Annotated in this window: 49 protein-coding genes and 1 tRNA gene (2 of these 50 only partly in view); 41 read left to right on the plus strand and 9 right to left on the minus strand. The window is 72.2% G+C overall.

What is annotated here, in order from left to right; genetic code table 11:
• The 4 genes from ACYU7L_RS06215 to ACYU7L_RS06230 form a co-directional block, all read left to right on the plus strand.
• Positions 1–705 carry the 3' portion of an ABC transporter ATP-binding protein gene (locus ACYU7L_RS06215; RefSeq protein WP_460794459.1) on the plus strand. It extends 153 nt beyond the left edge of the window, so only the last 705 of its 858 coding nucleotides appear in the window; the start codon falls outside the window, past its left edge; its stop codon occupies positions 703–705.
• Positions 702–1,592, plus strand: coding sequence for a branched-chain amino acid ABC transporter permease (locus tag ACYU7L_RS06220; RefSeq protein WP_460794460.1), 891 nt, complete (start codon positions 702–704; stop codon positions 1,590–1,592). Before ACYU7L_RS06215 ends, ACYU7L_RS06220 begins: the two co-directional genes overlap by 4 nt.
• 112 nt (positions 1,593–1,704) lie before the next feature.
• Positions 1,705–2,730 carry a branched-chain amino acid ABC transporter permease gene (locus ACYU7L_RS06225; protein ID WP_460794461.1) on the plus strand — a complete coding sequence of 342 codons (1,026 nt, stop codon included), beginning with the start codon at positions 1,705–1,707 and terminating at the stop codon, positions 2,728–2,730.
• A 204-nt stretch (positions 2,731–2,934) separates the two neighbouring features.
• Positions 2,935–4,053 (plus strand): ABC transporter substrate-binding protein, encoded by a 1,119-nt coding sequence (locus ACYU7L_RS06230; protein WP_460794462.1) that lies wholly within the window; start codon positions 2,935–2,937, stop codon positions 4,051–4,053.
• A gap of 73 nt (positions 4,054–4,126) precedes the next feature.
• On the opposite strand, the gene ACYU7L_RS06235 is transcribed toward ACYU7L_RS06230, so the two are convergent.
• A complete protein-coding gene (locus ACYU7L_RS06235; protein ID WP_460794463.1) occupies positions 4,127–5,674 on the minus strand; it encodes an acyl-CoA carboxylase subunit beta in 1,548 nt (515 codons plus the stop codon).
• Between the two features lie 515 nt (positions 5,675–6,189).
• Here ACYU7L_RS06235 and ACYU7L_RS06240 point away from each other — a divergent pair.
• The 8 genes from ACYU7L_RS06240 to ACYU7L_RS06275 all read left to right on the plus strand — a co-directional run bounded on the left by ACYU7L_RS06240 (position 6,190) and on the right by ACYU7L_RS06275 (position 17,815).
• Positions 6,190–6,274: transfer RNA gene (locus ACYU7L_RS06240), tRNA-Arg, on the plus strand.
• A gap of 149 nt (positions 6,275–6,423) precedes the next feature.
• Positions 6,424–7,722, plus strand: coding sequence for an MFS transporter (locus ACYU7L_RS06245; RefSeq protein WP_460794464.1), 1,299 nt, complete (start codon positions 6,424–6,426; stop codon positions 7,720–7,722).
• 288 nt (positions 7,723–8,010) lie between these two features.
• Positions 8,011–9,378 carry a chromate efflux transporter gene (gene chrA / locus ACYU7L_RS06250; protein ID WP_460794465.1) on the plus strand — a complete coding sequence of 456 codons (1,368 nt, stop codon included), beginning with the start codon at positions 8,011–8,013 and terminating at the stop codon, positions 9,376–9,378.
• A gap of 241 nt (positions 9,379–9,619) precedes the next feature.
• Positions 9,620–13,345, plus strand: coding sequence for a nitrate reductase subunit alpha (locus ACYU7L_RS06255; protein ID WP_460794467.1), 3,726 nt, complete (start codon positions 9,620–9,622; stop codon positions 13,343–13,345).
• Positions 13,345–15,000, plus strand: coding sequence for a nitrate reductase subunit beta (narH, locus tag ACYU7L_RS06260; RefSeq protein ID WP_460794468.1), 1,656 nt, complete (start codon positions 13,345–13,347; stop codon positions 14,998–15,000). Before ACYU7L_RS06255 ends, narH begins: the two co-directional genes overlap by 1 nt.
• Positions 14,997–15,776 (plus strand): nitrate reductase molybdenum cofactor assembly chaperone, encoded by a 780-nt coding sequence (narJ, locus tag ACYU7L_RS06265; protein ID WP_460794469.1) that lies wholly within the window; start codon positions 14,997–14,999, stop codon positions 15,774–15,776. Before narH ends, narJ begins: the two co-directional genes overlap by 4 nt.
• Positions 15,773–16,546, plus strand: coding sequence for a respiratory nitrate reductase subunit gamma (narI, locus tag ACYU7L_RS06270; protein WP_460794470.1), 774 nt, complete (start codon positions 15,773–15,775; stop codon positions 16,544–16,546). Before narJ ends, narI begins: the two co-directional genes overlap by 4 nt.
• A 111-nt stretch (positions 16,547–16,657) precedes the next feature.
• Positions 16,658–17,815, plus strand: a complete 1,158-nt coding sequence (locus ACYU7L_RS06275) for a baeRF3 domain-containing protein (RefSeq protein WP_460794471.1) — start codon at positions 16,658–16,660, stop codon at positions 17,813–17,815.
• Positions 17,816–18,086: 271 nt separating this feature from the next.
• On the opposite strand, the gene ACYU7L_RS06280 is transcribed toward ACYU7L_RS06275, so the two are convergent.
• Positions 18,087–19,220 carry a TIGR04053 family radical SAM/SPASM domain-containing protein gene (locus ACYU7L_RS06280; protein WP_460794472.1) on the minus strand — a complete coding sequence of 378 codons (1,134 nt, stop codon included), beginning with the start codon at positions 19,218–19,220 and terminating at the stop codon, positions 18,087–18,089.
• Complete coding sequence (locus tag ACYU7L_RS06285) at positions 19,217–19,552, minus strand: DUF2249 domain-containing protein (RefSeq protein WP_460794474.1); 336 nt, start codon at positions 19,550–19,552, stop codon at positions 19,217–19,219. The genes ACYU7L_RS06280 and ACYU7L_RS06285 overlap by 4 nt, the downstream gene beginning before the upstream one ends.
• A gap of 83 nt (positions 19,553–19,635) precedes the next feature.
• Between ACYU7L_RS06285 and ACYU7L_RS06290 the strand changes: the two genes are divergently transcribed.
• From ACYU7L_RS06290 to ACYU7L_RS06335, 10 genes are all read left to right on the plus strand, one after another.
• Complete coding sequence (locus tag ACYU7L_RS06290) at positions 19,636–20,760, plus strand: hypothetical protein (protein WP_460794475.1); 1,125 nt, start codon at positions 19,636–19,638, stop codon at positions 20,758–20,760.
• Positions 20,757–23,462, plus strand: coding sequence for a multicopper oxidase domain-containing protein (locus ACYU7L_RS06295; RefSeq protein WP_460794476.1), 2,706 nt, complete (start codon positions 20,757–20,759; stop codon positions 23,460–23,462). Before ACYU7L_RS06290 ends, ACYU7L_RS06295 begins: the two co-directional genes overlap by 4 nt.
• A gap of 30 nt (positions 23,463–23,492) precedes the next feature.
• Positions 23,493–24,563 (plus strand): FUSC family protein, encoded by a 1,071-nt coding sequence (locus ACYU7L_RS06300; protein WP_460794478.1) that lies wholly within the window; start codon positions 23,493–23,495, stop codon positions 24,561–24,563.
• 81 nt (positions 24,564–24,644) lie between these two features.
• A complete protein-coding gene (locus ACYU7L_RS06305) occupies positions 24,645–25,115 on the plus strand; it encodes a VOC family protein (protein WP_460794480.1) in 471 nt (156 codons plus the stop codon).
• A gap of 70 nt (positions 25,116–25,185) precedes the next feature.
• Positions 25,186–25,734 (plus strand): Dps family protein, encoded by a 549-nt coding sequence (locus ACYU7L_RS06310; protein WP_460794481.1) that lies wholly within the window; start codon positions 25,186–25,188, stop codon positions 25,732–25,734.
• Positions 25,734–26,411: an HAD family hydrolase gene (locus tag ACYU7L_RS06315; protein ID WP_460794482.1), complete on the plus strand. Its 678-nt coding sequence runs from the start codon at positions 25,734–25,736 to the stop codon at positions 26,409–26,411. The genes ACYU7L_RS06310 and ACYU7L_RS06315 overlap by 1 nt, the downstream gene beginning before the upstream one ends.
• Before the next feature lie 221 nt (positions 26,412–26,632).
• On the plus strand, positions 26,633–27,589 hold the full coding sequence (locus ACYU7L_RS06320; protein WP_460794483.1) for a sigma-70 family RNA polymerase sigma factor: 957 nt from the start codon (positions 26,633–26,635) through the stop codon (positions 27,587–27,589).
• A 60-nt stretch (positions 27,590–27,649) separates the two neighbouring features.
• Positions 27,650–28,507, plus strand: coding sequence for a GAF and ANTAR domain-containing protein (locus ACYU7L_RS06325; RefSeq protein ID WP_460794484.1), 858 nt, complete (start codon positions 27,650–27,652; stop codon positions 28,505–28,507).
• A gap of 116 nt (positions 28,508–28,623) precedes the next feature.
• On the plus strand, positions 28,624–29,649 hold the full coding sequence (locus ACYU7L_RS06330) for an iron-containing redox enzyme family protein (protein WP_460794485.1): 1,026 nt from the start codon (positions 28,624–28,626) through the stop codon (positions 29,647–29,649).
• Entirely contained in the window at positions 29,646–29,858 is a 213-nt protein-coding gene (locus ACYU7L_RS06335) for a CDGSH iron-sulfur domain-containing protein (protein ID WP_460794486.1), read from the plus strand. Before ACYU7L_RS06330 ends, ACYU7L_RS06335 begins: the two co-directional genes overlap by 4 nt.
• Positions 29,859–29,867: 9 nt before the next feature.
• On the opposite strand, the gene ACYU7L_RS06340 is transcribed toward ACYU7L_RS06335, so the two are convergent.
• Positions 29,868–31,742, minus strand: coding sequence for a SpoIIE family protein phosphatase (locus tag ACYU7L_RS06340; RefSeq protein ID WP_460794487.1), 1,875 nt, complete (start codon positions 31,740–31,742; stop codon positions 29,868–29,870).
• A gap of 195 nt (positions 31,743–31,937) precedes the next feature.
• Between ACYU7L_RS06340 and ACYU7L_RS06345 the strand changes: the two genes are divergently transcribed.
• The 16 genes from ACYU7L_RS06345 to ACYU7L_RS06420 all read left to right on the plus strand — a co-directional run bounded on the left by ACYU7L_RS06345 (position 31,938) and on the right by ACYU7L_RS06420 (position 52,454).
• A complete protein-coding gene (locus ACYU7L_RS06345; RefSeq protein WP_460794488.1) occupies positions 31,938–32,390 on the plus strand; it encodes an SRPBCC family protein in 453 nt (150 codons plus the stop codon).
• On the plus strand, positions 32,390–33,949 hold the full coding sequence (locus ACYU7L_RS06350) for a phytoene desaturase family protein (RefSeq protein ID WP_460794489.1): 1,560 nt from the start codon (positions 32,390–32,392) through the stop codon (positions 33,947–33,949). The genes ACYU7L_RS06345 and ACYU7L_RS06350 overlap by 1 nt, the downstream gene beginning before the upstream one ends.
• 187 nt (positions 33,950–34,136) lie before the next feature.
• The gene (locus tag ACYU7L_RS06355) at positions 34,137–35,324 is read left to right on the plus strand and encodes a zinc-dependent alcohol dehydrogenase (protein WP_460794490.1); all 1,188 of its coding nucleotides are present in this window, start codon (positions 34,137–34,139) and stop codon (positions 35,322–35,324) included.
• Between the two features lie 193 nt (positions 35,325–35,517).
• Positions 35,518–36,660 carry a glycosyltransferase gene (locus ACYU7L_RS06360; RefSeq protein ID WP_460794491.1) on the plus strand — a complete coding sequence of 381 codons (1,143 nt, stop codon included), beginning with the start codon at positions 35,518–35,520 and terminating at the stop codon, positions 36,658–36,660.
• Entirely contained in the window at positions 36,657–37,730 is a 1,074-nt protein-coding gene (locus ACYU7L_RS06365; RefSeq protein ID WP_460794492.1) for a glycosyltransferase, read from the plus strand. The genes ACYU7L_RS06360 and ACYU7L_RS06365 overlap by 4 nt, the downstream gene beginning before the upstream one ends.
• Positions 37,727–38,785 carry a glycosyltransferase gene (locus tag ACYU7L_RS06370; protein WP_460794493.1) on the plus strand — a complete coding sequence of 353 codons (1,059 nt, stop codon included), beginning with the start codon at positions 37,727–37,729 and terminating at the stop codon, positions 38,783–38,785. The genes ACYU7L_RS06365 and ACYU7L_RS06370 overlap by 4 nt, the downstream gene beginning before the upstream one ends.
• A gap of 10 nt (positions 38,786–38,795) precedes the next feature.
• A complete protein-coding gene (locus ACYU7L_RS06375) occupies positions 38,796–39,680 on the plus strand; it encodes a glycosyltransferase family 2 protein (protein WP_460794494.1) in 885 nt (294 codons plus the stop codon).
• A complete protein-coding gene (locus ACYU7L_RS06380; RefSeq protein ID WP_460794495.1) occupies positions 39,677–40,222 on the plus strand; it encodes a hypothetical protein in 546 nt (181 codons plus the stop codon). The genes ACYU7L_RS06375 and ACYU7L_RS06380 overlap by 4 nt, the downstream gene beginning before the upstream one ends.
• Before the next feature lie 64 nt (positions 40,223–40,286).
• Positions 40,287–43,679: an exodeoxyribonuclease V subunit gamma gene (recC, locus tag ACYU7L_RS06385; protein WP_460794496.1), complete on the plus strand. Its 3,393-nt coding sequence runs from the start codon at positions 40,287–40,289 to the stop codon at positions 43,677–43,679.
• Between the two features lie 36 nt (positions 43,680–43,715).
• Positions 43,716–44,051 carry a hypothetical protein gene (locus ACYU7L_RS06390; protein ID WP_460794497.1) on the plus strand — a complete coding sequence of 112 codons (336 nt, stop codon included), beginning with the start codon at positions 43,716–43,718 and terminating at the stop codon, positions 44,049–44,051.
• Positions 44,026–47,487, plus strand: coding sequence for a UvrD-helicase domain-containing protein (locus ACYU7L_RS06395; RefSeq protein ID WP_460794498.1), 3,462 nt, complete (start codon positions 44,026–44,028; stop codon positions 47,485–47,487). The genes ACYU7L_RS06390 and ACYU7L_RS06395 overlap by 26 nt, the downstream gene beginning before the upstream one ends.
• Positions 47,484–49,355 carry an exodeoxyribonuclease V subunit alpha gene (gene recD, locus ACYU7L_RS06400; protein ID WP_460794499.1) on the plus strand — a complete coding sequence of 624 codons (1,872 nt, stop codon included), beginning with the start codon at positions 47,484–47,486 and terminating at the stop codon, positions 49,353–49,355. Before ACYU7L_RS06395 ends, recD begins: the two co-directional genes overlap by 4 nt.
• Positions 49,356–49,423: 68 nt before the next feature.
• Entirely contained in the window at positions 49,424–50,074 is a 651-nt protein-coding gene (locus ACYU7L_RS06405; RefSeq protein WP_460794501.1) for an ACT domain-containing protein, read from the plus strand.
• A gap of 17 nt (positions 50,075–50,091) precedes the next feature.
• A complete protein-coding gene (locus ACYU7L_RS06410) occupies positions 50,092–50,739 on the plus strand; it encodes a response regulator (RefSeq protein ID WP_460794502.1) in 648 nt (215 codons plus the stop codon).
• Between the two features lie 184 nt (positions 50,740–50,923).
• Positions 50,924–51,541, plus strand: a complete 618-nt coding sequence (locus ACYU7L_RS06415) for a hypothetical protein (protein WP_460794503.1) — start codon at positions 50,924–50,926, stop codon at positions 51,539–51,541.
• A gap of 7 nt (positions 51,542–51,548) precedes the next feature.
• The gene (locus ACYU7L_RS06420; RefSeq protein WP_460794504.1) at positions 51,549–52,454 is read left to right on the plus strand and encodes a universal stress protein; all 906 of its coding nucleotides are present in this window, start codon (positions 51,549–51,551) and stop codon (positions 52,452–52,454) included.
• Positions 52,455–52,515: 61 nt separating this feature from the next.
• Here the strand turns inward: ACYU7L_RS06420 and ACYU7L_RS06425 are convergent, their stop codons facing one another.
• From ACYU7L_RS06425 to ACYU7L_RS06435, 3 genes are all read right to left on the minus strand, one after another.
• Positions 52,516–54,111: a GAF domain-containing sensor histidine kinase gene (locus tag ACYU7L_RS06425; protein ID WP_460794505.1), complete on the minus strand. Its 1,596-nt coding sequence runs from the start codon at positions 54,109–54,111 to the stop codon at positions 52,516–52,518.
• A 50-nt stretch (positions 54,112–54,161) separates the two neighbouring features.
• Complete coding sequence (locus ACYU7L_RS06430) at positions 54,162–54,602, minus strand: pyridoxamine 5'-phosphate oxidase family protein (protein WP_460794506.1); 441 nt, start codon at positions 54,600–54,602, stop codon at positions 54,162–54,164.
• An 85-nt stretch (positions 54,603–54,687) separates the two neighbouring features.
• Positions 54,688–55,122, minus strand: a complete 435-nt coding sequence (locus tag ACYU7L_RS06435; RefSeq protein WP_460794507.1) for a nitroreductase family deazaflavin-dependent oxidoreductase — start codon at positions 55,120–55,122, stop codon at positions 54,688–54,690.
• Between the two features lie 68 nt (positions 55,123–55,190).
• Between ACYU7L_RS06435 and ACYU7L_RS06440 the strand changes: the two genes are divergently transcribed.
• Genes ACYU7L_RS06440 through ACYU7L_RS06450 form a run of 3 tightly spaced genes read left to right on the plus strand, consistent with a single transcriptional unit; the run spans position 55,191 to position 56,993 of the window.
• The gene (locus ACYU7L_RS06440) at positions 55,191–56,126 is read left to right on the plus strand and encodes a 1,4-dihydroxy-2-naphthoyl-CoA synthase (protein WP_460794508.1); all 936 of its coding nucleotides are present in this window, start codon (positions 55,191–55,193) and stop codon (positions 56,124–56,126) included.
• Positions 56,127–56,139: 13 nt separating this feature from the next.
• Positions 56,140–56,460: a DUF4333 domain-containing protein gene (locus ACYU7L_RS06445; RefSeq protein WP_460794509.1), complete on the plus strand. Its 321-nt coding sequence runs from the start codon at positions 56,140–56,142 to the stop codon at positions 56,458–56,460.
• Positions 56,457–56,993: a hypothetical protein gene (locus ACYU7L_RS06450; protein WP_460794510.1), complete on the plus strand. Its 537-nt coding sequence runs from the start codon at positions 56,457–56,459 to the stop codon at positions 56,991–56,993. Before ACYU7L_RS06445 ends, ACYU7L_RS06450 begins: the two co-directional genes overlap by 4 nt.
• A gap of 7 nt (positions 56,994–57,000) precedes the next feature.
• On the opposite strand, the gene ACYU7L_RS06455 is transcribed toward ACYU7L_RS06450, so the two are convergent.
• Positions 57,001–57,501 (minus strand): hypothetical protein, encoded by a 501-nt coding sequence (locus tag ACYU7L_RS06455; RefSeq protein WP_460794511.1) that lies wholly within the window; start codon positions 57,499–57,501, stop codon positions 57,001–57,003.
• Between the two features lie 82 nt (positions 57,502–57,583).
• Positions 57,584–57,671, minus strand: the end of a protein-coding gene (locus ACYU7L_RS06460) for a putative T7SS-secreted protein (protein WP_460794512.1). 1,244 nt of this gene lie beyond the right edge of the window; only the last 88 of its 1,332 coding nucleotides appear in the window; the start codon falls outside the window, past its right edge — the gene reads right to left on this strand; it ends in the stop codon at positions 57,584–57,586.

Raw genomic sequence — 57,671 nt, forward strand, 5'->3', positions numbered from 1 at the left:
ATCGGACCGAATGGGGCGGGCAAGTCGTCGCTGTTCAACAGCCTCGTCGGCGTCTACCGCCTCGACAGCGGATCCGTCCACCTGGGTGACGCGCAGCTGAGCGGGCTGAGGCCCTACGAGGTTGCGCGCGCGGGGGTGGGCCGCTCGTTCCAGAACATCGTGCTCGCGCCTCGGTCGAGTGTCCTCGACAACCTGATGCTCGGGCGATACCGGCTGACGAAGGCGGGCTTCTGGCAGACCGGTCTGGGTCTGCCGTCGTCGCGTCGAGAAGAAGCCAGACACTCGGCGCGAGTCAAGGAGATCGCCGACCTGCTCGGCCTCAGCAGTATGCTTTCGGTCCCCGCAGGGGACCTGTCCTACGGCGACCGCAAGCTGGTCGACATCGCTCGGGCGGTCTGCCAGGAGCCACGTCTCCTGCTCCTCGACGAGCCGGTCGCCGGCCTGCATCGCGACGAGACCCTGCGCGTTGCGCAGGCCATCATCGATCTTCGGGCCGCTCTCGGCCCCACGATCCTGTTCGTCGAGCACGACATGGGCATGGTGATGTCCCTTGCCGACCACGTGACGGTCCTCGACTTCGGGAAGGTCGTGGGCGACGGCCCGCCCAGCCAGGTGCAGCAGGAACCGGCTGTCGTGCGTGCCTACCTCGGTGAGAGCGGCTCGTTCGGGACGCCCACGCCGTCAGACAAGGAAAGCGAAGCATGAGCACATTCATCAGTCTGCTGGCCGCGGGAATCTCGCTCGGCTTCATCTACGCGCTGCTGGCGCTCGGAATGGTGGTCGTCTTCAAGTCGAGCCACGTCGTGAATTTCGCCCTCGGCAGCTTGGTCGTCATGGGCGCGTTCGCCGTCTCGGAGTTCGACGACAAGATCGGGTTCTTCCCCGCCTGCGCCTGCGCGTTGCTCTTCGTCATGGTCGTCGGCGGGTTGACGGAACGTCTGCTGATCAGACCGGCCCGGGGCGCCTCCGCCATCAGCCTCGCCCTCGTCACCCTCGGCCTCGACATCGTGCTGGTGACCGAGCTGACCCGCCGAATCGGCGTCAACGGCAGGTCCCTCGACGCACCGTGGGGCTCGGCCTCGCTCGAGCTGGGATCCGTTGTCCTGCCGTGGGGACGAGTAATCGCCGCGGTGGCGGTGGTCGTGATTCTCGCCGCGTTCTTCGTCGCGATGAAGTACACGGTCTGGGGTGTCGCCATGCGCGCCGTGGCCGAGGACCCGCGCACGGCGACCCTGATGGGGATCAGGGTCTCGCGCGTCAGCGCCACCGGGTGGGTGCTGGCAGGTGCGTTCTCGGTCATCGCCGGTGTCTTCCTCACCACCTTCCCCAGCGCCGGTGTGGAGAGCACGACCGCACTCACGGCCCTTGCTGCGCTGCCCGCCGTCATCTTAGGTGGTCTGGACTCACCCGCCGGGGCCGTCGTCGGAGGTCTGGTCATCGGAGTGGCCCAGGCGCTGACGGCGGGGTACATCGAGCACTTCTCCTTCCTAGGAAACAACTTCGGGGCCGTGGTGCCGTACCTCGTGATGTTCCTCGTCCTGGTCATCCGACCGACCGGCATCTTCGGCAGTAAGGATCTGAGTCGTGTCTGAAGCCAGCGTCGTCGAACGGTCGGACTCGGCCTCGACAGGGTCCTCCGCCGGTGCGCGGACTCGAGCGGGTCGAACGAGGAACGCGCCGCGGCCGAGCACCCTCCTCTCCGGCGTGGCAGTCCTCGCTGCCCTGGTGCTGCCGATCTACCAGGGCGGGACGATCCTGCAGACTGGCCTGTTCGTGATGGCCACCGCCGTGGCGGCGATCGGACTGAACATCCTGACCGGAACCGCCGGCCAGTTGAGCCTGGGACACGGGTTCTTCGTGGCGGTCGGCGCGTACGCGTACGCCATGACGGCCGGCGATCCGGGGCTCGCTGGCGGCGGATATACCGCGCTCGGCTGGCCGCCACTGCTGTCCGCCGTCTTCGCGGTCCTCTGCGCCGGTGCTGTCGGCGTCGCGTTCAGTCCGGTGGCGGGCCGGGTCCGTGGCATCTACCTGGCGGTCGCTTCCCTCGGACTGGTGTTCGTGGGGATCCACGTCCTGACCACGATGTCCGCGCAGACCGGCGGCTTCGCCGGACTCGCCGTACCGGAGTTCGAGCTCGCAGGTCTGCGCTTCGCGGACGAGCAGGCCGCCCAGCTGACGTTGGCCGGTGTGCCTTTCGGGCGCCTCGAGCTGCTCTGGTACCTGTTCGTGATCGTGCTGGTGTGCAGCGCCGTGCTCGCGCACCGGTGGATCAGTGGCCGAGAGGGACGAGCGCTCGTCATGGTGCGAGACAGCGAGATCGGCGCCTCCGTCATGGGCGTGAACGTCCAGCGTGCCAAGGCCAAGGCGTTCACGGTCTCATCCATGTATGCCGGGCTCGGCGGCGTCATGATCGCGCTGGCGTACGGCTTCATCGTCCCCGAGAACTTCGGCCTAGCGCTGTCCATCCAGTTCGTGGCGATGATCATCATCGGCGGGATGGGATCGGTTCGCGGCGCGATCATCGGCGCGGTCTTCGTCACCGGCCTTACCCAGGCACTCCCGGTCCTCACCAGCTCCATGACCTTCCTCGCACAACCGGGAAGCGACGGCGTGACCGCCGGCATGTTGGCCCGGCTCGTCTACGGCGCGTTGGTGGTGGCCTGTGCCATGTACCTGACGCGCGGACTGGTCTCGCTGCCCGACCTCATCCGTCGTTCCCAGCGCTGACCCAGCCGGTCCTCTGAAGCTCACCTCCTGAGCCGAATACCCCTGCACCAAACTCACGAAAGGCACTACAAGATGCATCGACGTTCCCGCCTTATTGGCGTCGCAGCTGCTGCGACAGCCGCCCTACTCGTCGCGGGATGCGGTGGTCGTGGTGGCGAGACCCAGGGGTCGACGACCTCCGGCGATGTCCAGGTCGACTTCGGCGTGAACGATGACACCATCCACCTCGGCGCGCTCACCGACAGCACGGGGCCCTACGCCGCACTCGGCTCGGCCGCGACGCAGGGCAACCGGGCTGCCATCGCCGCGGTGAACCAGGCCGGTGGCGTCTGCGATCGGAAGCTCGACCTGGAGGTGCGGGACCACGGGTACAACGCCCAGAACGCCGTCGCGCAGTACTCCCAGATCGCCCCGAACGTGGTCGGCCTCGTCCAGGTAGTCGGCGGTGCCATGGTCAGCGCCATCGACAAGCAGGCTGCCAGCGACAACATGCTGCTCATGGCGCCGAGCGGCGAGCCGCCGCTGCTCAACAAGCCCCACGTCATGATGGTCGGCGCGACCTACGACGTCGAGGTGATCAACGGGCTCTCCTGGCTGATGAGTGAGGGGAAGCTCGAAGAGGGAGACACCCTCGGTCACATCTACGTCGACGGCGGATACGGACAGCCCGCGCTGCTCGGCTCGAAGTTCATGGCCGAGGAGCACGACCTGAAGCTGATCGAACAGGCCGTCGAGCCCACTGCCACCGACCTGACGTCGCAGGTACTGGCGCTCAAGAAGGCCGACGTGGACGCGATCGCCATCTCGACGGGCCCCGCCGCGGTGGGTTCGGCAGTTGGTGTGGCGGCAGCCCAGGGCGTCGACGTCCCGTTCATTACGGGGATGCCCGGCTGGTCCAGCGCCCTGCTGGACACTCCGGCACGTGACGGCCTGGTCAAGAACCTGTTCGTGGCTCAGAACTTCCCGGCGTTCGCGGACAACGACGAGCTCGCGAAGGACCTGCGCGCGGAGTTCCCCGACGCCCCGATCACGATTCCGACAAGCCTGGGCTACGCGGCCGTCATGGTGTTCGTTGAGGCCCTGGAGACGGCCTGCGCGAGCGACGACCTCACCCGTAAGGGAGTGCTCGAGGCGTTCCGGTCCCTCGAGTCCTCGGACGCGCGCGGTCACAGCGTCGAGAACGACTACACGATTCTGGACCAGTCGACATCGCGGGACAGCATCGTGCTGGGGGTGAACCCGGACGTGGATGGTGGGCTCAGCACCCTGACCACCACGCCGTACACCGCAGAGGCCGACATCGCCAGCTACTACGGCGAGTAAGTCACAGACCCCCTGAGTGCGGCCCCGAACGGCGAGCAACGCCGTTCGGGGCCGTTCCCGTTCCTCTGTGGGATCAGAGGGGTGACACCGGATGCCGACGCGGCGTGAGCGTCTGCATCTGGCGGCGACGAGGGAGGTGGGGCAGGAGGTCGGCGAGCCACGCGCGAGTGTCGCTCGGCCGGATGACGGCATCGAAGCCGAACCCTTCAGCGCCGCGTAGGGCGCTGATGCCGCCGCGGAAGCCCTCGACGAGCTCGGCACGCCGGGCCTCGGGGTCGGGGGCCGAGGCCACGTCGCGGCTGTAGACCAGCTCGATGGCCGTCTCAACCGCCATCACCGCGGTCTCTGCGTGCGGCCAAGCGACCACGAGCTCAGGGTGGAACGTCCGGCCCCCGGAGAGGATGACGTAGCCACCGCCGTAGCCCTTCCGGGCGACGACGGTGAACATGGGGACGGTCGCTGCGCCGAGCTCTGCGGACAGCCGGGCACTGCTCCGGGCCAGTCCGCTGCGCTCTGCCTCCTCCCCGACCGCGAGGCCCGGGATATCGATGATGACCAGCACGGGGATGCCGTAGGCGTCGCACAGCGAGATGAAGTGGGCTGCTTTGTCGGTCGCCGGGGCATCGAGCATGCCGGCCTTAACGGCGGGCTGGCTGGCGACTACGCCGATGACGCGACCCTCGATGCGGCCGAACATCGTGACCAGGTTCGGCGCGAAGGCGGACTTGAGCTCCAGGTCGGTGTCCTCGTCCAGGATGCCGGCCAGGACGTCGTACATGTCGTAGGCGACCCGTAGGTCGGCCGGCACCGTCGCGTCGAGGGCCGCGGCCGCGTGCCTTGCTGGCGGTTGGGTGATCGCCACCGGCAACGGAGCCTCGGCGTTCGCCGGCAGGAATGAGAGGTACCAACGCAGATGGTCGAGCGCTTCTTCCTCTGTATCGACGGCCAAGTCGAGGGTGCCGTACGACGCCTGGGCGTCTGCGCTGCTGAGCCGCTCGGTGTCGACGTGTTCCCCGGTGGCGGCGCGGACGAGTGCCGGCGGCGCCATGCCGACGCTGGCGATCCCGCGGACGGCGACGACGTAGTCGCACAGCGCCGCGGCGAGGGTGGGCTGTCCGTATCCGGGGCCGAGAATCGCGGCCACCATCGGAACCCATCCCGAAAGTCGCGTCTGAAGCTCCTGGATGTCGAACCCTCCTGCGAATTCACGGGCGTCTAGTCCCTCGCTGATCCGATGACCACCGCCGTCGAAGAGCATCACCACCGGGATCCCGCGGGTGGCGGCGATCTCCCAGCACCGGCGCATCTTCTCGTTGCCGATGAGACCGTTGCTGCCGCCCGCCACGGTGTAGTCGCTGGCGAGCACCACCACCGGGCGGTCATCGATCCTGGCCGTGCCCGTGACCAGGCCGTCCGCGTGGATTGGCTCGCCGTCCGGCCCGTTCTCGGACGGTCGTGCGAGGGCGCCGATCTCGTGGAAGCTGCCGGCGTCGGTTAGCTGCGCAATGCGCTCGCGGGCCGTCTGCTTGCCTCGGCCGTGCTGCCGCGCGACAGCCTGGATGCGAGCGACGTCATGGGTGCGTGCCAGCGCCGCCTCGAGGGCGCTGGGGTGGGCGGTCATCGGATGTGCTCGTGCCGCACGAGTGTCACCACGTGCTCACCGGCGAGTGGGCGGACAGGTACTGAAGCCATGACTCCTCCTATTTTTTTAATATAGAATCAGATTAGTGGGCTGTCTGGCAACACGCGTGAAACGACTCCTGGCGCTGTGCCCTCCGCTGGATGAGGAGCGCCAATACGCTGGTTGCCGGGTGCGCCACAGCTGGCTAAGAAGAGCCCCTGCGAGAAGAGGAAGGCTGCGGCGGGTCGAACCGTTCGATCCTGCGCCGCGGATCAGGTGCTCGTCGGTCGATCGGTCCGTCACTGAATCTGCGTTGGCCGGTGACCGTCGAGATACGGCACTCCAGTTGACGCGAAGAGGATTGGCGGCAGGGTCAACGTCTCAAATACGGCCCAAGAACCCTGTCGCCCAACTCAAAGCGCGACCTGACCCGCCGGGCTGTGTCTGAACACGACGAGCGGCGGGTACTCCGCTGACCTGGTACTTTGTGGCTAACGAAGCTGACGGCCATAGGCGCGCCTAGTCGTCACCAGGGGCTCGAAATCGCCCCGACCCTGGCTACGGATCAGAAGGTTTGGGGTTCGAATCCCTACAGGCGCACAGATCGCCCCCGGCTCGACCACCTGGTCGCCGGGGGCTTCTTCGTGGGGCGGGTGCCGGGTCGGGACGTGGCAGGACCCAGGCCCATCGTGGCCGGTGTCACCCGAGAAGCGGCGACCACGCGGCTTCGAAGTGCGTAGCGTGATCCCATGCCCGACCTCCGCAGCAGCGGGGCGCGCAGCGACGCGACCGCGGGTGCGACCGGGCGCGGTCCGCTCCGTGACCTCGACCGGTCCACCCGCGGGACCGCATCCACGCCGCCGCTCACGCGCGCCCAGGAGAACGCCGCGTCGACCGCCATCGCCGCCATCGCCTTCCTCGTCGTCACGGGCGAGACGCTGCCGGTGGGCCTCATCCGCGACGTGGCCGACGGGCTGAACGCGTCCGTGGCCCAGGTCGGGCTTACCGTGAGCGGGTACGCCCTGGTCGCGGCGGTGTCGGGTCTGCCGCTGACCCGGTATGCCGCTCGGTTCGACCGTCGTCTTGTCCTGGTCGTCTGCGCACTCACCTTCGGCATCACCCAGCTGATGGCGGCGCTCGCGACCGACCTCTGGGTGTTCCTCGGCGCGCGAGGCATCGCGGCACTGACCCATGGTGTCTACTTCGCCGTCGCCACGCCGGCGGTGGTGCGGTTGGTTCGGGCGGAGGTCAAGGTGCGGGCAGCCAGCCGCGTGGCCGTCGCGTGCTCGCTCGCCCTGGTGCTCGGAACGCCGCTCGGCACGCTCATGGGTGAGGCCGTCGGATGGCGTCCCGCGATGGCGGTCCTGGGTGTCGTGGCGCTGGCGCTCGGACTCGGCGTGGCGCGGCTGCTGCCACCGCTCCCTCCGGTGGCCGGATCGAACGACGCCGTGGTGGGAGGGGTGCTCGCGACCTTGCGCTCGCGCGCCCTGGCGGTCGTGATGCTGGTGACCGTCGTGCTGGTGAGTGCCCACTTCGCGCTCTTCACCTACGTCGCGCCGTACGCCGACGACCGGCTCGACGTGGCGGGGCGTGACTTCTCGCTCCTGCTCCTGGCATACGGGATCACGGCGGTCCTGGGCAGCTGGCTCGCCGGCCGCCTCGCCGAGCATCGGCCGGTCAGCGGGTTCCGGGTGGGCGCGGTGGTCTTCATCGCGTCCCTCCTGGGCCTGTGGCTCGCGAGCACGGTCGACGCGGCTCCGGTGGGGATCGTCCTCTTCGTCGTCTGGGGCGGCACCTTCTCCCTGCTGAGCGTCTCGACCGGGCTCGCGGTGATGCGGCGCACCCACGGCCCTCGTGCCGAGACCGCGTTCGCGGTGCACGGCATCGCCTTCCAGGTCGGCATCGTGGCCGGGTCGGCGTCGGGCTCGTTGATGTACGAGCACGGCGCGCTCCACCTCGTGCCTCTGGTGGGCGCGGGCGCCGGAGCGCTCGTGCTCGCCCTGGCGCTCTGGGGCGGGCGCGCCTTCCGGGGCGGCGCGATGTCGTGAGGGTGCTTCGATGACTCTCTCGCGTCCGGGTGCATCTCCCTCAGTGCACGACAAGCACCTCGACTCCGCGGCGCGGGCGGGCGGGCCTTCGCGGCGGCCGCCCACACCCAGGTCAGCCAGCGCACCGTCGGGTCCATGGAGCGCACCTACGACGGGTTCCTCGGCAGCCAGGACGTCGTGCCCTGCTTCCGGTCCTGACCCCGTGCCGGCTCTGCGCGGACCAGGATCGTCGTCCCTCGTTCGCGGACCTGACACCGCCCGTGCCCCCGGGGACGGCATGATCGGCGGATGCACGACTCAGGGCCCGGCACCCGCGGCGACGTGATCCCCCTGCGCGAGGCGACGCGCGCCTGGTTCGCGATCTCGCTGCAGACCTTCGGCGGCCCGGCCGGCCAGATCGCGGTCATGCAGCGCACGCTGGTCGACGAGAAGCGCTGGATCGGCCAGCAGCGGTTCCTGTTCGCACTGTCCTACTGCACGCTGCTCCCCGGGCCCGAGGCGCAGCAGCTCGCGACGTACATCGGCTGGCTGCTCAACGGGGTCCGCGGCGCGCTGATCGCGGGGATCCTGTTCATCCTCCCGGGGGTGGTCGCGCTGCTGGCGCTGTCGGGAATCTACGTCGCGTACGGCGAGAGCACGCTGGTCGAGGCGGTCTTCCTGGGACTCGGCCCGGCGGTCATCGCGATCGTCGCCCAAGCGCTGCTCCGGGTCGGCCACCAGGGCCTCGGCCACCCGGCCCTGGTCGCACTCGCGGTCGTCTCGTTCCTGGCGCTGACGCTGTTCGCCGTACCGTTCCCGGTCGTCGTGGGCTGCGCGGCGCTGGCGGGCTGGCTCCTGGGGCGCGCCATCCCCGGCCTGACCACCCCGCGACCGCGGCCCGCCGACGACGGCCCGGCACCCCTGATCAGCGATGAGGCCCTGCACGCCGAGCGCCCCTCGGGCCGGCGCAACGCGACGATCCTCGTCGTCGGGCTCACCCTGTGGGCCACCCCGGTCGCGCTGGCCGCCGTGCTCCTCGGCCGCTCCAGCGTCTTCGTCGACCAGGGGCTCTTCTTCTCCGGCGCGGCCCTGGTCACCTTCGGCGGCGCCTACGCCGTGCTGGCGTACGTCGCGCAGCAGGCGGTCGACGTCTACGGCTGGCTCGCCCCGGGCGAGATGGTGCGCGGGCTGGCGCTCGCGGAGACGACTCCCGGGCCGCTGATCATGGTGGTGCAGTTCGTCGCGTTCGTCGGCGCCTACCGCGCGCCCGGCCCCCTCGACCCGTGGCTGGCCGCGGTGCTCGCCGCGCTGCTGACCACCTGGGTGACGTTCGTGCCGTGCTTCCTGTTCATCCTCCTCGGCGCGCCCTACGTCGAGCGGCTGCGCGGCAACCGGAGCCTGGCGTCCGCGCTGACCGGCGTCACCGCGGCGGTGGTCGGGGTGATCGCGAACCTGGCCGTGTTCTTCGCGCTCCACACGCTGTTCGACGAGACCGGCCGGGTGACGACGGGGCCGCTCAACCTCGCCTACCCCGAGCTCGACTCGCTGCAGCCCGCGGCCCTGGCGATCACGGTGCTCGGCTGCGCGCTGATCTTCTGGCGCGGCTGGTCGGTGCTGCGCACGCTGGGCGTCTGTGCGCTCGTCGGCGTCGCCGTGGGCCTGGGCCCGCTGTCCTGATCGCCCCTGCCGGTCGCCCCGGCCGGTCGCCTAGCACAGCGCCGACATGGGCGAATGACACTTCCGAGGGGTCAGGGTCCTCTTTTCCACGGGGTCGAAGGTCCCGCGTGATGGGGCCCAAGCGCAGGTCCGGCTGAGCCCTGCACAGAGCAACCTTCTCTCGGCGGACGTCTCCTTCCCTGGGGTGACTCTCGCGGCGCCTTCGCCGCGGTCCGTCTCATCTCGAGAAGGAGCCTTCTTCGTGCGCCATGGAGAACCCCGTCCCAGCTCGCCGCCCAGCAACGACCGGGTCCCCGGGACGGGCCCGCTGCTCGCCGCGCGTCGCTTCCTCACCCGCGACACCGTCGGCGACTCCGGCCGCACGATCCACCACATCGAGGGCGCCGAGGGCTCCGCGTGGGAGTCGTTCTACCGCGACCGCTGGAGCTACGACAAGGTCGTCCGCTCCACCCACGGCGTCAACTGCACCGGCTCCTGCTCGTGGAACGTCTTCGTCAAGGACGACCTGATCACGTGGGAGCACCAGGCCACCGACTACCCGACGACCGGCGAGGACTCCCCGGACTACGAGCCCCGCGGCTGCCCGCGCGGCGCGTCGTTCTCCTGGTACGAGTACTCCCCGTCGCGGGTGCGCCACCCCTACGTCCGTGGCGCCCTCGCCGAGATGTACCGCGACTCGCTCAAGCGGCTCGGCGACCCGGTCCTCGCCTGGGCCGACATCGTCGAGAACCCCATCAAGGCCCACATCTACAAGAGCCAGCGCGGCCGTGGCGGCTTCGTGCGGATGGACTGGGACGAGGTGACCACGATGGTGGCCGCCGCCCACGTCCACACCACCAAGAAGTACGGCCCGGACCGCGTCGTCGGCTTCTCCCCGATCCCCGCGATGTCGATGGCCTCCTTCGCCGCCGGCACCCGCTACCACGCGCTGCTGGGCGGCACGCTGCTGAGCTTCTACGACTGGTACGCCGACCTCCCGATCGCCTCCCCGCAGGTGTGGGGCGACCAGACCGACGTCCCCGAGGCGGGCGACTGGTGGAACTCGACCTACCTGATCATGTGGGGCTCCAACATCCCGGTGACCCGCACGCCCGACGCGCACTTCCTCGCCGAGGCGCGCTACCGCGGCACCAAGGTCGTCGCGGTCAGCCCCGACTACGCCGACAACGTGAAGTTCGCCGACGACTGGCTGGCCCCGCACCCCGGGACCGACGGCGCGCTGGCGATGGCGATGGGCCACGTCGTGCTGGCGGAGTTCTTCCGCGACCGCCAGGTCCCCTACTTCACCGACTACGTCCGCAAGTTCACCGACCTGCCCTTCCTGATCACGCTGCGTGAGCGCGACGGGGTCTGGACCTCGGACCGGTTCCTCACGGCGGCCGATCTGGGGGACATCGAGGAGGGCGCGGCCCACAAGACCGTGCTCGTCGATGACCGCACCGGCGACCTGGTCGTGCCCAACGGCTCGCTCGGCTTCCGCTGGAACGACGCCGGCATGGGCAAGTGGAACCTCGACCTCGAGGACGTCGTCCCGTCCGTGGGCCTCGACGACCACGCCACCGGCGCGGTCGAGGTCGACCTGGCCCGCTTCGACATCGGCGACACCGAGGGCGGCACCATCATGCGCCGCGGCGTACCGGTGCGTCAGGTCGGCGAGCACCTGGTCACCACGGTCTTCGACCTGCTGATGGCGCAGTACGGCGTGAAGCGCGGCGACCTGCCCGGCACCTGGCCGACCGGGTACGACGACGCCACCCAGCCCAACACGCCCGCCTGGCAGGAGGAGATCACCGGGGTCCCGGCCGAGCTGGCCGCCAAGATCGGCCGCGAGTTCGCCCGCAACGCCGAGCGCAGCCAGGGCCGCTCGCTGATCGCGATGGGCGCCGGCGCCAACCAGTGGTTCCACTCCGACATGACCTACCGCGCGTTCATCGCGCTGGTCACGCTCACCGGCTGCCAGGGCGTCAACGGCGGCGGCTGGGCCCACTACGTCGGGCAGGAGAAGGCGCGCCCGATCACCGGGCAGCAGCACATGTCCTTCGCGTTCGATTGGCAGCGCCCGATGCGCCACCAGGCGAGCACGCCGTTCTGGTACCTCCACACCGACCAGTGGCGCTACGAGCGGGTCCCCGCCGACGAGCTCTCCTCGCCGCTGGGCACCGGCCGCCTCGACGGGATGTCCTTCGCCGACACGGTCGCCGCCGCGCAGCGGATGGGCTGGTCGCCGGGCCACCCGGCGTTCAACCGCAACCCGCTCGACCTCACCGACGAGGCCGCCGCCGCCGGCGTCCCCGTCGCGCAGCACATCGTCTCCGAGCTGCAGGCCGGCCGGCTCCAGGCCACCGCCGACGACCCGGACGACCCGGCCAACTTCCCGCGCTGCCTGACCCTGTGGCGGGCCAACCTGCTCGGCTCCTCGGGGAAGGGCAACGAGTACTTCATGCGCCACCTGCTCGGCGTCGACACGCTGGCCAGCGCCGAGGAGTGCGGCCCCGACGAGCGCCCGCGCGACGTGACCTGGCGTGAGGACGCCCCCACCGGCAAGCTCGACCTGCTCACCGCGATCGACTTCCGGATGACCAACACCGGCCTGCACAGCGACGTCGTGCTGCCCGCCGCCACGTGGTACGAGAAGCACGACATCTCCACCACCGACATGCACCCGTTCGTGCACTCGTTCAGCCCGGCGGTCGAGCCGCCGGCCGACGCGCACACCGACTACGACGCATTCCTGGCGATCGCCGACCGGTTCAGCGAGCTGGCCGTCACCCACCTCGGCGTACGACGCGACGTGCTCGCCGCGCCGCTGCAGCACGACACCGCCGACGAGCTGGCGACCCCCGGCGGACGGGTCCGCGACTGGAAGGCGCGCCCCGGCCACCCGGCCGAGTGCGAGCCGATCCCGGGCGTCACGATGCCCAAGCTCATCGAGATCGAGCGCGACTACACCCAGATCGGCGCCAAGATGCGCGCGGTCGGGCCGCTGCTCGACAAGCTCGGCACCACGACCAAGGCGATCACCGTCGACGTCACCCAGGAGCTGGAGTACCTGCGCCACCAGAACGGCGTCGTCGCCGACGGTCCCTTCAAGGGGCGTCCGTCGCTCGCCACCGCCGACCGGATGTGCGAGGCGATCCTGGCGCTGTCCGGCACCACCAACGGCCGGGTCGCCGAGGAGGGCTTCCGCCGCCTCGAGGAGCGCACCGGGCAGCCGTTCGTGGACCTGATCGAGGGCCACGAGACCGACCACATCACCTACCCCGACACCCAGCGCGCGCCGCAGCCGGTCTTCACCAGCCCGGAGTGGTCGGGCTCGGAGAAGGGCGGCCGCCGCTACTCGCCGTTCACGCTGAACGTCGAGCGGTCCAAGCCCTGGCACACGCTGACCGGCCGCCAGCACTTCTTCGTCGAGCACGACTGGGTCGCCGAGCTCGGCGAGCAGCTGCCGGCGTTCCGTCCGCCGCTCAACATGGCGCGCCACTTCGGGCCGCCCGGTGAGCTGGTCGACGGGGGAGTGACGGTGCGGTTCCTCACGCCGCACGCGAAGTGGTCGATCCACTCGATGTACCACGACAACGAGCTGATGCTCGCGCTCTCGCGCGGCGGCCCGGTGATCTGGATGAGCGTCGAGGACGCCGCCAAGATCGGCGTCGCCGACAACGACTGGATCGAGGCGGTCAACCGCAACGGCCTCGTCGTGGCCCGTGCGGTGGTCAGCCACCGGATGCCCGAGGGCACCTGCTTCCAGTACCACTCGCCCGAGCGCACGGTGAACGTGCCGAAGGCCGAGAAGAGCGGCCGTCGTGGCGGCTACCACAACTCGATGACCCGGCTGCTGATCAAGCCGACCCACCTGGCCGGTGGTCACGCCCAGCTGACCTACGCCTTCAACTACTACGGCCCCATCGGGAGCCAGCGCGACGAGATCACCGTCATCCGTCGACGCACGCAGGAGGTGCAGTACTGATGAAGCTTCGCGCGCAGGTCGCCATGGTCATGAACCTGGACAAGTGCATCGGCTGCCACACGTGCTCGGTCACGTGCAAGCAGACGTGGACCAACCGGGAGGGCACCGAGTACGTCTGGTTCAACAACGTCGAGACCAAGCCGGGCATCGGCTACCCCAAGCACTACGAGGACCAGGACAAGTGGCACGGGGGGTGGATGCTCGACAAGAAGGGCCGGCTCACGCTGCGCTCGGGCAGCCGCACCAAGCGGCTCAGCCGGATCTTCGCCAACCCCGACCTCCCGGCGCTCGAGGACTACTACGAGCCCGCGACGTTCGACAAGGACGTGCTGGTCAACGCGCCCGCCGGCCTCAAGGACACCCCCGTCAAGCAGCCGCGCTCGGCGCTCACCGGCAAGCCGATGTCGGTGGAGTGGGGGGCCAACTGGGAGGACAGCCTCGGCGGAGCGCACGAGCGCGCCGACCAGGACCCCAACATCGTCAAGATGGACCCGGCCGTGGTGGCGGAGAAGGTCAAGTTCGAGTTCGAGAAGACCTTCATGTTCCACCTGCCGCGGATCTGCGAGCACTGCCTCAACCCCGCGTGCGTCTCGGCCTGCCCCTCGGGCGCGATGTACAAGCGCGAGGAGGACGGCATCGTCCTGGTCGACCAGGACAAGTGCCGTGGCTGGCGGATGTGCGTCTCGTCGTGCCCCTACAAGAAGGTCTACGTCAACCACTCCACCGGCAAGGCGGAGAAGTGCACGTTCTGCTTCCCGCGGATCGAGGCCGGCCAGCCGACGATCTGCTCGGAGACCTGCGTGGGGCGGCTGCGCTACCTCGGCATCGTCTTCTACGACGAGGACGCCGTGCTCGCCGCCGCGTCGGTCGAGGACGAGAAGGACCTGCTCGACGCCCAGCGCAACGTGTTCCTCGACCCGCACGACGCGGGCGTGCAGCAGGCGGCCCGTGAGGCCGGGATGCCGCAGGAGTGGCTCGACGCCGCGATGGCCTCGCCGGTGTGGAAGCTGATCAGCGAGTACCGCATCGCGCTGCCGCTGCACCCGGAGTACCGCACGCTGCCGATGGTCTGGTACGTCCCGCCGCTCTCGCCGGTGCTCGACGCCGTCGGGGCGGCCGGGCGCGACGACACCGACGCCGACGACGTCTTCCACACCATTCGCGACCTGCGGATCCCGGTGGAGTACCTCGCCGAGCTCTTCTCCGCCGGCGACGCCGACGTGGTCGCGGGCGTGCTGATGAAGCTCGCCGCGATGCGCTCCTACATGCGGGTGCGCACCCTCGACGGCACCGTCGCCGAGGAGCTGCTCGACGGCATCGACATGACCGCCGACCAGGTGGAGGCGATGTACCGGCTCCTCGCGATCGCGAAGTACGACGAGCGCTACGTGATCCCGAAGGCCTACAGCAAGGACGCCGCCGCCCTCGAGGCGCAGGCTGCCGCCCAGAACGACTGCTCCCTGGACTGCTCGGGCGGACCGGGCATGGGTGGGGACGGGACGGCCGAGGGCTCGGCCGTGGTGGGGGCGTCGGTGGAGAGCTTCCACCTCGTCGACACCGACGACGAGGTCCGTGCCGGCGGCACGGGGCTCTTCCTGCGCCGCAAGGACGGCCGCTCCGGGCTGAACATCTCGCCGGCGGGAGGGCCAGCATGAAGTCGGGCACGAGGTCTGGCACCAGGGGGGCCTCGAGCGTCGAGCCGGCCGACCGGGTCCGGGTCTTCGAGCTGGCCGCGCTGCTGCTGACCTACCCCGACGACGAGCTGCGCGGAGCCCACGACGGGCTGTGCGCGGCCGCCGCCGCGATCGGTCACGACGAGGCGCGCGCCGCGATGGAGGAGTTCCTGGCGTGGTTCGGCTCCACCGAGCTGAGCGCCGTCCAGCGCCACTACGTCGCGACGTTCGACCTGCAGCGCAAGTCGGGGCTCTACCTCACCTACTACCTGCACGGCGACACCCGCAAGCGGGGCGTGGCGCTGCTGACCCTCAAGCAGCGCTACCGGGCGCGTGGGCTGAAGCTGGCCGCCGGCGAGCTGCCCGACCTGCTCCCGGTCGTGCTGGAGTTCGCGGCGATGGTCGGCCCCGGCGACGGGGAGGCGCCGCTGCGCCAGCACCGCAGGGGCCTCGAGCTGCTCCGAGCCGCGCTGGACAGCACCGGCTCGCCGTACCTCCACGTGCTGGACTCCATCACCCTCTCCCTGCCGCCGCTCACCGACGCCGACCGGGAGGCCATCGCGGCCCTCGCGGTCGACGGCCCGCCGGTGGAGTCGGTCGGGCTCGCGCCCTACGGCTCGGAGCTGGAGGGCCCGCCCGGCGCGGACGAGCTGGCCCAGATCGGCGTCGCGCCGTATCCCACCTGTCCCACGTCCCCCACGTCACCAGCGCCCTCGCCGTCCTCGTCGTCGCACTCCTGCTCGGAGGTCTCCACATGAACCACTTTGTCTGGGTCGTCGTGCCCTACCTGTGCCTCACCGTCTTCATCGTGGGTCACGTCTGGCGCTGGCGCCACGACCAGTTCGGCTGGACCACGCACACCAGCCAGCTCCTCGAGGGCCGGATCCTGCGTCTCGGCTCGCCGCTGTTCCACCTCGGTGCGCTCGGCGTGATCGCCGGGCACGTGATGGGGCTGCTCGTGCCCGCCTCGTGGACGTCGGCCGTCGGCATCTCCGACCACGCCTACCACGTCGTCGCGGTCGGCGGCGGGACCGTCACCGGCACCATGCTGGTGGCCGGCCTGCTGATCCTGCTCGCCCGCCGCGTGCTGCACGGGCGGGTGCGCCAGACGACCACGATGTCGGACCGGGTGCTCTATGCCGCCCTGGTGCTGATGATCGGGCTGGGGATGGTCTCGGTGCTCAGCCAGTACGTCGGCCACGGCTACGACTACCGCGAGAGCATCGCCGTGTGGTTCCGCGGGGTCTTCTGGTTCCGCCCCGAGACCGCGCTGATGGTCGAGGCGCCGCTGGTCTACCAGCTGCACGCGCTCGGCGGCTTCCTCTTCATGGCCATATGGCCCTTCACCCGGCTGGTCCACGTGTGGTCGGCGCCGCTGGCCTACCTGTGGCGCCCGTACGTCGTCTACCGCGGTCGCAGCGGTGCCGTGCCGACCGCCGCCATGTCCCCCTCGCTGACTCGCGACGCCGGTCTGCCGCCCCTGGACCCGGGCGCCGACGTCGCCGTACGGCGGGAGCCTGTGAGGTAGCCGACCCTTCGGGGGAGGGGGGTGCGCGCGCTGGGTCGGAGGGGCATGATCGAAGCCAGGTCCCGTCGTGAGGACGGCACCGCCCCGCAGTCCCCGGATGAAGGAGAACGTATGTTCAGCACGTCCGACCTGACCCGCCTGGCCGCCGTCGAGACCCCGCTCGCGGTATCGATCTTCCTGCCCACGCATGTGGCGGGAGCCGACGTGCGACAGGATCCGATCCGGCTGAAGAACCTGGTGGGCCGCGCCCGCGAGGAGCTGCTGGAGGCGGGGATGCCCGCCGGTGAGGCGGATGCGGTGCTGGCGCCGGCGCTCGCCCTGCTGGACGACGAGTTCTTCTGGCAGCACCTGGACATCGGTCTCGCGCTCTTCCTCGACCACGACGGGCTGCGCTCCTTCCAGGTGCCCCTCGAGCTGGAGGAGCAGGTGACGGTAGGACCCGGCTTCCACACCAAGGCGCTGCTCCCGCTGCTCGCCGCCGACGGCGCGTTCCGGGTCCTGGCGCTCGCGGCGCGGAAGGTGACGCTCTACAACGGGTCCCGGTTCGCGCTCGTCGAGGACGGTGCCGCGGAGCTGCCGAACGGCATCCAGGACGACGCGGCGGAGTCGGACTACCAGAATCCCGTCCAGGCCTCGCCCGCAGCCCGGGGCGCCGGATCGACGGCGGCCATCGGCAACGCCCAGGTCTACGGCGACAGCCCGCCGGAGTGGCGCAAGACCCAGCTCGTGGAGTTCGCCCACAAGGTGGCGGCGGCGATGGACACGGTCACCTCGCACCGCAAGCTGCCCGTCGTACTCGTGGCGGACGCGGAGCTCGGCGGCCACTTCCGCAAGGCCAGCGGCCTCGGCCCGCTCCTCGAGGCGGCCATCGAGACCCACCCCGAGTCGCTGGACCGGGGGCGGCTGCACGACGTCGCCTACGACGCGATCCGGCCGCGACTCGACACCACCCGCCGCGACGCCGTCGAGCGCTTCGCCGCGCTCAAGGGCCAGCACGACCCGAAGGTCGCGTGGGGCCTCGAGCACCTGGTGAAGTCGGCGCACCGCGGCCAGGTCGAGACACTGATGCTGCGGATGGATCCGACCATCTGGGGCACCTTCGACGCCGAGGCCGGCAAGGTCACGATCAGCGAGACCCCCCACCCGACCTGTCAGGACCTCGTCGAGCGCGCCGCCGCGATGACCCTGGAGCACGGCGGCACCGTCCACGTGCTGGACCCCGAGGACCTGCCCGAGATGGAGTTCGCCGCCGCCATCCTCCGCTTCTGACCCCGAGTAGGCGCAAGTGCGCAGCCTGAGACCGCCGAGTCGGCGCGAGTGCACAGGCGTACGGCGCTGAGTCGGCGCGAGTGCGCGTGAAGATGCGCCGACTCGGCTGTGAAGATGCGCCGACTCGGCGGGGCGGGGGTGCGGCGGACCCGGGGCGCGTCGTACTGACCACACGAAACCCGCACTTCCCACGTGATCCTTCACGTGGGAAGTGCGGGTTTCACACGTTAACTCGTGAAACGTGTGGCACGCGTGGCTCCTGGGACGCGCCTCAGCCGGCCCAGGCAGCCGGGACGTAGGCGCAGGCGGGGTCGGAGGCGAGGGGGTCGCCGGTGACGGCGAAGGCCCGGCCGCGCTGGCCGCCGCAGACGTCGCGGAACTCGCACACCCCGCACTTGCCGGTGAGGGCGTCGGGGTCGCGCAGCGCCTTGAAGAGGGCGTTGTTGCGATAGACGTCGACGATGTCGTCGGTGCGGACGTTGCCGACCGAGATCGGCAGGAAGCCCGACGGCATGATCTCGCCCAGGTGGGAGATGAACACGAAGCCGCGGCCGTCGTTGACGCCGTGCTTGGGTCGGGCCAGGCCGTCGCCGAAGGCGAAGCCCGCGCCGGCCACGCCCTGGCCGCCACGGGTGGCGGCGATCCGGCGATACATCGGCGCAGCCGTGGCCTTCACGTCGAAGTCACCCTCGAGTGAGAGGTCGAAGAGCCAGTTGAGGACCCGCTCGTGCTCCTCGGCCGTGATCATCGAGAGCTCCTGGCCCCGGCCCATCGGCACCAGGAAGAAGACGCTCCACTGGACCGCTCCGACCTCGCGGACGAACTCCACCATCTGCGGCAGCAGGTCGAGGTTGTGGGTGCTGACGGTGGTGTTGATCTGCGCACTCAGCCCGATCTCGTGGGCGTTGTGGAGGATGTCCATCGTCCGCTGCCACGAGCCCTTGACCTTGCGGAACTCGTCGTGGACCTCGGGGGTCGGCGCGTCCAGGCTCAGCGCGATCCGTCGTACGCCGGCCTCCTTAGCCCGCTTGAGCCGCGCCGTCGTCGGCAGCGCCGTCGCGGTGGGCGTGAGCGAGCAGCGCAGACCGGCCTCGGCGGAGTATTCGATGAGGTCGAAGAGGTCCTTGCGCATCATCGGGTCCCCGCCGGTGAACACCATGATCGGCGAGCCGAACTCGGCCAGCCGGTCGATGAGGGCGAAGCCCTCCTGGGTGCTCAGCTCGTTGGGGTTGCGCCTGTGCTGCGCGTCGGCGCGGCAGTGCACGCACGAGAACGCGCAGGCCCGGGTGACCTCCCAGGCGATCGTGAACGGCGCCTGGTCGAAGTCGACCTCGGCCATCCAGCCGTTGCGCAGGTTGCGCTCGAGCCGGTGCGCCGGAGGGGCCGCTGCAACGGGGGGTGTCATTGCGGGAGACGGCGGACGAGCTGGATCTTCCAGGCCTCCGGGCCGCGCTCGACGTAGCTGATGTCGAAGGCGCCGGGCTCGCGGTCCTCGAGCTGCGCGAGCAGCGGGAGCGGGTCGTGGGGCGCGACGAGAACCATGCCGGCGCCGGGTGCGACACCGCTCAGGGCGCCGAAGATCGTGGCGTGGCGGATCGCGTGCGGCACCAGCCGCGCGTCGAGCTCGGGGTGGCCGCTCTCGACCTCGCTGCAGCCGCAGCTGCTGCCGCCGCCACCGTTGCCGCCCCCGCAGCCGCCGGTCTTCTTCACTTCGGTGATTCCCAGATCGTGCGTCATTGCGCGCTCCCTCGACAGGCCCATTTCGGGCGATTCAGACCGTCCGTTGGCGGCCGATGAATGATTTTAGTACAGTCCACTCCGTGGAAAACATTGGGTCGTTGAAGACCCGCCCGGCGCGGCGTACGGCGCTGCGCGGCGCTCTCGCCGCACCGGCCGCTCTGGCGCTGCTCGCGGGCATCGATGCAGGCCTGGTGCTGCTCGGCCTGCCCGCACCGGTCACCGCTGACCGGCTGCCCGACGTGCACGGCGTGCTGATGGTCCTGGGGTTCGTGGGCACCCTGATCGCGCTCGAGCGCGCGGTCGCCCTGCGCCACGCCGCGGGCCTGCTGGCACCCGGCCTGCTCGGTGCCGGCGTGCTGACCACGCTGAGCCCGCTGCCCCTCGAGGTGGGGCAGTCGCTGCTCGTCGCGGGAGCCGCGGCCCTGATCGCGGTGTACGTCCCGCTGTGGCGCCGGCAGCGCGACGACGCAGTCCTGGTGCAGATCCTCGGCGCGGTGCTCGCGCTCGGCGCGGCCGTACTCTGGCTGGGCGGCGTGCCCGTCCCGACCCTGTTGCCCTGGCTGGTCGGCTTCGTCGTGCTGACCATCGCCGGCGAGCGGCTCGAGCTGGCTCGGATCGCGATGAGCCCGTCCGCCGGTCCGCTGCTCGTGCTCCAGGCCGGCGCCCTGTGCGCTGCGGTGACCGCCTCGCTCCTGTGGCCGGACACCACGGTGCTGCTCGGGATCTCGCTGCTGGTCCTCGTCGCCTGGCTGGTCCGTCACGATGTGGCCCGCCGCACCGTCACCGGCGCCGGGCTCCCACGCTTCATGGCGGCATGCATGCTGGCAGGCTATGCCTGGCTCGCGGTCGCCGGAGCGGTTTGGCTGGTGTCAGGACCAACGTCCCATGGCGCGTCGTACGACGCCGTCGTGCACGCCGTCTTCCTCGGCTTCACCGTGTCGATGATCATGGCCCACGCGCCGGTGATCCTGCCCGCCGTGCTCGGCCGGTCCTTGCCCTACCACCCGCTGCTGCAGCTGCCCGCGGCCCTGCTTCACGTCTCGCTGGTGATCCGACTCTGGGTCGGTGACGCGCTGGGCTCCGCCGACGCCTGGCAGCTCGGCGGCGCCCTCAACATCGTCGCGGTGCTGCTCTTCGCAGCCGTCGCCGTGTGGTCCGCGACGCGCACCGTCCCCGCCAGCAGTCCCGCCAGGAGCACCACGTGACCATCACCATCGAGCCCGCACCTTCGCCGGGTCCCTCCCGGGCGTCAGGCGCCGCCCGCCGACGTGGCTTCGCGCCGCTGCGAGACCTGCCGGCGCTGCTCTGGCTGATGGCGCTGGTGGCCACGACGCTGGTCCACCCCTGGCTGCCCGCGCCGCGCTGGCTGATGATCCACCTGCTCCTGCTCGGAGCGGTCACCCACTCGATCGTCGTGTGGAGCAAGCACTTCGCCGACGCGGTGCTGCACACCCCCACCGACGAGCGCGAGCTGCGGCTGCGCAACGTCCTGCTGGCCACCCTCAACCTGGGGGTCGTCGGCGTGATCGCCGGCGTCCTCGCCTCGGTCTGGGCGGTCACGCTCGTCGGCGCGCTCGCCGTCGGTGGTGCCGTGCTGGCCCACGGGGCGCTGCTCCTGCGCCAGCTGCGCCGGTCGCTCCCGGCCCGCTTCTCCGGGACCGTCCACTACTACATCGCCTCGGCGTCGTTCCTGCCCGTCGGCGGCGCGCTCGGGACGGTCCTGGCCCGCGGGCTCGGGGACCCGTGGCACTCCCGCGTGCTGCTCGCCCATGTGGTCATCAACCTGCTCGGCTGGGTCGGCATCACCGTCGCCGGCACCCTCGTGACGCTGTGGCCGACCATGCTGCGCACCCGGCTCGGCGAGGGCAGCGAGGCGGCCTCGCGCCGGGCGCTGCCGCTGCTGATCGTCGCCGTGCTGGTGGCCGCGGGCGGCGCCCTGGTCGGTCAGCTGATCGTGGTCGCCGTCGGCCTCGCGTGGTACGTCGTGGCGCTGGGGCTGCTGGCGTTGCCGCTGGGCCGTGCCGCCCGCAAGCGTCCGCCCGCCTCCCACCCGACCTGGTCGGTGCTGGCCGGCGTCACCTGGCTGATCGGCTGCCTCGTCGGTCTCGTGATCGCCCTGGTCACCGCGTCAGGGTGGGAGCAGGCCGGCGAGCGCTTCGACTGGGTGGTGCCCTTCCTGGCCGCCGGCTTCGGGGCGCAGGTCCTGCTCGGGGCGCTCGGCTATCTGGTGCCGATGGCACTGGGCGGTGGACCCGCCCCTGTCCGAGCAGCCAACGAGGTGATGGACCGCGGCGGCGCGCTGCGGATCGCGGCCGCCAACGCCGGGCTGGTCGTCTGCGCGTTGCCCGTCCCGAGCCTGGTGCGCGTGCTCGCCTCCGTCGTCGCGCTCGTGGCGCTGGCGTCCTCGGTGCCGCTGCTGCTGATCGCCATCCGCACCTCCCACCGCACCCGCACGGCCACCGACGCAGACCGTGCGGCGGGGGTCGCGCCGGTCCGCGGCCCGGTCGGCACCGGGCGTCCGCGCGGGCAGGTCGCGGGCCTGGCCTCGGCCGGGATCGCCGCCGTCGTGCTCGCGGTCGCGGTGGGCGTCTCCCTCGACCCGCTCGCCCTCGGTGGGGCCGGGGCCCAGGCCGACGCCGCCGGCGGGGCCACCTCCACCGGTGAGACCACGACCGTGCAGGTCACCGCGGAGGACATGCGCTTCTCGCCGGCGGTCATCGAGGTGCCAGCCGGGGACCGGCTGGTCATCGAGATCACCAACGCCGACGACGACGTGCACGACCTCGTGCTCGAGTCCGGCGAGTCCAGCGGTCGCCTGGCGGCCGGAGAGAGCGCCGAGATGGTGGTCGACGTCGTCGGCCGCGACCTCGACGGCTGGTGCTCGGTCGTCGGGCACCGGCAGATGGGCATGGTGCTCGAGGTCCGGGCCATGGGCGCTGCCCCCGCGGGGGAGGGCAGCGCCCATGCCGACCACGACCACGGACCCGCTGAGGCAGAACCCGCCGCCGAGCCAGCTGACGCCGGCGACGGGGGACCCGCCGTCCGCGACCCGATGGCCGTGCCCGAGGACGGCTTCCTGGCTCGCGACGCGGTGCTCCCGCCGCTCAGCGACGCCCGCGTGCACCGTCGTACCCTCACCGTCACCGAGGTCGAGCGCGACGTCGCGCCCGGCGTCAGCCAGACCCTGTGGACCTATGACGGCCAGGCGCCGGGACCGACGCTGCACGGCCGGGTCGGCGACGTCTTCGTGATCACGCTGGTCAACGACGGCACGATCGGCCACTCCATAGACTTCCACGCGGGGGCGCTCGCGCCCGACCGGCCGATGCGCACGATCGCGCCCGGGGAGTCGCTGACCTACCGGTTCACCGCGACCCGGGCCGGGATCTGGATGTACCACTGCTCGACGATGCCGATGTCGGCCCACATCGCCAACGGCATGTTCGGTGCCGTGGTGATCGAGCCGCGCGGCCTGTCGGAGGTGGACCGCAGCTACCTGCTGGTGCAGTCCGAGCACTACTACGGCCCGCAGGGCGGCCCGGTCGACGCCGTCGCTCTCGCCGCGGAGCAGCCCGACGCCGTGGTCTTCAACGGCTATGCCAACCAGTACGACCACGACCCGCTGCCGGCGAAGGTGGGGGAGCGGGTGCGGGTCTGGGTGCTCGACGCCGGTCCCAACCGTGCGACGTCGTTCCACGTCGTCGGCGGCCAGTTCGACGCGGTGTGGGCCGAGGGCGCCTACCTGCTGGAGCGGTCGCGGCACTCCGGAGCCCAGAGCCTGGGACTCCAGGCGGCGCAGGGCGGGTTCGTCGAGCTGAGCTTCCCCGAAGCCGGTCACTATCCGTTCGTCTCGCACGTGATGGTCGACGCCGAGCGCGGAGCGCACGGGCTCTTCGACGTGCGCTGAGCCCTTCCGCCAACAGGTTAGGTTCGAGGGATGCTCCGCCGACTGCTCACCCTGGTCGTACGTCACCCCCGGGTGCACGTCTCCGTCAAGGCCGCCGTCGCGGCCACCCTCGCCTGGCTCGCCATCGTGCCGCTGGGAGGCGTCGCCGACGACTACCCCTACTACGCGCCGCTCGGAGCGGTCATCTGCGTGTCGACCACGGTCGCGAACACGATGCGTACGGCGGTGCAGGCCGGGGTCGCGATCCTCCTCGGCGCGCTCCTGGCGATGGCCGCGCGCGCCGCCGACCTGCAGCCGGTGCTCGCGCTGGCGTTCGTGGTCGCGGTCGGGACCCTGCTGGGCGGGTGGCGGCGGATCGCGGCGATGGCGAGCTATGTGCCGGTGGCCGCGCTGTTCGTGCTGATCCTCGGGGGCCGCGACCCCTCGCACTACGTGATCGGCTATCTCGGGCTGACCACGCTCGGTGGTGCGATCGGCATCGCCATCAACGCCGCGTTCCCGTCGCTGCCGCTCTCCTCGACCCAGCACACCCAGGACTCGCTGCGCCGGACGCTGGCCGACCAGCTGGACGACCTCGCCGACGGCCTCGAGCAGGACCGGCTGCTGTCCCCTGAGGAGTGGAGCAAGCGGCAGTGGGCGATCTCTCCGCGTGCCCGACAGATGCAGCAGATGGTGCAGGAGGCCACCGAGGCCCGACGCGCCAACTGGCGGGCCAGGCGCTGGGCAGAGGAGGCGGACCGGGTCTACCAGCAGGCGCGCGCCCTGGAGCAGCTGGCGTTCCTGGTCGAGGACATCACCGTCCTGGTGACGCGCAGCGAGCACTCCGACCGGCACGAGGTGGCGCTGGGGGCGGCCCTGCGCCCGCCCGCCGCCAACGCCCTGCGCCTGACCGCGACGGCGCTGCGCTCGGTCGACGAGCCGGACGGCGGGATGGGCGCGCAGACGGCGGCGCACGAGGCGGTCCGACAGCTGGCCGAGGCGATCATCGCGGCGCGGGCCGGGACGGGCGAGGAGCTCTTCGCCGCCGGGACCGTGGTGACGGCGCTGAGGCGGGCGCTGGACGCGCTCACCCCCGATGCGCAGCTGATGCGGATGCCCTGAGGGGCCGATGAGTCTCGGCCGGTCGGCCGGTCGTCCTAGCAGGCCCGCCTCTCAGCAGGCCCACGACGACAGGAGACCGCCATGCCCCTCATCAAGCCCTCCCTCTGGTTCGACGACGACCTCGAGGAGGCGATCGACTTCTACACCGGGCTCTTCCCGGGGAGCTCGGTCGGCGAGGTCCAGCGCTACGGACCGGAGGGTCCGGGGCCCGAGGGGGCCGTGATGGCCGCCTCCTTCACGCTCGGGGGCGTGGAGTTCACCGGGATCAACGGAGGACCCGCCTTCGCCTTCACCGAGGCCGTGTCGTTCACCGTGGGGTGCGCCGACCAGGCCGAGATCGATCGCTACTGGGAGGCGCTCACCGCCGACGGGGGCGAGGAGTCGATGTGCGGCTGGCTCAAGGACCGTTTCGGCCTGAGCTGGCAGATCGTCCCGGCCGACCTCGGGGCGCTGCTGCAGCGGCCCGGTGCCGTCAAGGCGATGCTGGGCATGCGCAGGCTGGTCATCGCCGACCTCGAGGCGGCCGGGGAGCAGGCAGCGCCGCTCGGCTGAGCGCGTTTGTTCGGCTCGGGGCGCGGGTACTCACGAGGGGTCCCGTTCTTCGACAGCCAGGAGTGAACTCGTGAGCGTCTCGTACACCGTGCCCGGACTGACCGCCGACGCCAGCGGCAAGGTCATCGACGTCCTGCAGGGTCGGTTGAGTGCCTACAACGACCTGCACCTCACGCTGAAGCACATCCACTGGAACGTCGTGGGCCCGCACTTCATCTCCGTCCACGAGATGATCGACCCGCAGGTCGACCTCGTCCGCGGCTACGCCGACGAGGTGGCGGAGCGGATCGCCACGATGGGCGGCTCGCCGCGCGGCACCGTCGGTGCCGTGGTCGCCGACCGGACCTGGGACGACTACTCGCTGGGACGCGACACCGTCCTCGCCCACCTCGGCGCCCTGGACCAGGTCTACAACGGCCTGATCGAGGAGAGCCGCAAGGCGATCGAGCTCGTCGGGGAGATCGACCCGATCACCGAGGACGTCCTGATCGGACACACGGCGGAGCTGGAGAAGTTCCAGTGGTTCGTCCGCGCCCACCTCGAGAGCGTCTCGGGCCAGCTCTCCACCGCCGGCGCCGACTCCGAGAAGGCAGCCGCCGACGCCAGCCGCACCGACTGATGGGCGACGAGCACCAGGACCGCGCCGCCGGGGCCGCGGTCGTCTACCTCGACGGCACGCTCGTGGACTCCGTCTATCAGCACGTGCTCGCCTGGGCCCAGGCCTTCCGCGAGGTCGGCGTCGTGGTCCCCCTGTGGCGGCTGCACCGTGCCATCGGCATGGGCGGCGACAAGCTCGTCGAGCACGTGGCCGGCGAGACCGTCGAGCGGGCGATGGGCGACCAGCTCCGCGAGATGCACGACCGCAACTTCGACGAGCTGATCGAGCGGGTGCAAGTGCTGGACGGTGCCTCGGAGCTGCTGTCCGCGTTGCGCACGCGGGGACTCCAGCTGGTCCTGGCCAGCTCGGGAGCGCCGGAGCACACCGAGCGGCTGCTGGCCAAGATCGAGGACCGAGACGCCTTCGGTGAGGTCGTGTCGGGCTCCGAGGCCGAGGGCACCAAGCCCGATCCGGACCTGATCCAGGTGGCGATGGAGCGGCTCGGGGTCCGTGACGCGGTGGTCCTGGGGGACGCCGTGTGGGACATCAAGGCGGCGACGACCGCCGGCGTGCGGTCCGTCGGGCTGCTGACGGGTGGCTTCTCCGAGGCCGAGCTGCGCGAGGCTGGAGCCGTCGAGGTGTACGAGGACGCGCGGGCACTGCTCGAGGCACTGGACGGGTCCGTTCTCCGCGCGTAGCTGTCGCGGCGCCGTCGCGGGGGAACGGCGCCGCGAAAGAATCTGGTGGTCCAGACCAGTTGGGTGGTTTAGCCGGGCTGAGCCGGGGAAGGGTTGAACGCGGCCCGGCTGTTGAAACCGGCTGGGCCGCGTGAAGCGACAGCGTGAAGTACCCGTGTGAATCACCACCTGCTGAAGACACCGGCGGGCATGGCGCATAGTTCACCCCCCAGGACTACCGCATGCAGCACACCGTGACACCCGCACAGTCCCTCTCCGTCGAGTCGGCTCCCCTGATCGCCGACGTGGACCTCGATGTCCTCACCGCGGCCCCGGACGGCCTCACCGAGGATGTCCCTCTGCGCGACGAGGACCTCGACGACGCCCTGGCCGAGGCCCAGGCCCAGGGCGATGCCCGGCTCTCCCGGGCCCGCCGCCAAGAGCTCACCGCGCTCCTCCTGCAGCGCGCGTCCGTGGCCACGGACGAGCAGGTCCGCGACGCGGCCCTCGACCACGTCGTCGTGCTCAACATGGTGGTCGCCCGCTCGATGGCGGCGCGTCATCGCGACAAGGGCATCCCGATCGAGGACCTCGAGCAGGTCGCCTACCTCGCGTTGATCCGGGCGGCCCGCCAGTTCGACACCGGCCGCGAGCACAACTTCCTCTCCTACGCCGTGCCCACCATCAGAGGCGAGCTGCGCAAGTACTTCCGCGACCTCGGCTGGACCGTGCGCCCGCCCCGTCGGGTGCAGGAGATCCAGTCTCGGGTCGTCGCCGCGCGCGCCACCCTCGCGCAGGGTGGAGGTCCGGTGCCGACCGTCGCGCAGATCGCGGCCAGCATCGACGAGGACGAGGAGTCGGTGGCCGAGGCCCTGTCGGCCGAGGGCTGCTTCTTCCCCACGTCGCTGGATCGTCCGATGGGTGAGGACTCCTCGATGACGCTCGGAGACAGCCTCGTCCACGACGACGAGAGCGAGCGCGAGGCGGCCGAGGCGCGCGTCGTGCTGCGTCCCGTCGTACGCCGGCTGCGCGAGCGCGATCGCCGGATCCTCCAGCTGCGCTACTTCGAGGGCTGCACGCAGCAGGAGATCGCCGACGAGATCGGCGTGACCCAGATGCAGGTCTCTCGCCTGCTCACCCGCATCCTGCGCGACCTCGGATCCTGGTTGGGTGAGGACGAGGACCTGCCGACCCGGTGAGTTGGTTGAAACTGGCCGGATCTGGTTTCCGCCAGGTCTGGTTCGGGTAGACCGTCAGACATGTCCGCCTCGCACGATCCCCTGCGCTCCGGCACTCCGCATCACACAGGTGAGCTCGAGAGCGTCCCCCCGCTCCAGGACGAGGCCTCGTCCACGGAGGCCAGCGCCGCGACCTTCGCCGCCTTGAGCGAAGACCTCATCGCCGGTCACGACGAGCAGCCGACCATCGAGCGCATCTGCGAGCGAGCGCTCGAGGTCGTGCCGGCGGCCGAGGTCTGCGGGGTCACCCTGCGTCGGCGGCGGGGCCGCCTCGAGACCGTGGCGGCCACCGGCTCGCTCGCGGAACAGTGCGACCAGTTGCAGTACGAGCTCGGCGAGGGCCCATGCATGTCGGCGGCGCTCGAGGCCGAGACCTTCCTCGTCCGCGACGTCGGTGTCGACGAGCGCTGGCCCCGGTGGGGTCCCGCCGTCGCGGAGCTGGGGGTGCGCTCGGTGCTCGCCGTCCAGCTGTCCTCGGCCACCATCGACAGCCCGCACGACGCGATCGGGGCCGTCAACCTCTACAGCAGCCAGCAGGGGGCCTTCGACACCTACGACGTCGAGGTCGCCTCGATCTATGCCACGCACGCGGCCAACGCGCTCGCCGCGGCCCAGATCGTTACCGGCCTGGAGGCCGCCGTCCAGGGCCGACACCTGATCGGCGTCGCCCAGGGCATCTTGATGCAGCGCTACGAGATGACGATGGAGCAGTCCTTCGACACCCTGCAGCGCTATTCGAGCACCACCAACACCAAGCTGCGCGACCTGGCGCGGATGGTCGTGATGTCGCGTGGGCTGCCGCAGCTCAACGGCAACGACGCCGCCGACGCCTCCGCGAGGCTCCCCGAGTCGCGGCCCGGGAAGCTCGACCCCGCCTGAGTCTTGCGTCGGGGCCGTGATCGCAGCCACCTCCGTCGGCGATCGGCGCTCGGCATGAGCGCCCGCTCAGGCGGGTACCACTCCACCGTGCAACGCCCCGAGAGGACAGAACGACGATGAAGCTCCCCGCCCCGCGCGGCCCCCTGAGCCAGCGCGTGCTGCTCGCGCTCCAGGACGGCCCGGCAGCCGTGGACCTGGACTCCGACGAGCTGCACTCCGGCTGGCAGCGCTCCGCGGCCGCCGGGGGGCTGGCGGCCGACGCGGACGCGCAGCTCGCACTCTGGGTGCTCTACGAGCTCCACTACCGAGGCTTCGAGGGGACCGACCCGGCTCTGGAGTGGAGCCCCGAGCTGATCCGGCTCCGGCTGCGCCTCGAGGAGGCCTTCGAGGCCGAGCTCCGCTTGCGGACCGACGCCGACGTCGACGCGGCCCTGGAGGGGAACCGGTCGCTGGTGGACCAGCTGCTCGGCCTGATCGAGGCGATGGACGGCGGCAACCTCGCGTCGTACCTCCAGCGCGACGCGGACCTCGCGCAGATCCGCGAGTTCCTGCGGCTGCGCAGCATCTATCACCTCAAGGAGTCCGACCCCCAGGCCTTCCAGATCGCCCGGCTCGACGGGCCCGCCAAGGTGGCGCTGGCCGAGCTGCAGTACGACGAGTTCGGCGGGGGCCGGCCCGAGCGGCTGCACGCGAGGCTCTACGCCGACGCGCTGCGCGCCGCCGAGCTCGACGACGGCTACGGCGCCTACATCGACGAGGTCACGCCGCTGACGCTCGCGGTCAACAACGTGATGTCGCTCTTCGGGCTGCATCGTCGGCTGCGGGGCGCCTCCCTGGGCCACCTCGCCGCCTTCGAGGCCACCAGCTCCGTGCCGTGCCGCCGGATCGCGGCCGGGATCGAGCGCGTGGGCCTGCCCGACGAGGTCGCTGCCTACTTCCATGAGCACGTCGAGGCGGACGCCGTCCACGAGGAGGTCGCCGTGCGCGACATCTGCGGCAACCTGGTCGCCGACGAGCCGGAGCTGGCTCGCGACGTGCTCTTCGGTGCGGCTGCCTGCCTGGCCCTCGACGCCCTCGCCGGCCAGGAGCTCGTCGATCGCTGGCAGCCGAGCGAGCGCGTGCTGACGGGGGCCGCGTCGTGAGCCGGCGGGCGGGCGAGGACCGCACCGTCCAGGTCCGTACGACGAGCCCGGGCGGACCGCTGCTGGTCCGCGGCGCCGACACCATCCGCGACGACCAGGGCGTGGAGCACGAGGTCACCCGCCCCGTCGTCGCCGTCTGCGCCTGCGACCGCTCGCAGCGCAAGCCGTGGTGCGACGGCACCCACAAGTTCGTCCGCCAGTCTCGCTGACTGACCGGGTCAGAACTCCCGCGTGCGGTAGGGGAGGGCGACCAGCTCCAGGACGTGCTGCGCGGGCGAGCCGGCGGCGGCGATCAGCTTGACCTCGGCGCCGTGCTCGTCCCCGCGGCGCACGGCCTCGAAGAGCTCCCGCACCGCGACGCCGGCGAGCATGGTGGCGCCGCTCAGGTCCACGGTCACCGTCGAGGTGCCGGCACGGCCCGCGTGCAGGAGGGCGAAGCGCAGTCGCTCGTTGGCCTCGCGGTCCAGCGGTCCCTCGACCCGCACCCGCCCGGGGAGTCGGTGGATCTCGGTCTCTGCGACGGCCTCGGCACCGGGCAGCCGGTGGGGCGCGTCCGACGTCTCCAGCAGGGTCACCGGCCGCATCAGCCGGTGCTCGATGCACACGGTGGTGCCCTGGTCGGAGCGCTGCACGGTGAGCTGGTCGACGAGTCCGGCGGCGAGCATCAGGCCGAGGCCGTCCTCGCCGGGGTCGGGCTCGCGCCACCGGCCCTGGTCGTGCACGGCCACGCTCAGCTGTCCGTCGTCGCCGAGCTGGGCGCGCACGGACAGCTCGCCGGTCGATGAGGTGTCGTAGGCGTGCTGTGCGGCGTTGCTGACCGCCTCGTGGCAGGCCTGCAGGATCGCCGAGCGGTCCAGGCGGCGGGTGCCCAGGTCGTCGAGCCAGTCGCCGAGCTGGTGACGCACCGTGCTCAGCTCGGCCGGGTCGGCGGGGATCTTGATGTCGAGCGGCTCGGCCGGCGGGGTGCGCTGGGCGAGCAGCAGCGTCGCGTCGTCGTCGAGGCCGGACTGGGCGACCATCTGGGCGAGGACCTTGGAGCCGACCTCGCTGAGGGTGCCGGGTCGCGGCTGCTTGGCGTGGGCGCCGCCCGCGATCCGGGCCAGCTCGACGGTGCTCTCGCTGCTCGGGCGGCCGGGGCGTTCGATCAGACCGTCGGAGTACAGCGCGAGCAGCATGCCCGGGTCGAGCATGTCGTACGTCGAGTTGTAGGTGGAGCGGGTGCCCAGCGGGCCGTGACGCGACGGGGCCAGGTAGCGGAACTCGCCCTGCATGCCCACCAGGAGCGGCGGCGGGTGACCGGCTGAGCAGTACTCCAGCTCGCCGGTCCACGAGTCGATGACCACGATGCACAGCGTGGTGCCGGGGGCGTCGGGCTGGCCGAGCGAGAAGCGGTCGAGCGTGATCATGGTCTCCGCGGGCGAGGCGCCGCTCTCGAGTCGCTCGTGGGCGACCGCCTGGAGACGCGCCATCACGGCCGAGGCCTCGGCGCCGTGGCCGATCACGTCGCCGACGACGAGCGCGAGTCTGCCGTCGGGCAGCAGGACGGTGTCGAACCAGTCACCGCCGGCGTTGCCGCCGGGAGAGGCGAAGAGATAGCCGGCGGCGATCGAGAGCCGCGGCAGCACGGGAACCCCGGGGGGGAGCAGGGCGTCCTGCATCTCCGTCACCAGGTCGACCGGCTCGACGGCGGCCGCGGCCATCGCGCTCTCCCGGGCGGCGGCCATCAGGTCCTCACCGAACGCCGCGACACCGACCACCTCGCCGGACGTATCGCGCCAGGGGTGCAGGGTGAGATCGAGGTCGACCTCGCGGGTGCCGGCCGGCTCCTTCACGCTGACCGTCCAGCCACGCCCCCGGGCCGGCTGACCGGTGCGCACCACCTGGTCGAACAGCTCCCAGCGGCCGAGGCCCGGCAGCGCCGTACGCGCGGGTCGACCCACGGCGGAGTGGGCCGAGAGGAGGGTGCGGGCGGCCGCGTTGATGGCCGCGATGTCGAGTGAGCCGGCGCGGAAGAGGATCACCGGCTGCGGGTGGTGCTCGAACGCCCAGGCCGCAGCTGTGGGGTCTCCCGAGATGTTCGCGTCATGCTCCACGTCGTGCAGCTCCCCTCGTCAGACGGGTGGGGTGTCTGTGCTGGTCAGATCTGCTGGGTGGGTCGGTACCCAGCCCCGCTGATTCGACTCATCTTGCCGGGTGGGTGGCCCTCGGGCGGAAGCGGGCTGGACCAGTGCTCGGTTCGGCGGGCGGTGGGCCGGTTGAGGGCGAGCGGTGCGGGGTACTCCTGTGCCATGAGTACGACGCGACGAGTCATGCGCTGCACGCCGGACAACGTCTGGTCGGTCCTGGTGGACGGCTGGATCTACGGGCAGTGGGTGGTGGGCGCCTGCCGCATCCGCGACGTCGACCACGAGTGGCCCGCCAAGGGCAGCCGGATCCACCACTCCGTCGGCCTGTGGCCACTGCTGCTCGACGACTACACCGAGGTGCTCGAGGTCCATCCGGGCCGGCGCCTGGACCTGCGCGCCCGCGCCTGGCCGGCGGGGGTGGCGATCGTGAGCCTGCGCATCGAGGAGCACCCGGACGGCTGCCAGGTCACCATGGAGGAGCGCGCGACCGAGGGCCTGGGCGCCGTCACTCCGGGACCGCTACAGGACGTGATGCTGCACCCGCGCAACCGGGAGGCGCTGCAGCGCCTCGCCTACCTGGCCGAGGGGCGCGAGGCGGGAAACAAGCCGAGCTGATGCGCACCTACGACGCGGTCGTGGTGGGGGCGGGACCCAACGGGCTCTCCGCCGCCAACCTGCTGGTGGACGCCGGATGGGACGTGCTCCTGCTGGAGGCCGCGCCGGGCGTCGGCGGGGCCGTGCACAGCAGCCGCGACGTCGAGCCGCGCTTCGTCACCGACACCGCCAGCGCGTTCTATCCGCTGGGCGTCGTCAGCCCGGTGATCTCGGCCCTCGGGCTGGAGGAGCACGGGCTGCGCTGGCGCCACGCGCCCGCCCCACTGGGTCACGCCTTCAGCGACGGTGACTGGGCGCTCCTCCACCGCTCGGTGGAGGACACCGCGGCCGGACTCGACGCGGACCACCCGGGCGACGGGCAGGCCTGGCTGGACATGTACGCCACCTTCGCGCGGATCGCCGACGACGTCGTCGGCACCCTGCTCGGCCCGTTCCCGCCCGTGCGGGGCGCGCTGCCGCTCGCCGCCAAGCTGCCCCGCGTCGGCGGGCTCGACCTGGTCCGCACGCTGCTCAGCCCGGCCACCGACCTGGTGCGGGAGAGCTTCGGGGGCCGTGGCGCGCGGATGCTGCTCGCGGGCAACGCGCTGCACGCCGACATTCCGCTGGTGGCGCCGGGCTCCGGCGGCTTCGGGTGGCTGATGTCGATGCTCGCCCAGCACGTCGGCTTCCCCGTCCCCGAGGGCGGTGCCGGCGAGCTGACCGCCGCGATGGCCCGCCGCTTCGAGGCCAAGGGCGGCGAGATCCGGTGCGACAGCCGCGTCGAGCGGGTGCTCGTCGAGGGCGGGCGCGCGACCGGGGTGCGCGTCGCCGGCGGGGAGCAGTACGCCGCCGCCCGGGCCGTGCTGGCCGACGTCTCCGCCACGTCGCTGTACGGCGCGCTGGTGCCGTGGGCCGACCTCCCCGACAAGCTGCGCCGGCGGATGGGGAAGTTCACCTGGGACCCCGGGACCGTCAAGATCGACTGGGCGCTCGACCGACCGGTGCCCTGGGCCGTCGCTCCCGCCGTGGCACCCGGGACCGTCCACATCGGCGACTCCCTGGAGGAGATGGCCCGCTACGAGAGCGGGCTGCGCACCGGCGCGCAGGCGGGCCAGCTCTCGGACCGACCGTTCCTGCTCACCGGACAGATGACCACCAGCGACGCGACCCGCTCCCCGGCCGGCACCGAGTCGTTCTGGGCCTACACGCACGTCCCGCACGGCGCCGACGACCAGGTGGTGCGTCAGACGGTCGACGCGATGGAGGCCCGCCTCGAGGAGTTGGCCCCCGGCTTCGCCGACGCGGCGATCGCCCGCCGGGTGCTCGGACCGCGCGAGCTCGAGGCCCACGACGCCAACCTCGTCGGAGGGTCGGTCAACGGCGGCACCGCGCAGCTCCAGCAGCAGCTGGTGTTCCGCCCCGTCCCCGGCACCGGGCGCCCCACCACCCCCATCGGTGGCCTCTACCTCGCCTCCGCCTCCGCCCACCCCGGCGGCGGCGTCCACGGGGCCTGCGGCGCCAACGCCGCCCGCGCGGCGCTCGGTCCGGCTGCGCTCCGCGCCGTACGACGTCTGCGGTAGCGCGCCCCCATGTAACGCGGGGTTATCGCGTCTACCGCAGCGAAATAGCGCTGTGGCAGGCGGCATAACCCCGCGTTACATGTCGGGGTCGTGGTGGGGCACTGTGCGCGCCGAACGCCGCATGGGGCCCGCCCCGGCCGGGTACCGCTCGGGCCTACCCCACCCGCGACACCCGAGGAGATCCGTAGTGAAGGCAGTGACCTGGCAGGGCATCCACGACATGCAGGTGACCGAGGTGCCGGACCCCCGCATCGAGGAGCCCACCGACGCGATCATCAAGGTGACCTCGACCGGGCTGTGCGGCTCCGACCTGCACCTCTACGAGACGCTGGCGCCGTTCATGGAGGCCGGCGACGTCGTCGGCCACGAGCCGATGGGCATCGTGCAGGAGGTCGGCAGCTCGATCACCAACCTGCGCGTGGGCGACCGGGTCGTGATCCCGTTCAACGTCTGCTGCGGCAGCTGCTGGATGTGCGAGCGCGGCCTGATGAGCCAGTGCGAGACCACCCAGAACCACGAGCACGGCACCGGCGCGAGCTTCTACGGCTACAGCAAGCTCTACGGGCAGGTGCCCGGCGGGCAGGCGGAGTACCTCCGCGTCCCGTTCGCCGACTTCGCCGCGATGAAGGTGCCCGAGGGCCCCTCCGACGACCGCTTCCTCTTCCTCTCCGACGTGCTGCCGACCGCCTGGCAGGGCCTGAAGTACGCCGACGTGCCCGATGGCGGCACGCTGCTGGTGATGGGCGCCGGACCGATCGGCGACATGGCGGCCCGGATGGGCGCGAAGGCCGGCCACCGGGTGATCTCGGTCGACCGGATCCCCGAGCGGCTGGCCCGCCTGGAGCGCTTCGGCGTCGAGACGCTCGACTTCGACGAGGCGGTCAAGGTCGGCGGCGTCGGCTCGGTCGTGCGCGAGCTGACCGGTGGACGCGGCCCCGACGCCGTCATCGACGCCGTCGGCATGGAGGCGCACGGCTCGCCGGTCGCGTCGGCGGTGCAGAAGATGGCCGGGATGCTGCCGGACATGATCTCCGAGCCGCTGATGAAGAAGGCCGGCCTCGACCGGATGACCGCGCTGCACACCGCCTTCGACGCCGTACGGCGCGGGGGGACGGTGTCGATCTCTGGCGTCTACGGCGGCGCGATGGACCCGATCCCGATGATGCAGCTCTTCGACAAGCAGGTGCAGATCCGGATGGGTCAGGCCAACGTGCGCGCCTGGACCGACGAGCTGATGCCGATGCTCACCGACGACGACCCGCTCGGCGTCGACGCGTTCGCCACCCACCACCTCCCGCTGGACGAGGCCCCGTCGGCCTACGAGCACTTCCAGAAGAAGGAGGAGGGCATGGTGAAGGTCGTCTTCCGTCCCTGACAAGGGGTGAGCGGAAAGAACTTCGATCTGGACCGCATGTGAGCCCGCGACCCGGGTACCTAGGCGGCCAGATACCAACCGCCCCCGGCCTCCCTTACGCAGCGGAGATGCCGGGGGCGGTTTCTCGTGTCGCCGCCGCGCGCAGGCGGTGGATCGCGGCGTAGGAACGGGCCCGGATGGGTACCTCCGCCCGGTGAGAACCACTTCCACCCCGAGCCGCGCCTCCGGTGCCGCCGACCGGTCTGCGCGATCCGCACGCCCGGCCGTCGTCGCCTCCGTCCCGCACGCGCACGTCTACGTCCGCCACCTCTCGCCCGAGGGCGGTGGCGGTCCCCTTCGCCTGGCCGACCCCGATCCCGACGATCCCGGTCGGTTCGCGCAGTCGAAGTGGTGGCCCCCGGTGATGCTGCGCCCGGAGTGGGCGCGCACCGCCGACTTCGACGTCTTCCACCTCCAGTTCGGCTTCGACGCGTGCTCGCCGGAGCAGCTGTCCGAGCTCGTGCAGGTGCTGCGCGAGCGGGGGAAGCCGCTGGTGCAGACGGTCCACGACCTGCGCAACCCCCACCACGACGATCCTGCCGTCCACGACGCCCAGCTCGACGTGCTGATCCCCTCCGCGGACGCGCTGCTGACGCTCACCCCCGGGGCCGCCGCGGAGATCCGGCGTCGCTGGAGTCGCGAGGCGCTGGTGGTGCCCCACCCCCACGTCGTGGACCTGCCCACGATGGAGGGCCTCGCGCGGCAGCGCGCCGCCGCCGCCGCCGCCGCCGCCGAGCAGCCCTTCCGCGTGGGTCTGCACGTGAAGAGCCTGCGCGCGAGCATGTCCCCGCTGCGGATCCTCCCCGCCCTGGTCGAGACCGTGCGCGGGCTGCCGGGGGCGGTCCTGCAGGTCAACGGCCACCGCGACGTGCTGGACGACGACGGCGCCCGCCGCGACGACGAGCTCGCGACGTACCTGCGCTGCGCCGCGGCGGCCGGCGACCTCGAGCTCCACGTCCATGACTTCCTCCCCGACGACGAGCTGTGGCGCTACCTCGCCTCGCTCGACGTGTCGGTGCTGCCCTACCGGTTCGGCACGCACTCCGGCTGGCTGGAGGCCTGCCGCGACCTCGGGACGACGGTGGTGGCGCCGACCTGTGGCTTCTACGCCGAGCAGGGCCCGGTGCTGTCCTACGTCCACGAGGGCGAGCAGTACGACGCGGAGTCGCTGCGCGCGGCCGTCGAGCGCGCCTACCGCGAGCGTCCGTCGTACGGCGTGAGCGTGGCCGAGCGGCGTGCCCAGCGGGCGGAGGTGGCCCGGGTCCACGACGAGCTCTACACGGAGCTCGTGTCGTGAGGCCCCTGCGGATCTGCCTGATCGCCTCGAGCCGGTTCCCGATCCGGGAGCCGTTCGCCGGCGGCCTCGAGGCCCACACCCACGCCCTGGCCAAGGAGCTGACCCGGCGGGGTCACCGGGTGACCCTGTTCGCGGCTCCGGGGTCCGACCCTGCCCTCGAGCTCGGCGAGCTGCCCGTGCGGACCTTCCAGTCCAGCGCCGCCGCGCGCTCCGACGTGGGCTCCCCGCCCGAGCAGTGGATGCAGGAGCACCATGCCTATCTCGGCCTGATGCTCGACCTGGCCCGCAACGCCCACGGCTTCGAGCTCGTGCACAACAACAGCCTGCACCACCTCCCCCTGGCCATGTCCGAGTCGCTGCCCGTGCCGGTCGTGACCACGCTGCACACCCCACCCGTCCCCTGGCTGGAGTCGGCGGCCGCCTTCGCCTCCCCGCGCTCGCACTTCGTCGCGGTCAGCGACTTCACCGCACGCGCCTGGGCGCACGCGGTCACGAGCACGCCGATCCTCAACGGGATCGACACCGGCGCGTGGCTGCTGGGACCCGGTGGAGAGGCTGCGATCTGGTCGGGCCGGCTGGTGCCGGAGAAGGCCCCCCACCACGCGATCGACGCCGCGCGTGCGGCGGGAGTCCCGCTGGTCCTGGCCGGGCCGCGGATGGACGAGAGCTACTTCGCCGACGAGATCGCGCCCCGCCTCGGCGACGACGTGATCTATGCCGGTCACCTGTCCCACCGCGAGCTCCGGGAGGCGGTGGGCCGGGCGCGGGTGGCGGTGGTGACCCCTTCCTGGGACGAGCCCTACGGTCTGGTGGCGGCCGAGGCGATGGCCTGCGGCACGCCGGTCGCGGCCTACGCGCGCGGCGCGCTCCCGGAGATCGTCGGCCCCGGAGCCGGTGCGCTGGCCGCCCCCGACGACGTCGCCGACCTGGGCCGGGCGATCCTGCGGGCCGCTGCCCGGGACCGCGCGGAGGTCCGTCGGCACGCGGTCGCGAGCTGCGGGCTGGGCCGGATGGTGGACGAGTACGAGGCTGTCTACGGTGCCGCGCTCGACGTGGGGCTCGCCGCGTGATCGGCTGGTACGTCCACCACCAGGGCCACGGTCACCTGCACCGGGCCCGGGCCGTGGCCGAGGTCCTCGCTGCACGCGGGGAGAGCGTCACCGGCCTCTCCTCGCTGGCCCGTCCCGCCGGCTGGGCGGGGGAGTGGGTGCAGCTGGCGCGCGACGATGTCGGGTCGCCCCGCGACGTGTCGGCCGGGGGACGGCTGCACTGGGTGCCGCTGGGCGACCCGGGCCTCCGTGAGCGCTCGGCCGCGGTGTCCGCGTGGATCGACCGCGCGGCACCCGAGGTGATGGTCGTGGACGTCTCCGTCGAGGTGGCGCTGCTGGCGCGTCTGCACGGGGTCCCGGTCGTGTCGGTGGTGCTGCCCGGCGATCGGCGCGACGCGGCCCACCGGCTGGGATACGACGTGTCGAGCGCGCTCGTGGCTCTCTGGCCCGCCGAGGCCGAGGGGATGGTCGTCGGGCCGGGCGATCTGACCGGTGTTCCGGGCGGTGTTCTGGGCGGTGTTCTGGGAGGGGCCATCCACCACGTGGGCGCCCTCGCCCGCTATCCCGTCGTGTCCGACTCGGAGACCGGACGCGCGCCTCGATCCGGGACCCGCAGGCAGGTGGTGGTGCTCCACGGCAGCGGCGGCGGCGGCCTCTCGCCGCAGACACTCGAGACCGCCCGCGCCCAGACCCCCGACTGGGACTGGACGGTCCTCGGCGGACCCGGCGGCTGGGTCGCCGACCCGTGGCCGGTGATCACGGCGGCGGACGTCGTGGTGACCCACGCCGGCCAGAACGCGCTGGCCGAGGTGGCCGCAGCACGGCGCCCGGCGGTCGTCGTACCCCAGGAGCGCCCGCACCGCGAGCAGCGCACCACCGCCGGGGCGCTCGCCGCCGGCGGGTGGCCGGTCGTGGTCGAGCCGGTCTTCCCCGTCGACGGCTGGGCCGCCCGGCTCGCGGCTGCGGCCGCCCTGGACGGGACCCGCTGGGAGCGCTGGTGCGACGGACGGGCGGCGGACCGCTTCGCGGACATCGTGGTGGAGCAGCTGACCGGTGCCGCCGTGGCGCCGCCGTGAGGGGGCCGCGATGAGCGCCGGCGGCGTCGCGGTGGTGACGATCGCGCACGGTCGTCACGAGCACCTGGAGCTGCAGCAACGGTCGCTGACCCGGTCCGGCCAGGTCCCCGACGTCTATGTCGTCGCGGCCATGGACGACCCCGACCTGCTCGGGTGGCGTCCCCCGGGCGCTCCGGCCCCGCGCCCCGTGGCCGTGCCCGGCGACCCGCTCGGCCTGCCCCTGGCCGCGGCCCGCAACGCCGCGGTCGACGCCGCGCTCGCCGCGGGGGCGGAGGTGGTCGTGCTCCTCGACGTCGACTGCGTGGCTGCGCCCGGCCTGGTCGCGGCGTACGCCGAGGCGGTGCGCTCCGAGCCCGACACGGTCTGGTCCGGGCCGGTGACCTACCTCCCGCCGCCGCCGGTCGGCGGCTACGACCTGGCCCGCCTCGCCGACCTCGACGCTCCGCATCCGGCGCGCCCCGACCCCGGACCCGGCGGGCGCGTGCGCGGCGCCGACCCGGACCTGTTCTGGTCCTTGTCCTTCGCCGTCCACCGCGACGCGTGGCACCGGGTGGGCGGCTTCTGCGAGGAGTACGTCGGCTACGGCGCCGAGGACACCGACTTCGGGCGGCTCGTCCGCACGGCCGGACTGGATCTCGGGTGGGTCGGCGACGCCCGGGCCTACCACCAGCACCACCCGACCCAGCACCCCCCGGTGCAGCACCTCGACGACATCCTCCGCAACGGCGCGCTGTTCCACCGTCGGTGGGGCAGCTGGCCGATGCGGGGCTGGCTCGAGGAGATGGCCGAGATGGGCCTGGTGGTTGCCGATGGTCGCGGGTGGGTACGACCAGAGCCTGCTCCCGGTGCGCCGGGGCAGGTCGACCCCGACGCTCGGACGAAGGAGAAGACATGACCCTGACCACTCGACATACCCGGACCCGCGCCGCGCTCACCGCCCTGGTCGCAGGCCCCGCCTCGCTGCTGGCGCTCACCGCCGGCGCCGCACCGGCCGGCGCCGCCACGACCTCGATCGAGGATCGTGAGGGCGACGCCGGCGCCGACATCACCAAGGTCCGGGTCGGTCACGCCGCGCGCCTCACCGTCCGGGTCGCGCACGCGCGTCCGCTCTCCTTCGACGACCGCTACACGTTCTGGATCCACACCGGCCGCAGCCGCGAGACCCCGACCTTCCGCGTCTCGGTGGTCCCCAACTCCGGCGTCATCCGGCTCGACCGCGTCTCGGGGTACGGCGGCCGCGGGGCGCAGGTGGCCTGCGCCCGCCTGAGCGCCGAGGCCGATGTCTACGACGACGGCGACGTCGTCGTGCGCGTGCCCCGGGCGTGCATCGGGGAGCCGCGCCGGGTGGCTGTGGTTGTCCGCTTCCTGCGTGAGGGCAAGGGTGCTGACTGGGCTCCGGGGTGGCGCATCCCCTCGCCGTGGGTCCGCCAGGGCTGACCGGCTCGACGGCTCCGGGCCGGGGCATCGGCCCGCTGTCGGCGGCCCGTGCCATGCTGCCGCCGTGACCTTGCGGATCCATCGCGCACCGCGCACCGACCAGCTCGCCGACTCGCTCGGCGACCTGCTCGCGCGACCGCTGCCGGATCCTTTCGCCGAGGAGGTCGTGGTCGTCCCCGCCCGCGGCGTGGAGCGCTGGCTCACCCAGCGGCTCTCCCACCGGCTGGGCGTCGGACCGCGCGGTGGCGACGGCGTCTGCGCGGGGGTCCGCTTCCTCACCCCCCACTCGCTGGTCTCCCTGCTGCTCGGCGTCGACCGCGACGACCCGTGGGAGCCCGAGCGGCTCGTCTGGCCGGTGCTCGAGGTGATCGACGCGAGCCTCGGCGAGGACTGGTGCACGACGCTGGCGGCGCACCTGGGCCACGGCGTCGACGGCGAGGAGGGGGCGCTGCGGCGCAACCGGCGCTGGTCGGTGGCGCGTCGCCTGGCCGGCCTCTTCGCGTCGTACGCCGTGCAGCGGCCGCCGCTCGTCGCCGACTGGCGCGCCGGGCGCGACACCGACGGGGCGGGTGTCGCGCTGGACCCCGACCTGGCCTGGCAGCCCGAGCTGTGGCGCCGGGTGCTCGACCGGGTCGACGCGCCCCCGCCCGACGTGCGCCACGCCGAGACGATCGAGCGGCTGCGCGCGGGCGGCGACGGGCTCGACCTGCCGCCCCGGCTCTCGCTCTTCGGTCACACCCGGCTGCCCGCCTCGGAGATCGAGCTGCTCGGTGCGCTCGGGGCCCTGCGCGACGTCCACCTCTGGCTCCCGCAGGCCTCGCCGACGCTGTGGGACGAGCTGGCGCCCACCCTGTCGGCCTCGCTCGGGCCGGTGCGGCGCAGCGACGACGACGCCGTCGACGCCGTCCGGCACCCGCTGCTGGCCTCGCTGGGCCGCGACGCCCGCGAGCTGCAGCGGGCACTGGTGGCGAGCGGGGGGACCGACGAGACCACGCCGGTGGAAGGGACCGACTCGCCCGGGACGCTGCTGGGCTGGCTGCAGGGCGACCTCCGCGTCAACCGCGCCCCCGACGCGGAGACCCGCGCCGGCCGGGTCGTGGCGGGCGACGACCGCTCGGTGCAGGTCCACGCCTGCCACGGGCCCGCCCGGCAGATCGACGTGCTGCGCGAGGTGCTGGTCGGGCTGCTCGCCGACGACCCCACGCTCGAGCCCCGCGACATCCTGGTGATGTGTCCTGACATCGAGACCTACGCGCCCCTGGTGCAGGCGGGCTTCGGGCTGGGAGACGTGGTCGCTGGCGCCGCCGGGCATCCCGCCCACCGGCTGCGGGTGCGGCTCGCCGACCGGGCGCTGACGAGCACCAACCCGCTGCTCTCCTTCGCCGGCCGGCTGGTGGAGCTCGCCGGCGGCCGGGTCACCGCGACGGAGGTGCTCGACCTCGCGGCCGCCGAGCCCGTGCGGCGCAGGTTCGGCTTCGACGACGACGAGCTGGCGCGACTGGGCCGCTGGGTCGAGCAGTCCGGTGTCCGGTGGGGTCTGGACGCGGAGCACCGCGGCAGCTACCAGCTGGCGCGCTTCGGGCAGAACACCTGGCGCGCCGGCCTCGACCGGGTGCTCCTCGGCGTCGCGATGGCCGCCGACGAGAACCACTGGCTCGCCACCGCCCTCCCCGTCGACGACGTGGCCAGCAACGACATCGACCTCGCCGGCCGGTTCGCGGAGCTGATCGACCGGCTCGACACCTCGCTGCGCCGGCTGCTGGCCTCCGGCCCCGTCGAGGAGTGGATGAGCGCGCTCACCGAGGCCGTCGCGGGCCTCACCGACGTGCCTCTCGACGACCGGTGGCAGGTCAGCCAGCTCGAGCGCGAGCTGGCCCGCACGGCGGATGCCGCACGACGACACGGGGCAGGGACAGGCGGGGCCTCGCTCGGGCTGGCCGATGTGCGCGCGCTCCTCGAGAGGCGGTTGGCCGGTCGCCCGACGCGAGCCAACTTCCGCACCGGCACCCTGACCGTCTGCACGATGGTCCCGATGCGCTCGGTGCCGCACCGCGTCGTCTGCCTGGTCGGGCTCGACGACGGCGTCTTCCCGCGCACCGGGGCCGTCGACGGGGACGACGCGCTCGCCCGCCGGCCGCTCACCGGGGAGCGCGACGCCCGCAGCGAGGACCGCCAGCTGCTCCTCGACGCGGTGATGGCGGCCACCGACAAGCTGGTGGTGACCTACACCGGCGCCAACGAGCACAGCGGTGCACGCCGCCCGCCCGCCGTGCCTCTCGGCGAGCTGGTCGACGCCGTCCACGCCACCGCCGTCTCCGCGGCTGACGCCCCCCTGGACGTGGTCGTGCGCCATCCGCTGCAGCCCTTCGACCGTCGCAACCTGGTGCCGGGGGAGCTCGGCAGCCCCCACCCGTTCAGCTTCGACCGGGCCGCCTGCGCCGGTGCCGAGGCCTCCCGACGACCCCGGATCGAGGTCGGGCCGCTGCTGCGCGAGCCGCTGCCCGTGCGCCCGCCCGCCGACGTGGCGCTGGCCGACCTGCAGCGCTTCCTGGCCCACCCCGTGCGGGCGTTCCTGCGCAGCCGGCTGGAGGTCACCGCCCCGCTGGAGGCCGACGAGGTGCACGACGCCATCCCGATCGCCCTCGACGGGCTCGAGAAGTGGGCGGTCGGGGATCGCCTGCTGGCCGACATCCTGGGGGGAATGGACCCCCGCTCCAGCATGCTGGCCGAGCAGCTGCGCGGGCTGTTGCCTCCCGGGCAACTCGGCGCCCGCACCTTGAGTGACGTCGGCACCGAGGTCCGCAAGCTCGTCGAGCAGACCGAGCAGCTGCGCGCCGGGACCCCGCGCACCCTCGACGTCGACGTCGACCTGGGCGAGGGGCGGCGGCTCACCGGCACCGTGGGCTCGGTGATCGGCAACCGGCGGGTGGTCGTGACCTACTCCTCCCTGCGCGCCAAGCAGCGCCTCGCCTCCTGGGTGGACCTGCTCGCCCTCAGCGCCGGTCACCCCGACGAGAGCTGGACCGGGCACGCCGTCGGTCGCGGCCGGGCCGGGCCGTCGCGAGCCCTGACCGGTCCTCTGGACCAGCGCGCGCTGATCTGGCTGCGCGAGCTCGTCGACGTCTATGACCGCGGGATGCGCGAGCCGCTGCCGCTGGCGCTGCGCACCGCCGCGTCGTACGCCGAGGGGGTGCGCCGCCAGCGGATGGGCGACGACGCCGACCCCGTGGCACTCGCCGCGCGGGAGTGGGACAGCAGCGACCGGAGCCCGGTCCCCGGCGAGCAGGACGACCCCCCTCACGTCCAGGTGTGGGGCGAGCGGGCACCCCTGAGCTGCCTGCTCGACCCGGCGCGCGCCGACGAGCGATGGAACGACGAGCCGAGCCGGCTGGGGCAGTACGCCTGGCGGATGTGGGGGCCGCTGATGGAGGGCGGGGAGCGGGTGGGTCCCCTATGACCGGGAGGACCGTGAGCGTCGTCCTAGGGTGTCGCCATGGACGCGGGGGAGATGCCGGGCGGATCCAGGGCGGGCGCGCTCTACGAGGTGAGCCTCGAGACCCACGAGAGGCGAGGACTGCGCCGGCTGCGCACGCTGGCCTGGGTGGCGGCCAGCACCCTGACGATGGGCTTCTTCGGCTTCCCCAGCGTCGGGGAGCTCGTCGTGCGACGTCGCTCGGACCGCGCGGAGGTGCTGCGCACCGACGCCGAGGCGGAGGAGAGCGCGGCTCAGCTCCTCGAGCACGTGCACGAGCAGCTGCGCAGGCTCTCTCCGGTCGAGTTCCGCGAGCGGTGGGGGATCGTCGATGAGCTCGCAGACCCCGCCGGCTGAGCCCACAGCCATCGAGCCGGGCACCTTCTCGATCCACGACCCGCTCCCCGCGGTCGGCACGACGCTCCTCGAGGCCAGCGCCGGCACCGGCAAGACCTGGACCATCGGCGCGCTGGTGGCCCGCTTCGTCGCCGAGGGCGAGGCCCGGCTCGAGGAGATGCTGGTCGTGACCTTCGGTCGCGCCGCCAGCCAGGAGCTGCGCGAGCGGGTCCGTGACCAGCTCGTCGAGCTCGAGCAGACGCTGGCTGCCCGGCTGCACCCCGAGCTCGGGCGACCTGGCCGGGCCGGTCGCCCGAGCGCCGTCGTCGACCTCCTGCTCGAGGCGGACGACGAGGAGCTGACCAAGCGGCTGCGCCGGGTGCGCGACGCGCTCGCCTCCTTCGACGGCGCCACGATCGCGACCACCCACCAGTTCTGCCAGCTGGTGCTGCGCAGCCTGGGCGTGGCCGGCGACACCGACGCCGGAGCCCGGCTCGTCGAGGATCTCGACGAGCTCCTGGTCGAGGTCGTCGACGACCTCTACCTGCGCGGCTTCGCCGACGATGCCTCGCCCGCCTTCAGCCGGGCCGAGGGGCTGGCGCTGGCCAGGGCCGCCGTCAACGACCCCCAGGCCCACCTCGCCCCCGCCGACGAGGCGCCCGACACCATCGCCGGTCGCCGCGTGGCGTTCGTCCGCGCGGTCCGCGCGGAGATGGAGCGCCGCAAGCGCCGGCTCGGGGTGCTGAGCTATGACGACCTGCTCTCCCAGCTCGCCGATGCGCTGCGCGACGAGGACGCCCCTGCGCGGGAGCGGATGCGACAGCGCTGGAAGGTGGTGCTGGTCGACGAGTTCCAGGACACCGACCCCGTCCAGTGGCAGGTCCTCGACCGGGCCTTCACCGGCCATGCCCAGATGGTGCTGATCGGCGACCCCAAGCAGGCGATCTACGCCTTCCGTGGCGGCGACGTCGTCACCTACCTCGCCGCCGCCGAGTCCGCCGCGACCCGCAAGACGCTGGCCACCAACTGGCGCTCCGACCAGCCGCTCGTCGACGCCCTCCAGGTCGTGCTGCGCGGCGCCGCCCTCGGCGACGAGGACATCGTGGTGCGCCCCGTCGACGCCGAGAACGACGGCTCCCGGCTCGCCGGCGCCCCGGTCAACGCACCCTTCCGCCTGCGCGTCGTACGGCGTGAGCAGCTCGGTCGCCGGGGCCGGGCGGCGCTGAGGATGCCCGACGTCCGTGAGCTGATCGGCCGCGACGTGGCGCACGACATCCTGCGGCTGCTCACCTCGGGGGCGGAGTTCGACGGGCGTCCGCTGCGCCCGCGCGACGTGGCCGTGCTCGCCCACACCGGGCGCAACCTCGCCGTGGTCCGCGAGGCCCTCGCCCAGGTCGGGGTGCCGGCCGTCGTCGCGGGCGGCGGAAGCGTCTTCGCCACGCCGGCGGCGACCGAGTGGCTGCGCCTGCTGGAGGCGATGGAGCAGCCGCACCGGGCCGTCCGGGTCCGCAGCGCCGCGCTCACGTCGTTCGTGGGGCACAGTGCCCTCGACCTCGACACGGAGGGCGACGCGCTCACCGATCGGGTGGCCGCGACCATGCGTGAGTGGGGCCTGCTGCTCGGGCTGCGCGGTGTCGCGGCGGTGCTGGAGACCGCGGTGGCGGAGGGGCTGACCGCGCGGGTGCTGAGCCGCGTCGACGGCGAGCGCCACCTCACCGACCTGCGCCACGTCGGGCAGGCGCTGCACGAGGCGGCGCTGGCGCAGCGGCTGGGACCGGTCGCCCTGCTGACCTGGCTGCGCGAGCAGATGGCCGAGGAGCGGGTGCTGGTCTCCTCCGAGCGGACCCGACGCCTCGACAGCGACGCCGAGGCGGTCCAGCTGGTGACGATCCACGGCAGCAAGGGCCTGCAGTACCCCGTCGTCTACCTCCCCTTCGTCGGCGACCGCTGGGTGAGCGAGCCCGCCGTTCCGCTCTTCCACGGGGGCGGTCGACGCACCATCGACGTGGGCGGACCCACCGGCCGCGGTTGGCACGACGCGCTGACCCGGCACCGGGCCGAGGACGCGGGGGAGTCGCTGCGGCTGCTCTACGTCGCGATGACCCGGGCGCAGTCCCAGGTGGTCGCCTGGTGGGCGCCCGCGACCAATGCCAAGGCGTCCGCGCTGCACCGGCTGCTGCTGGGTCGTGGCCCGGGGGTGGCCGAGGTGCCCGAGACCCAGGACCTGCCCGACGACGACACCGCCGCGACCTGGTTCGCGGCCTGGGAGCGCAACGGCGGGCCGGCCTTCGAGGCTGCCCTGCCCGCGGAGCTGCCGACCGCCGAGCTGGTGGGGGACACCAGCCCGCTCGCCGCTCGCAGCTTCGACCGCGAGGTCGACGTCCGCTGGCGGCGCACCTCCTACTCCTCGCTCTCGGCCGCGGCCGCCGCGGCCGGCGCCGGTCATGAGGATCCACCGGCCGGTGTCGGCAGCGAGCCGGAGGAGACGCCCAAGGAGGACGACGAGCCTGCGGCACCCGGCGACCGGGCCGCCGTGACGGTGCACCTGCTGCCCGACGAGTCCGAGGGCCCCGACGGGCACCGTGTGCTCTCCCCGATGGCGACGCTGCCGGTGGGGGCGACCTTCGGGTCGCTGGTCCACGCGGTCCTCGAGCACGCCGACCCCGACGCTCCCGACCTGCGCGCCGAGCTGTTCGCGCACGTCGAGGAGCAGCTGGTCCGCTGGCCGGTCGAGGTGGATCGTGAGGTGCTGGTCGACGCCCTCGTCGCCGTGTGCGAGAGCCCGCTCGGGCCGCTTGCCGGCGATGCGACGCTGCGCACCGTGCCGCTGCGCGACCGGCTGCGCGAGATGGACTTCGAGCTCCCGCTCGCCGGCGGCGACCTGTCCGACCCGCCCTCGCCGGCGACGAGGGTGCGGCTCGGCGACGTCGCCCCACTGCTGCGTCGCCACCTGGCGGTCGACGACCCGCTGCTGCCCTATGCCGACGCCCTGGACGACGAGGCCTTGGGCGATCAGGACCTGCGCGGCTACCTCACGGGGTCCGTCGACGTCGTGCTGCGTGTGCGGGAGGGAGAGCAGGCCCGCTTCGTGATCGTCGACTACAAGACCAACTGGCTCGGTCCGCCGATCGGGGACGCGACGGCACCGCCCCTGAGTGCGGCCGACTATGCCCCGGACCGGCTGGCGGCCGCGATGGGCCACTCCAACTACCCGCTCCAGGCGCTGCTCTACGCGGTCGTGCTGCACCGCTACCTGCGGTGGCGGCTCGCGTCGTACGACCCGGCGCAGCATCTCGGTGGCGTCCTCTACCTCTACCTGCGCGGGATGTGCGGACCTGACACCCCGCGGGTCGCCGGACACCCGTGCGGGGTCTTCTCGTGGCGCCCGCCGATCGCACTCGTCGAGGAGCTCTCCGACCTCCTCGACGGCCGGCTGCCCACAGGAGGCGCGTCATGACCGAGCTCTTCGAGCCTCTCGACGCTCACGACCGACGTCTCGCCCTGGGGACGCCCGAGGGTCTGCTGCACCGGTTCAACGACGCCGGGGTGCTCACGGCTGCCGACGTCCACGTCGCTCGTCGGCTCAGCCTGCTCGCCGGCGAGGGCGACGAGAGCGTCCAGCTCGCGCTGGCCCTCGCCACCCGGGCGGTGCGGCACGGCTCGGTCTGCGTCCGTCTGGATCTGGTGGCAGAGCTGGTCCCGGTGCTGCCGGACGGGCTCGCCTGGCCCGAGCCCGACGCGTGGGAGGCCGCGATCGAGCGCAGCCCCTTGGTGGAGGCGGGTGTGCTGCGCCAGGAGTTCGGCCTGCTCTACCTCGACCGCTACCACCGCCAGGAGACGACGCTCGCCGCCGACCTGTCCGCGCGGCTGCTGCAGCCCGCGCCCGAGGTCGACGAGCCGCTGCTGGCCGCAGGTCTGGCCCGGATCTTCCCGCACGAGTCCGACACCGAGCAGCGCGTCGCCTCGCAGCGGGCGGCCCGCCAGTGGACCACCGTGCTCACCGGGGGCCCGGGCACCGGCAAGACCACCACGGTCGCCCGGCTGCTCGCGCTGCTCGCCGAGCAGGCCGAGACAGGCGCCGGCCCCGGGCAGGGAGCCGGCAGCAGCCGCCGGATGCGGGTGGCGCTCACGGCGCCCACCGGCAAGGCCGCCGCCCGGCTGCAGGAGGCCGTCGCCCACGCGACGGCCGACCTGCCCGAGGCGGACCGCGCCCGGCTGCGCGCGAGCGCTGCCGCCGACGGCATGCTGCGAGCCACCACCATGCACCGGCTGCTCGGGACGCTGCCCGACAACGGCACCCGCTTCCGCCACCACCGCGGCAACCGACTGCCCCACGACGTCGTCGTCGTCGACGAGGCCTCGATGGTCTCGTTGACGCTGATGGCGCGCCTCGTCGAGGCCGTGCGCCCCGATGCCCGCCTCGTGGTGGTGGGCGACCCCGACCAGCTCGCCTCCGTCGAGGCCGGGGCGGTCCTCGCCGACCTGGTGGGGGGCCTGCGCCAGCGCGGCGAGGAGGGTCGCGGCCAGAGCAAGGATGAGGGCGAGGGCAGCGTGACCTCGCTGACGCGAGCCCACCGCTTCGGCAGCGAGATCGGCCGGCTCGCGGCGGCGCTGCGTGCCGGGGACGCCGACCTGGTGCTGGAGGTGCTGCGCGCGGGGGGACCGGGCGTCGAGTTCGTGGAGACCTCCGATCCCACCGAGGCGCTGCGCCGCGTGCTGCTGCCCCCCGCGCTGGCGCTGCGAGCCGCCGCCGAGACCGGCGACGCCGCGTCCGCGCTCGGAGCGCTGGCCGGGCACCGGTTCCTGTGCGCCCACCGGCACGGTCCCTACGGCGTGCAGACCTGGAACCGGCGCGTCGAGCAGTGGATCACCGAGGCGACCGGGGATCCGCTGCGCGCACCCATGTATGTCGGGCGGCCGCTCCTGGTGACAGCCAACGACCACGCCCTCGACGTCTACAACGGCGACACCGGCGTCGTGCTCCGCGGCGCGGACGGGGCCCCGCGGGTGCTCGTCTCAGCCGTGGGCGGCGCCCTCGACCTGGCGCCGACCCGGCTCGGGGACGTGGACACCATGCACGCGATGACCATCCACAAGAGCCAGGGCAGTCAGGCACGCGAGGTCACGGTGCTGCTGCCCGACCCGGAGTCGCGGCTGCTGACTCGCGAGCTGCTCTACACCGCGGTCACCCGGGCCCAGGACACGGTGCGCGTCGTGGGGACCGAGGCCGACGTGCGCGCCGCCGTCGCCCGACAGGTGCAGCGGGCCAGTGGTCTGGCCCAGCGGCTGGCCCGAAGGCGGGTTCAGGAACAAGCCCCGTCCTAGGCGTGGTCGAAACGCGCGAGAAACACGATCGGCGTTAGTCTCGGACCTCCACGACCAAGGAGCTCTTCATGCCCTTCCTGCTGCGGGTGGAGCTGCCCGACGTGCCCGGCTCGCTGGGACGCGTGGCATCGGCCATCGGTGAGGCCGGAGGCGACATCGACGCGATCGAGATCGTCGAGCACCGCCACGACGAGGGCACGGCCGTCGACGACGTGCTGCTCGAGATCGCGCACGGCACGATGCCCGACTCCATCGTCTCGGCCTGCAACGTCCTCGACGGCGTTCAGGTGCTGTGGATCAGTCGCTACGCCGCCGGTGGCAACCTCTTCCTCGACCTCGAGGCGGTCGAGGACCTCACGGCCAACCCGCCCGAGGCCCTCGACCGGGTCGTCGACCTGGTGCCGCTCACCTTCCGCTCCGACTGGTGCGCCCGGGTGCGTCGTACCACTGCTCAAGACGGCAGCGAGGTGGGCACGATCGTGCACGCGACCGGTGCGGCCCCCGAGGCCCTGGGCTGGGTCCCGGTCGAGCGTGCCGTGCGCCTCGAGCCGGTCGACGACATCACTGAGCTGGTGGCGGTGCCCGTGATCGACGGCGAGATCGTGGTGGTCGGGCGCCGAGGGGGGCCGGAGTTCCTCGATTCCGAGCTCGCCAGGCTCGGTCACCTGGTGGCGCTGGCGCTCTCGATCAGTCGTGCATCCGACACCGCGGGGACGTGAAGGGCACAATGTCCGATATGACCGAGCCGACCCCCAAGATCCGTGTGTTCCTCCTCGACGACCACGAGCTGGTGCGTCGGGGCCTGCGCGACCTGCTCGAGGACTCCGGCGACATCGAGGTGGTGGGTGAGTCCGGGCTCGCCGTCGAGGCGACCAGCCGGATCCCCGCCCTGCGCCCCGACGTCGCGATCCTCGACGGACGCCTGCCCGACGGCAGCGGGATCGACGTGTGCCGTGACATCCGCTCGGTGGACCCGTCGATCAAGGCCCTGATCCTCACGTCGTACGACGATGACGACGCGCTGTTCGCGGCCATCGTGGCCGGCGCCTCGGGCTACGTCCTCAAGCAGGTCGCCGGCAACGCCCTGGTCGACAGCATCCGCCGGGTCGCCGCCGGTCAGTCGCTGATCGACCCCAGCCTGATGGCGCGCGTCCTCGATCGGGTCCGCAACGGCGCCCCCGAGGCGAGCGAGCTGGCCGGGCTCACCGAGCGCGAGCGCGAGATCCTCGCCCTGATCGCCGAGGGGATGACCAACCGCCAGATCGGCGAGCGCCTCTTCCTGGCCGAGAAGACCGTGAAGAACTACGTCTCCAGCCTGCTCACCAAGCTGGGGCTGGAGCGACGCACCCAGGCGGCTGTGCTGGCCGCCAAGCTGCTGCGCTGACGTCTTAGGCCGCCCGGCAGGCCCCCGCTGAGCACGCCGTCTCAGCACGCGGGGCTGCCGGACGGTCGCCTGTCCCGTCCCGAGGGGGACCTAAGACCTGCGCGGACGCGACTCCCTCCCCTGCGACGTGACGGCCGTCTCGTTGATTCTTGTGAGCAAGAACTCAACGAGGAGGTTGATTCGGATGTCAGTCATCCAGCACAAGGAGACCGGCACGACCACCGAGGCCGTAGCCGCTCACCGCACTACCAGCCCTGATCTCGAGCCCGGCACGCCCATGGCTCGTCGCGTGCTCGCCACCGTGCGGATCATGTTCGGTCTGACCTTCCTGTGGGCCTTCTTCGACAAGCTGCTCGCGCTCGGCTTCCACACCGGCTACAGCACCGACCCGGCGACCGGTGTCGAGACCCTCGACCGGTTCGGTGACGCGGCCTGGATCAACGGCGCGAGCCCCACAGAGGGCTTCCTCAAGTTCGGCGCCGAGGGCCCGTTCAAGGAGTTCTACAACAGCATCGCCGGCGCCGCCTGGGCCGACTGGCTGTTCATGCTCGGTCTGGCCGGCATCGGCCTCGCGCTGACCCTCGGGATCGGGATGCGCTTCGCATGCGCGGCGGGTGCTCTCCTCTACGTGATGATGTGGACCGTCGCTCTGCCCCCGGAGAACCACCCATTCCTCGACGAGCACCTGCTCGGTGGGGCCACACTGGTGGCGTTGGCCCTCCTGCACGCGGACCGCACCTGGGGCCTGGGCCGCGTGTGGGCCAAGCTCCCGATCGTGAAGAACAGCCCCATCCTGAAGTGAGGCAACGATGAGCACGACACCGAACATCCACAAGGATCCGACGGAGCTTCCGGCGGTCGTGGTCGGGGTCGACGGCTCGATCCGCAACAAGGCGGCGGTGGCCTGGGCGAGAGCCGAGGCCGCCGCCACCGGCCGTCCGCTGGACCTGCTCGCCGTGCTCGACACGACGGGCTTCCCGGTCCCGTGGTACGGCGCGGTCCCCGACGACGAACCGGCCTGGCAGGCGCTCGACGAGATCGCTCACGAGGTGGCCCGCGACCTTCCGGGCACCACGGCGCGCCGGGACGTGGTCAACGGACCCGCCACCCACGTGCTGCTCGAGGGCGCAAAGGGCCAGGAGCTGCTCGTCGTGGGCAAGCGAGGCAAGGGCACCTTCGCCCGCGCCCTGGTCGGCTCCACCTCGATCGCGGTGGCCGGACGGGCGAGCATCCCCGTCGTGGTCGTCCCCGACGAGTGGGTCCCCGCCGAGCACGACGCAGGCTGCGTCGTGGTGGGCGTGGCCCCTGAGGACCTGCACCCCGACACGATCCATCGGGCCCTGCACGAGGCCCGCCGCCGTGGTGTCGAGCTGGTCGTGGCGCACGGCTGGGAGGTGCCGGCGGTGCTGGCCTGGGACGAGACCCTGGTGCGCGACACCTACCAGCGAGCGGAGAGCGACCACGCCGAGGCCCTCGAGGCCGTCGTCGCGCCCTACCGGTCCGCCGACGAGGACGTCGTGATCCGGGCGGTGAGCCGTCGCGGGCACCCCGCCAACGTGCTGCTCGACGTCGCCGACGAGTGCGGTGCGCAGCTGCTGGTGCTGGGTCGTCACGACCTGAGCCGACTCGGTGGGTTCCCGCTGGGCGCGGTGCCTCGGGCCGTGCTGCACTATGCGCACGTGCCCGTGATGGTGGTGCCGGGCGAGCAGCCCTGACCCGGCCGGGACCTCAGTAGGCCGGGACCTCAGTAGGCCGGGACCTCAGTAAGCCGGGACCTCAGTAAGCATGGAGGGGCACGCGCCAGGTGAGGACCGTGCCGTGCGGGCTGTGGTTGCCCAGCTCGAGCGACCCGCCCAGCGCCTGGGCGCGGTTGCGCGCGTTGCGCAGCCCGCTCTCGGCCCGCTCCACCGGCACGCCTACACCGTCGTCACAGACGATGAGGACCACTTCGCTGGGCGTGGCGTTGAGCTCGATCGTGGCCGTCGTCGCACCCGAGTGGCGCGCGATGTTGGACACGGCCTCGCGCAGCACCGCGAGGAGGTGGTCGCCCACCTGCTCCGGGACCGCCGAGTCGACCGGTCCGGCCGTGCGCATGGCGGGTCGGAAGCGCAGCACCGGCTCATACTCCTCCAGCAGCGCGAGGACCTCGCTGCGCAGGGTCTGACGGTTGCCGTGCTGCAGCTCGAAGATCGTCGTGCGGATGTCGCGGATGGTCGCGTCGAGGTCGGCCACCGCCCGCTCCAGACGGTCGCGCACCTGGGGCACGCTGGCCTTGGCGATCACGCCCTGCAGCTGCAGCCCGGTGGCGAAGAGCCGCTGGATCACGAGGTCGTGCAGGTCGCGGGCGATCCGATCGCGGTCGGAGACGATCGCGAGCTCCTCGCGCTGCGCCATCGCCTGGATCCGGTCCAGCGCCAGGGCCGCGTGAGCCGCGAAGGTGCCGAGCAGGTCGGTCTGCTTGGGGGCGAGGTCGTCGATGGGGCCCGGGAGGACCGCGACGAGGACGGCATCACCGGCGAGGTGACCGTGCAGGGGTACGACGAGGGCCCGGTCGCCGCCGTCGAGGGCGACCTCCTCGGGGCCGGATCGCTTCTCCACGCCCCTCAACCGCTCCGTGAGCGACGCCACGATCTCCGGGAGCCGGTCGATGTTGCGTCCGTCGGCCGCGACGATCTGCCAGTCCAGGGCGTCGTTGCGACGCACGATGCCGACGGCCCGGGCCCGGGCGACCGAGCGGGTCTGGACGGCGATCTGCTGCATCGCGGAATCGAGGTCGATCGGAGGCTGGAGAGCCTCGTCGAGACGCGCTGCCGCCTCCAGCCAGGTGCGCTGGAGCTCGCTCATGGCGTAGGCGCGAGCGTTCTCGATCACGAAGCCGGCCGCGCTCGCGAGCACCTGGATCAGCTGCTCGTCGACGTCGGTGAACTCGGCGCCGTCGGCCTTCTCGGTGAGGTAGAGGTTGCCGAAGACGACGCCGCGGATCCGCACCGGGACGCCGAGGAACGACTCCATCGGCGGATGGTTGGCCGGGAACCCGAACGAGTCGGGGTGCTTCTGCAGCGTCTGCAGCCGGATCGGCACCGGGTGGTGGATGAGCAGACCCAGGATGCCGCGCCCGTGGGGGAGGTCGCCGATCTGCGCGTGGGTGTCGTCGTCGACGCCGTGGGTGATGAAGTCCGACAGGTCGCCGTCGCCGCCGACCACGCCGAGCGCGCCGTACTGGGCGTTGGTCAGCGTGCAGGCCGACTGCACGATGCGGCGCAGCACGTTGTGCATGTCGAGATCGGTGCTGATGGCGATGACGGCATCGAGGAGCGCCTGCGCGCCGGGCGGCAGGTCGGCCTCGAGGCTGGCGTGGTCATCCGGCGTCATGGGGCCCATCCTGTCAGGAGATGGGCGCAGAGGGGACTTCGAGCGTCCAGCTACACCACGCGGCGCACGGGCATGCTCTGCACGGCCGACCAGCCGCCGCCGAGGCGACGTCCGGTGAGGGCGTCCCACTCGAGACGCACGTACATCGGACGGGAGCCGTCCGCCCACGGGCGCGGGTCCCAGGTGGTGGTGATGGCGGTCAGCTCCTCGGCCGACTCGACGAGGCGTCCGCGACCGCTCGCGACCACGCTCCAGCCGTGCTGGTGCTCGTAGTCGATCTGGTCGACCTCGAAGGCCAGCAGGTTGTTCCAGGCATAGGTCCCGACGACGCTGTACGGCGCGGTCCGGAACACGATGGAGTCGTCGATCACCGCATAGTTGACCGGCACGATGTGCGGGCCCGCAGGCGTGCTCATCGCCACCCGGCCCACCACGCCGCCGGTCAGCAGGTCGTGACATTCCTGGTAGGACAGCTCGGTCGTCTGCGTCATCTCGGGTTCGCCTCCTTCAGCCCCTTCATCGTCGTCTCGGGGCAGGCGAGCCCGGATGGGCCGTTGGTCCTGACTGCAGGGGCCGTCAGCCGCGCTCGAGGACGAAGACCGGGATCTCGCGCTCGGTCTTCTCCTGGTAGTCGGCGTAGGCGGGCCAGACGGAGACGGCGCGCTGCCACCACTGGGCCCGCTCCTCGCCCTCGACCCGGCGCGCGACGTACTCGTGGGGCTCGGGACCGTCCTGGAGCAGCACGTGCGGGTCGGCCACGAAGTTGTGGAACCACTCCGGGTGCTCCGGGGCGCCGCCCTTGGAGGCCACGGCCGCGTAGGCGCCGTCGTGCTCGACGCGCATCGCGGGGTTCTTGCGCAGGGCGCCGGACTTGGCGCCGCGCGAGGTGATGACGACGATGGGGACACCCTGCAGGGTGTTGCCCTTGGTGCCGCCGGACGCCTCGTAGGCCGCGACCTGGTCGCGGACCCACTGGCTCGGACTGGGCTCATACTCACCGCTGAGAGTCATGGACTCAGAACACCACGTCGCGGCCCCGTGATCCAGAGTCCTGTTCCAGAGTCGGTAGCCTGCGGGCCATGAGCGCCATCGACGGAGTGTCGGAGATCTTCGACGCCGAGGCCTGGGACGTCGTGCCCGGCTTCGAGGACCTGACCGACCTGACCTATCACCGGGCGCGTGCCCACGGCACGGTGCGGGTGGCCTTCGACCGCCCCGACGTGCTCAACGCGTTCCGTCCCCACACCGTCGACGAGCTGCTGCGGGTGCTCGAGCACGCGCGCACCACCGCCGACGTCGGCTGCGTGCTGCTGACCGGCAACGGGCCGGGGGAGCGCCACGGCAAGTGGGCGTTCTGCACCGGCGGCGACCAGCGCATCCGCGGGCGCTCGGGCTACCAGTACGAGGCCGGCACCGAGGGCGGGGTGAACGACGCGCGCACTCCCGCCGACCAGGCCAGGCTGGGCCGGCTGCACATCCTCGAGGTGCAGCGGCTGATCCGGTTCATGCCCAAGGTCGTGATCTGCGTGGTCAACGGCTGGGCGGCCGGCGGCGGGCACAGCCTGCACGTCGTGTGCGACCTGACCCTGGCCAGTGCGGAGCACGCGCGCTTCAAGCAGACCGACGCCGACGTCGGGTCCTTCGACGGCGGGTTCGGCTCGGCCTACCTCGCCCGCCAGGTCGGACAGAAGTTCGCCCGCGAGATCTTCTTCCTCGGCGACGAGTACTCCGCCGAGGACATGCACCAGATGGGGGCGGTCAACAAGGTCGTGCCGCACGCCGAGCTCGAGAAGGTCGCGCTGGAGTGGGGAGCCAAGATCAACGGCAAGTCGCCCACGGCACAGCGGATGCTGAAGTACTCCTTCAACCTGATCGACGACGGGCTCGTCGGCCAGCAGCTCTTCGCCGGCGAGACCACGCGGCTGGCCTACATGACCGACGAGGCCGTCGAGGGGCGCGACCAGTTCCTGGAGAAGCGGGACCCCGACTGGACGCCGTACCCCTGGTACTACTGAGAAGGTGGCCTTCGTGACACGCAAGCCCACAGCCCTGGCCGTGGTGACGCTGCTCGCGCTCACCGGCTGCTCGGGGGAGGTCAGCGTCGGCTCGACCCCGAAGGTCAGCGAGTCGAGCCTCGAGCAGACCGTCCTCGAGCGGATGACCGACTATGCGGGCGTCGCGCCCGACGAGGTGGAGTGCCCCGACGGCCTCGAGGGCGAGGAGGGCAAGACCCAGCGCTGCGTCCTGCACGCCGGTGAGGACCGGGTCGGCGTCACGGTCACCGTCACCTCCGCGGAGGGCGACACCGTGAACTTCGACATCGAGGCGGACGACGAGGTCATGCCGTGACGCCGCCCGCGGCCGCCCACGCCTTCCTCGAGGCCGTCCGCGACGCCGCCGACGGCACGCCGTACGTCGTGACGCCGACGGCCGCGGGCTTCGACGTGACCCTGAGCATCGCGGACGCCCGCTGGTTCGCGCTCTTCAACCGCGCGGGGCTGAAGAAGGTCCACCTCCACCACGTGCAGGTCCAAGACGACGGGTCCTACACGATCACCGACGACGCCCGCAGTGTGGAGTGGGTCGCCGGTGTACCGCGGCTGGCCGCGACGGGCGAGCGGACGGTGGGCCGGGTCCGCGAGATCGGAGCGCAGAAGGTGTGGGCGTTCGACGACCACGGTCGCTTCGGCCCGGTCGTGGACTTCCGCTTCAACTCCGAGGAGGGCCGCGACCTGATCGTCGGGGTCGCGGACCACCTGGGGCTACGTCAGCGCCGAGGCGCCGCCGAGCGCATCGGCCTGGCCTTCGCGGTCGTCGGCGGCGTGGGCGCGCTGGCGACGGTGCTCCTGCTCGTGGTGGCCGCGCTGCTGGGCAAGTTCTGAGGGCGACTCAGGCGGGCACGTCGTCCGGGGACACGCGCACCGTGCGCATGAAGTCCTGGAACTCGCGTCCGATGGCCTCGAACTGCGCATAGGTGCAGGTCAGCGTGTAGACGAGGACGATCCGCTTGCGTGGATCGTCGACGTCGACGAGACCGGTGATGGTCTGCAGCTGGCGCAGGTCGTGCGTGCGGCCGTCGATCGAGACGACGGTCCCGATCACCTGGTTGACGGCCGGCGCATGCTCGGTGCCCAGCTCCTGGCGGCGCACCAGCTCCGCGTCCCCGGCCTGGGCGCGGACCTCGGCCACCGTCTCATCGGCGATGTCGACCAGCGTGACGGGGTCGGGACGCCAGCCACCGCGGATCGTGATCGAGGGCGTGTAGTCGTCGCCGGTGTTGCGACGCATGGCCAGGAACGCGGCGTTCTCGACCCCGACGGACTCGGGCGCCACGGCCTCCCAGTCTGGGCCGGGAAGCTCGAAGCGGATCGGGACGGGCAGCTGCTTCATCGGGTGGCTCTCCCAAGGGGTGTCGGGTCCGGGGCTGGGTGGTCGCTTGTGGGGTCGTCTGGGTGCGCGTCGGGGCAACGCCTCATCTCAGCAGACTCCCCAGCCCGTCGATGATGCCCCCTCCGGTCTCCCAGATCTCGGGGAAGTCGAGCGTGACCTCGGCACCGAGC

The sequence above is a fragment of the Nocardioides pacificus genome, assembly GCF_054775955.1.

Excerpts from the sequence above, each read along its gene's own strand:
- ACYU7L_RS06220 (WP_460794460.1), top strand. The coding sequence starts at position 702 with ATGAGCACATTCATCAGTCTGCTGGCCGCGGGAATCTCGCTCGGCTTC.
- ACYU7L_RS06235 (WP_460794463.1), bottom strand. The coding sequence starts at position 5,674 with ATGACCGCCCACCCCAGCGCCCTCGAGGCGGCGCTGGCACGCACCCAT.
- ACYU7L_RS06245 (WP_460794464.1), top strand. The coding sequence starts at position 6,424 with ATGCCCGACCTCCGCAGCAGCGGGGCGCGCAGCGACGCGACCGCGGGT.
- chrA (WP_460794465.1), top strand. The coding sequence starts at position 8,011 with ATGCACGACTCAGGGCCCGGCACCCGCGGCGACGTGATCCCCCTGCGC.
- narH (WP_460794468.1), top strand. The coding sequence starts at position 13,345 with ATGAAGCTTCGCGCGCAGGTCGCCATGGTCATGAACCTGGACAAGTGC.
- narJ (WP_460794469.1), top strand. The coding sequence starts at position 14,997 with ATGAAGTCGGGCACGAGGTCTGGCACCAGGGGGGCCTCGAGCGTCGAG.
- narI (WP_460794470.1), top strand. The coding sequence starts at position 15,773 with ATGAACCACTTTGTCTGGGTCGTCGTGCCCTACCTGTGCCTCACCGTC.
- ACYU7L_RS06275 (WP_460794471.1), top strand. The coding sequence starts at position 16,658 with ATGTTCAGCACGTCCGACCTGACCCGCCTGGCCGCCGTCGAGACCCCG.
- ACYU7L_RS06280 (WP_460794472.1), bottom strand. The coding sequence starts at position 19,220 with ATGACACCCCCCGTTGCAGCGGCCCCTCCGGCGCACCGGCTCGAGCGC.
- ACYU7L_RS06285 (WP_460794474.1), bottom strand. The coding sequence starts at position 19,552 with ATGACGCACGATCTGGGAATCACCGAAGTGAAGAAGACCGGCGGCTGC.
- ACYU7L_RS06300 (WP_460794478.1), top strand. The coding sequence starts at position 23,493 with ATGCTCCGCCGACTGCTCACCCTGGTCGTACGTCACCCCCGGGTGCAC.
- ACYU7L_RS06305 (WP_460794480.1), top strand. The coding sequence starts at position 24,645 with ATGCCCCTCATCAAGCCCTCCCTCTGGTTCGACGACGACCTCGAGGAG.
- ACYU7L_RS06315 (WP_460794482.1), top strand. The coding sequence starts at position 25,734 with ATGGGCGACGAGCACCAGGACCGCGCCGCCGGGGCCGCGGTCGTCTAC.
- ACYU7L_RS06320 (WP_460794483.1), top strand. The coding sequence starts at position 26,633 with ATGCAGCACACCGTGACACCCGCACAGTCCCTCTCCGTCGAGTCGGCT.
- ACYU7L_RS06325 (WP_460794484.1), top strand. The coding sequence starts at position 27,650 with ATGTCCGCCTCGCACGATCCCCTGCGCTCCGGCACTCCGCATCACACA.
- ACYU7L_RS06330 (WP_460794485.1), top strand. The coding sequence starts at position 28,624 with ATGAAGCTCCCCGCCCCGCGCGGCCCCCTGAGCCAGCGCGTGCTGCTC.
- ACYU7L_RS06345 (WP_460794488.1), top strand. The coding sequence starts at position 31,938 with ATGAGTACGACGCGACGAGTCATGCGCTGCACGCCGGACAACGTCTGG.
- ACYU7L_RS06350 (WP_460794489.1), top strand. The coding sequence starts at position 32,390 with ATGCGCACCTACGACGCGGTCGTGGTGGGGGCGGGACCCAACGGGCTC.
- ACYU7L_RS06375 (WP_460794494.1), top strand. The coding sequence starts at position 38,796 with ATGAGCGCCGGCGGCGTCGCGGTGGTGACGATCGCGCACGGTCGTCAC.
- ACYU7L_RS06380 (WP_460794495.1), top strand. The coding sequence starts at position 39,677 with ATGACCCTGACCACTCGACATACCCGGACCCGCGCCGCGCTCACCGCC.
- ACYU7L_RS06390 (WP_460794497.1), top strand. The coding sequence starts at position 43,716 with ATGGACGCGGGGGAGATGCCGGGCGGATCCAGGGCGGGCGCGCTCTAC.
- ACYU7L_RS06395 (WP_460794498.1), top strand. The coding sequence starts at position 44,026 with ATGAGCTCGCAGACCCCGCCGGCTGAGCCCACAGCCATCGAGCCGGGC.
- recD (WP_460794499.1), top strand. The coding sequence starts at position 47,484 with ATGACCGAGCTCTTCGAGCCTCTCGACGCTCACGACCGACGTCTCGCC.
- ACYU7L_RS06405 (WP_460794501.1), top strand. The coding sequence starts at position 49,424 with ATGCCCTTCCTGCTGCGGGTGGAGCTGCCCGACGTGCCCGGCTCGCTG.
- ACYU7L_RS06410 (WP_460794502.1), top strand. The coding sequence starts at position 50,092 with ATGACCGAGCCGACCCCCAAGATCCGTGTGTTCCTCCTCGACGACCAC.
- ACYU7L_RS06415 (WP_460794503.1), top strand. The coding sequence starts at position 50,924 with ATGTCAGTCATCCAGCACAAGGAGACCGGCACGACCACCGAGGCCGTA.
- ACYU7L_RS06420 (WP_460794504.1), top strand. The coding sequence starts at position 51,549 with ATGAGCACGACACCGAACATCCACAAGGATCCGACGGAGCTTCCGGCG.
- ACYU7L_RS06425 (WP_460794505.1), bottom strand. The coding sequence starts at position 54,111 with ATGACGCCGGATGACCACGCCAGCCTCGAGGCCGACCTGCCGCCCGGC.
- ACYU7L_RS06430 (WP_460794506.1), bottom strand. The coding sequence starts at position 54,602 with ATGACGCAGACGACCGAGCTGTCCTACCAGGAATGTCACGACCTGCTG.
- ACYU7L_RS06435 (WP_460794507.1), bottom strand. The coding sequence starts at position 55,122 with ATGACTCTCAGCGGTGAGTATGAGCCCAGTCCGAGCCAGTGGGTCCGC.
- ACYU7L_RS06440 (WP_460794508.1), top strand. The coding sequence starts at position 55,191 with ATGAGCGCCATCGACGGAGTGTCGGAGATCTTCGACGCCGAGGCCTGG.
- ACYU7L_RS06455 (WP_460794511.1), bottom strand. The coding sequence starts at position 57,501 with ATGAAGCAGCTGCCCGTCCCGATCCGCTTCGAGCTTCCCGGCCCAGAC.